The organism is Arthrobacter glacialis, assembly GCF_002909445.1.
In the GTDB taxonomy this organism is placed as follows: domain Bacteria; phylum Actinomycetota; class Actinomycetes; order Actinomycetales; family Micrococcaceae; genus Specibacter; species Specibacter glacialis.
The window spans coordinates 57,519-111,911 of record NZ_PPXC01000014.1; the positions used below are offsets into that span (position 1 = coordinate 57,519).

Genomic DNA, 54,393 nt, shown 5'->3' on the forward strand with positions numbered 1-54,393 from the left:
CCATCATGGATGCCATTGCCGAACTCACTGGCCAGGAGCGCAGCGCCAAATACAACCAGAGCCCCAGCATCGAATAGGCCCCACCCGCGTCCGCCCACAGCGTGCAAGCCCGCTGAACGTCGCCCCGGACGCACGGGCCCACCCTAGAATGATGATGTGGCAGATCCAGCAAGTTACCGGCCCAAGCCCGGCGAAATTCCTACGGACCCAGGTGTTTACCGTTTCCGTGATGAACACGGACGCATTATTTATGTGGGCAAGGCCAAGAACCTCCGATCCCGGCTGAATTCATACTTCGCCAATCCGGCCACCTTGCTGCCCAAAACCCATGCCATGGTTCATCATGCGGCAAGTGTGCAATGGACCATTGTGGGCAGCGAGCTGGAAGCGCTGCAGCTGGAATATACGTGGATCAAGGAATTCGCGCCCCGGTACAACCTTGCGTTCAGGGACGACAAAACGTACCCGTATCTCGCCGTCTCCATGAGTGAGAAGTTTCCCCGCGTCCAGGTGATGCGCGGTGAACGGCGCAAGGGCACCAAATACTTTGGCCCGTACACAGCCGGTGCCATCCGCGAAACCATGGACACCCTGCTGCGGGTGTTTCCCGTGCGCAGCTGCAGCACGGGCGTGTTGCGCCGCGCCGAACGCAGCGGCCGCCCCTGCCTGCTGGGCTACATCGACAAATGCGCTGCCCCGTGCGTGGGCCGTATCAGCATCGAAGACCACAAGGCCCTGGCCCAGGATTTCTGTGACTTTATGGGCGGGGAAGCCAAACGTTTCATCGGCACCCTGGAGAAGCGCATGTCAGCCGCCGTGGCTGAGCTGGACTACGAACAGGCCGCCAGGGTGCGCGATGACATCATTGCGCTGCGCAAAGTCTTTGAACGCAACGCAGTGGTCCTGACCGAAGACACCAACGCGGACATTTTTGCTGTGGAGCAGGATGACCTTGAAGCTGCAGTGCAGGTCTTCTTTGTCCGCGGCGGGCGCATCCGCGGCCAGCGAGGCTGGGTGGTGGAGAAGGTCGAGGACGCCTCCAACGCCGAGCTGTGGGAGCACCTGATGCAGCAGGTCTATGGCGGAGAGGAACAGCAGCAGGACGCCATCCCGCGCCAGATCCTTGTCCCCGAGCTGCCTGCCAACCATGAATACCTGGCCCAGTGGCTGGGTGAGCTGCGCCAAGGCAAGGTCTCCATCAAGGTGCCCCAGCGGGGCGAGAAGGCTGCGTTGATGGACACTGTCCAGATCAATGCCCGCCAGGCCATGGCCCTGCACAAGTCACGCCGGGCAGGGGATCTGACAACGCGCTCACTGGCGCTTCAGGAACTCCAGGAGGCCCTGGATTTGCCCATGCCGCTGCTGCGCATTGAATGCTTCGACATCTCCCATGTCCAAGGCACCAATGTGGTGGCCTCCATGGTGGTGGTGGAGGACGGCATCGCCAAGAAGAGCGAATACCGCAAGTTCGCGATTACGGGTGAAGCCGCCATCGACGACACCGCGTCGATGTATGACGTCATCACCCGCCGCTTCCGCAACTACCTCGCGGAGAAGGAGACGCGCGCCCAGGGCACCCTCGCCAGCGGTGAGCTTGTGGCCGGAGGTGCTGAGGACACCGTTGAGGCGCCCAAGTCCAAGTTCGCCTACCCGCCCAACCTGGTGGTGGTCGACGGCGGCATACCCCAAGTTAACGCTGCGGCGCGGGCATTGGCCGACCTGGGCATCACCGACGTTGCCGTAATTGGCCTGGCCAAACGCCTCGAGGAGGTATGGGTGCCCGAAAGTGACTTCCCGGTCATCTTGCCGCGTTCCTCGGAGGGCTTGTATCTGCTGCAGCGGATCCGTGATGAGGCCCATAGATTTGCCATCACTTTCCACCGGGCAAAACGCGGGAAGGCCATGGTGGCCTCAGTCCTGGATACCGTGCCGGGGCTTGGTGCCGCCAAACAGAAAACGCTGCTGGCCCACTTTGGTTCACTCAAGAAGGTCCGTGCCGCCACGGTGGAGGAATTGGCGCAGGCCAAGGGTGTGGGGCCCGTGCTGGCGCAAGCCATCCATGACACCGTGAACGCCAGCGACCAGAACCTGACGCCCGCACCAGCAATCAACATGACCACCGGCGAAATACTCGACTAGCGAACGCGCCTGGCGGCCTCCTCCCGGAAAGCCGCTTCGCGCCTTTCCGGGTCCCTCGGAGGATAGGCTTAGTCTGTAGCCGTGGCTGGGCGGCGGAACCCTTGGGTTTCACACAAATAATTGACAGGGAAACGTAATGAACCAAGAGCAAGACACGACCGGCAGCGGCGAGGAATCCTTGACGGCGGTTAAACCGGTTGAAGCCGAACTGTTGGTGGTAACGGGCATGTCCGGCGCCGGCCGCAGCACCGCTGCCAACGCCCTGGAAGACCATGGCTGGTACGTCATCGAGAACTTGCCACCGCAGATGCTGGGCACGCTGGCGGAGCTGGTCTCACGCATGCCGGCAGCGCTGCCCAAGCTGGCCGTCGTCGTCGATGTCCGCGGCAAGGCTCTCTTTGCAGACATTCGCGAATCACTCAACGCACTCTCATCCGCCGGCGTGAGCTACCGGGTGCTGTTCCTGGACGCCAGTGACGACACGCTGGTGCGGCGCTTCGAGCAGGGCCGGCGCCCCCACCCCTTGCAGGAGGACGGCCGGATCCTCGATGGCATCGCCGCCGAGCGCCTGCTGCTCGCGGAAATGAAGAACCAGGCGGAGATGATCCTGGACACCTCCGTCATGAACGTGCATGAGCTGGCCTCTGCCGTCACGGAGCTGTTTTCCGAGTCGGGTCCGGTGGTTTTGAGCCTGACGGTCATGAGCTTCGGGTTCAAGTACGGCCTGCCCGTGGACGCCAACTACGTGGCGGATGTCCGTTTCATTCCCAACCCGCACTGGATCCCGCAGCTGCGCCCGCTGACCGGCCAGGACGAGGCCGTCAGCAACTTTGTGCTCAACGACAACGGCGCAGCCGACTTTGTGGACAGGTACGTGCACGCCCTGGAACCAGTCTTTGAGGGCTACCGCCGCGAGAACAAGCACTACGCAACCATTGCGGTTGGCTGCACAGGCGGCAAGCACCGTTCTGTGGCTGTTGCCATTGAACTTGCCAAGCGCCTGAGCCAATTGCCGCGCGTCACCACAAGTATTCGGCACCGCGATTTGGGCCGGGAGTAAGCGTGTACACAGGAATTCTGCCTATTGTGCCGTCCGCTGCGAAACTGCCCACCCTGAACACCGGAGCCAAGGTGGCAGCCCTGGGCGGCGGGCACGGACTGGCCGCATCACTCTCCGCGCTGCGCCTGGTTACGGGCAATGTTACCGCCGTCGTCACAGTAGCTGACGACGGCGGCTCCTCCGGCCGCCTACGCGAAGAGTTGGGTGTCCTCCCGCCGGGAGACTTGCGCATGGCCCTGTCGGCGCTGTGCGACGACACTGACTGGGGCAGGACCTGGCGCGATGTCATGCAGCACAGATTCACCTCGCGTGAGGGAGTTACCGGATCCCTGGACAACCACGCCCTGGGCAACTTGCTGATTGTGACCCTGTGGGAACTGCTCGGCGACCCCGTGGCCGGCCTGCGCTGGGCCGGGGCCCTGCTGGGTGCCCGCGGCGAAGTGCTGCCCATGGCCAGCGTGCCCCTGACCATCGAGGGCTTGGTGAAGGTTCCCGGTTTGCCCGGCCGCCTCATCCGCGGCCAGTCCCTGCTGGCCAAGGCAGGGGAGGTGGAGGAGGTGCGCCTGCTGCCCGTTGACGCGCCCGCCTGCACGGAAGCCGTGACGGCCATTCAGGACGCAGACTGGGTGGTTCTGGGGCCCGGCTCCTGGTACACCTCGGTGCTGCCGCACTTGTTGCTGCCACAGATGCGTGAAGCCCTGTGCACCACCAAGGCCAAGCGCCTGCTCACCATGAACCTGGACGTCAACGATGCAGAGGCCGATGGCATGAATGCGGCGGACCACTTGCACGTCATTTCACGGTACGCACCGGAGTTCAATGTTGACGTGGTGCTGGCGGATCCCTCATCCATTGGCGATGTTGGCGAATTCACACAAGCGGCCGCAATGATCGGTGCCGAGGTGGTGTTCGGTAAGGTGGGGAGTTCCGGTGGCAACGCTGTCCACGATCCGCTACGGTTGGCAGCTGCGTACCGCGATATCTTTGGGGGTCATTAATGAACGTGAAAGTAGAGGCTGAATCATGGCGCTAACTGCGGCAGTAAAAGAAGAATTGTCTCGGCTTGACGTCAAGAAATCCTCCGTCCGCAAGGCCGAGGTTTCCACGCTTTTGAGGTTTGCCGGCGGGCTGCACATCATCTCCGGCAAAATTGTCATCGAAGCCGAGGTGGACACCGCGGCAACCGCCAGGCGCTTGCGCCTTGCCATCGCCGAAATGTACGGCCACCAAAGCGAGATCATTGTTGTCTCCGGTGGCGGGCTGCGCCGAGGCAACCGCTACGTGGTGCGGGTGGTGCGCGACGGCGAAGCCCTGGCCCGCCAAAGCGGGTTGTTGGACGCCCGCGGCCGGCCAGTCCGGGGCCTGCCCTCTGTGGTTGTCAACGGTTCCACCGCCGACGCCGAAGCCGTATGGCGTGGCGCCTTCCTGGCCCATGGCTCCCTGACCGAACCGGGCCGCTCATCGGCCCTGGAGGTCACCTGCCCGGGCCCCGAAGCCGCGCTGGCCCTCGTGGGGGCCGCGCGTCGTCTGGACATTGCGGCCAAGGCCCGCGACGTACGCGGCATTGACAGGGTTGTCATCCGGGACGGGGACACCATCGCCGCGCTCTTGGTCCGCATGGGCGCCCACGACACGTTCCTGGTATGGGAGGAGCGGCGCATGCGCAAGGAAGTTCGCGCCACAGCCAATCGTCTGGCCAACTTTGACGATGCAAATCTGCGGCGTTCAGCCCAGGCCGCAGTGGCAGCGGGCGCACGGGTGGAGCGAGCCCTGGAGATTTTGGGCGACGACGTCCCGGATCATCTGAAGTACGCCGGCGCCCTGCGTGTGGCCCACAAGCAGGCCAGTTTGGATGAACTGGGCAGGTTGGCTGACCCGCCCCTGACCAAGGACGCCATCGCCGGGCGCATTCGCCGCCTGCTGGCCATGGCGGATAAAAAAGCCAAAGATTTAGGCATTCCCGGTACTGAGTCCAATGTCACTTTCGACATGCTCGATACCTAAGCTGCCTAGTATGAAAGAGTAGAGGATGAGCCGCCTGTTCCAGACGGATTAACCTTGCTAGATATTTACGCTGGCAAAACAAATAGAAGAATCGCAACGGAGGAACCGTGACTAAGTACACACTCCCAGAACTCAGCTATGACTATGCTGCCCTGGAGCCCAATATTTCCGCCCGCATCATGGAACTGCACCACAGCAAGCACCACGCTGCCTATGTTGCAGGAGCCAACCTGGCTCTGGAACAGCTTGCCGAAGCTCGCGAGACCAACAACTTCGCCAACGTCAACAGGTTCTCCAAGGACCTGGCATTCCACCTGGGTGGCCACACCAACCACTCCATCTTCTGGAACAACCTGTCCCCCGAGGGTGGCGACAAGCCCGAAGGCGAGTTGGCCGCAGCGATCGATGATGCGTTTGGTTCCTTCGACGCATTCCGCGCCCATTTCACCGCAGCAGCCATGGGCATCCAGGGCTCCGGCTGGGCGTTGCTGTCCTACGAAGGCCTCGGCGGCAACCTGCTGATCGAGCAGCTCTTCGACCAGCAGGGCAACATCCCCGTAGCCACCACCCCGCTGTTGATGCTGGACATGTGGGAGCACGCCTTCTACCTGGACTACGTCAACGTCAAGGCTGACTACGTGAAGGCTTTCTGGAACATTGTGAACTGGGCGGATGTCTCCAAGCGCTTTGAGGCGGCCCGCAAGAACGCCACCGGCCTGATCCTGCCGTAGCTGCGTGAAAAACCTGGCCTAGCAAACACCATGTTTCAGCGGTGTTTCTGACCAATATGTGGACGCCCGCCCCGTACGATTAACGGGGCGGGCACCATAGAACGTAATATAGATCACGGCGCGCGCTTGTCGATGCGCGCCATCGAAAGAATCTCTGCCCAACGTCGTGCGGGAAACAATGGTTGAAGGTGACCTTCAACCTGACTACGTGTGTTCGTAAGAGCACCAAGGAGAGAACTAAGTGACTACTCGTATTGGTATTAACGGGTTCGGCCGCATTGGCCGCAACTACTTCCGCGCCGCACTCGCTCAGGGCGCCGACATTGAGATTGTTGCTGTCAACGACCTCACCAGCCCCGAGGCCTTGGCACACCTGCTCAAGTATGACTCCGTAAACGGCCGCTTGTCCGTTTCCGTTGAGGTTGTTGACGGCCACCTGGTAGTTGACGGCAAGACCATCACCGTTCTGGCTGAGCGCGATCCCGCAAACCTCCCTTGGGGCGAATTGGGCGTTGACATTGTCATCGAGTCCACGGGCTTCTTCACCAAGGCTGCCGACGCTCAGAAGCACATTGATGCTGGCGCCAAGAAGGTCCTCATCTCCGCTCCGGCGTCGAATGAAGACATCACCATCGTTTTGGGCGTGAACGACGATCTCTACGATCCGGCTGCACACCACATCATCTCCAACGCATCATGCACCACCAACTGCCTGGGCCCGCTGGCCAAGGTTTTGAACGACAACTTCGGTTTGGAGCGTGGCCTGATGACCACCATCCACGCCTACACTGCCGACCAGAACCTGCAGGACGGCCCGCACAGCGACCTCCGCCGTGCACGCGCAGCAGCCGTGAACATGATCCCGACGTCCACTGGTGCAGCCAAGGCCATTGGCCTGGTTCTGCCGGAGCTCAAGGGCAAGCTCGATGGTTACGCCATCCGCGTACCCGTCCCCACAGGTTCAGCAACTGACCTGACCGCAACTGTTAGCCGCGAAGTAACCGTTGAGGAAGTCAACGCCGCTTACAAGGCTGCCGCTGCTGAAGGCAAGCTCGCCGGCTACTTGACCTACACCGAAGACCCGATCGTGTCCTCGGACATTGTTGGCGACCCGGCGTCGTCCATCTTTGACTCTGGCCTGACAAAGGTCATTGGCAACCAGGTCAAGGTTGTTTCCTGGTACGACAACGAGTGGGGCTACTCCAACCGCCTGGTCGACTTGACCGAGCTCGTCGCCTCCAAGCTCTAAGGCTAAAAATGACACTTCACACCCTCAGCGAACTCATCGATGAAGGTGTCCGTGGGCGGTACGTTCTTATCCGTAGTGATTTGAACGTGCCGCTCGACGGCTCTACAGTCACCGATGATGGTCGCATCAAGGCCTCCCTGCCCGGGATCAAGGCATTGGCCGACGCCGGCGCCAAAGTTCTGCTCAGCGCTCACCTGGGCCGCCCCAAGGGTGCCCCGGAAGCCAAGTATTCCTTGGCTCCCGCCGTGGCCCGCCTGGCGGAGTTGGCTCCCGAGCTCAACGCCACCCTGGCCGCTGACACCACAGGTCCCGGCGCACAGGCTGCTGCTGCAGCATTGGCTGACGGTTCCGTTTTGGTGCTGGAGAACGTCCGCTTTGATGCCCGTGAAACCTCCAAGGACGATGCCGAGCGCGCGGCATTTGCCGCCGAGCTGGCTGCGTTGACGGGGCAGAACGGCGCCTATGTGGATGACGCCTTTGGTGCTGTCCACCGCAAGCACGCAAGTGTCTTCGACATTGCGAAGCTTTTGCCGTCTTACCAGGGCGATCTGGTGCGCACCGAGTTGGAGGTCCTGCGCAAGCTGACCACCAACACCGAGCGTCCCTACGTAGTGGTTTTGGGTGGTTCAAAGGTTTCGGACAAGTTGGCTGTCATTGACAACCTCCTTGGCAAGGCGGACACCATTTTGGTTGGTGGCGGCATGCTGTTCACCTTCTTGGCAGCACAGGGCCACAAAGTTGGCGCTTCACTGTTGGAAGTTGACCAGATCCCCGTCGTTCAGGACTATCTGGACCGTGCAGCTGCTGCCGGCACCACTTTTGTGTTGCCGACTGACGTTGTGGTTGCTTCGGGTTTCTCCGCTGATGCCAGCCACGAAGTGGTTGCTGCCGATGCCATTGAAGAAAGCTCCTTTGGGGCCGGCGGACTGGGCCTGGACATTGGTCCGTTGTCCGGTGCGGCCTTCGCGGAAGCCATTTCGCAGGCTAAGACTGTGTTCTGGAACGGCCCCATGGGCGTGTTCGAGTTTGCAGCCTTCGCCGAGGGAACCCGTGCAGTGGCCGGTGCCTTGAGTGCCAACAGTGCCAGTGGCGGATTCACAGTGGTTGGCGGCGGCGATTCTGCTGCGGCCGTACGCACCCTCGGGTTCGCGGACACTGAATTCGGTCACATCTCCACCGGTGGTGGAGCCAGCCTCGAATTCCTTGAAGGCAAGGAACTCCCGGGACTGAGCGCACTAGAGCGCTAAACCAAAAGGCGGCGGCAGGATATTCCTGCCGCCGCCTTTTCTCGCGCCACCTGGCGCAAATTTTTCAAGTTTTTGATTTAGCTACGCAAGAAACGAGACACCGATGACGACTTCAACTAACGGTAATTTCGACCGGACACCGCTCATTGCCGGCAACTGGAAGATGAACATGGACCACGTCCAGGGCATCACCTTGCTGCAGAAGCTCGCCTGGACACTCTCCGATGCACGCCACGACTTCAGCCGTGTGGAGGTTGCAGTATTCCCGCCGTTCACAGACCTTCGCGGAGTCCAGACACTCGTCCAGGGTGACAAGCTCAAGCTTGCCTACGGTGGACAGGACCTTTCCGACAAGGATTCCGGCGCGTACACGGGCGACATCTCCGGTGCATTCCTGAACAAGCTCGGCTGCGCCTACGTTTTGGTGGGCCACAGTGAACGCCGTGAAATCCACAACGAGAGCGATGAGCTCCTCAACGCCAAGGTCAAGGCCGCCTACCGCAACGAGGTCACCCCCGTACTGTGCGCCGGTGAGGGTTTGGCCATCCGCCAGGCCGGGACCCACGTTGAGCACACGCTCGCGCAGGTGCGCGCAGGCGTTGCCGGATTGACCGCAGAGCAAGCAGCCACACTTGTCATTGCCTATGAGCCCGTTTGGGCCATCGGCACCGGCGAAGTTGCCGGTCCCGAAGATGCACAGGAAATGTGCGCAGCCATTCGCGCCGAGCTGGTGGAACTGTTCGACGCCGAGACGGCCGCCAAGACCCGCCTGCTCTACGGCGGTTCAGTCAAGGCCAACAACGTTGCCGCCATCATGGCCGAGCGTGATGTTGACGGTGTTTTGGTTGGCGGTGCCAGCCTGGATGCCGGCGAATTCGCCAGCATTGCCCGCTTTGAGAGCCACCTCGTAACGAAGTAGCGAATAGGCACCCAAGTTTCGTGTCCATTCGCCATGTGCGGGGGGACACGGATAGACTTGGGTGCGAACATGGCGTGCCCCTCACCAGCAATTTATGGTGGCACGCACCCATGTAACCCACTTTTTTGAGTTACACCATAACCATGCTGAAAGGCCCCTCGTGGAAACACTACAAATCGCCCTGCAGATCCTTTTGGGTGTCACCAGCTTGCTGCTGACCTTGCTGATCTTGCTGCACAAGGGCCGTGGCGGCGGTCTCTCGGACATGTTTGGCGGCGGCATGAGTTCAAACCTTGGCTCCTCCGGTGTTGCCGAGCGTAACTTGAACCGCTTCACAGTCATCTTGGGCATCACCTGGGGCGTAGTGATCATTGGCCTGGGCCTGATCATGTCCTACAGCTAAGCGCCACGCAGTACAAGAAACAGCAAAAAAGGGTCCCGCCCGGCAACTGCCAGGCGGGACCTCTTCTTTGCCTGGTCAGTGCTCCCGGCGCAGCAGCTGTGCTGAAACCTTTGCCGCAGACAGCTCGTCGAGCAACCACAAGGTTTTATTCCTGCCCTGGGCGCCGGAGGCTGGCACCTGAACCGTGTTGGCCCCGGCCAGGCCGAGCCCCACGGCTGCTGCCTTGTCGGCACCGGCTGCAACAATCCAGATTTCCGAGGCCGAGTTGATGGCCTCCAGTGTCAATGACACGCGCGACGGCGGCGGCTTGGGGGAGTTGCGCACACCCACCACGTTGCTTCCGGTGGCGCGGATGCCAGCCATGTCCGGGAAGAGCGATGCAATGTGGGCGTCGGGGCCAAGCCCCAACAGCAGTACGTCGAAGCGCGGAACGGTGGGTGGCTGCTCGGCGGAATCGTCGCTGTTTTCCCATTCATGCCGGGCAGCTTGTGCCAGTTCATCCACATACTGCTGGACAGCTTCTTCGAGGTCAGCGACGGTATCTGAAGCCGGCATGACATGAACCCGGGCGGGATCAACGTCAATGTGGTTCAGTAGTGCCTCCGCGGCCTGGCCGGCATTCCTGTCGGCGGAATCGGCGGGCACAAACCTGTCATCCCCAAACCAAAAGTTGACCTTGCTCCAATCAACTGCCAGGCGGGCAGGGGACTGAGCAATCTCACGCAGTGTTGCAATGCCAACACTGCCGCCGGTGAGAACCACCGTGGCTTCGCCGCGTTCGCTTTGAACGTCAAGCAGGCGGGTGATCAACCGGGCAGCCGTGGTTGCCGCCAAGACGTCAAAGGAAGGATGCTTGGTGATGCGAACGTTGGAGCTCATGACTGATCAGCCTTCTCTTTTGCGAACAACTCTTGCAGACCGAGGGTGACTACTTCACCAAATACCTCGTCAGGGTCCAAACGTCGCAGTTCTTCCGCAAGGCAGTCTTGCAACGAACGGCGCGGCAGTGAGATTTGCTGGTCGGGTTGTCCGGGCTGGGTCAGGAATGCGTCGATGGTGCCCGGGCGGGTCAACACAACACTGCCCTTGCTGCGTTCAATGACAACAGTGCGGATGCCTGTTCCGCTGGGATCCTCACGTACTTGGATGGGCACGTTGAGAGCCTTGTGCAGCCAGGAAGCCAACAGCAAAGTGCTGGGGGAGTCGCTGGCGCCTTCCACCTGCAGCCCTGTGATGGGGTCAGAGCCGTCATAGCTGTCCAACGTCGCCGCAAGTTGGATCCGCCAATTGGTCAGGCGTGTCCAGGCCAAGTCGGTATCGCCAGCCGCGTACGTTTCACCAATGTGCTTGAGTGCCTTGCGGGGATCGAGCGCATTGGCCGAGTCAGTAATGCGCCTGTGGGCGATGCGGCCCACGGGAGATTCGCTGGGCTTGGACGGTGCACCATGGGGCCACCAGGCAACGATGGGCGCATCAGGCAGGAGCAGTGCTGAGACCAGGGATTCATTCTCCGCAGCCAGTTCACCGTAACCGTGCAGCACAATCACCTCGGAGGCGCCGGCGTCACCGCCCACACGGATTTCGCCGTCGAGGCGGGTTTCCGCGTGCGCGGATCCTGCCGCCAAGACAATGATCCGGCAGGGGTGTTCACGGCTGGCCAAGTTGGCTGCCTCAATGGCTTCCTCTTCCTTGCCACTTCGGGTGATGACAACAAGCGTCAAAACACGGCCCAGGGCAACTACGCCGCCCTGCTCGCGCAGTTTGACGATCTCCTTGGTGATCTTGGACGTTGTTGTGTCGGGGAGTTCAACTATCACGGTCTGCGCCACGTCCTTCCATCACGCTTCAACAGTTCATCTGACGACGCCGGACCCCAGCTGCCGGGTTCATAGGCTTCGGGCTGTTTACCTTCGGCGGCCCAGAATTCTTCGAACGGGTCAAGGATCTTCCACGACAGTTCAACTTCTTCGTGGCGGGGGAACAGCGGCGGCTCACCCAGCAAAACGTCAAGGATCAGGCGCTCGTACGCTTCGGGGCTTGACTCGGTGAAGGCATGTCCGTAGCCAAAGTCCATGGTGACGTCGCGGACTTCCATCTGCGTGCCGGGAACCTTGGAACCGAACCGGATGGTGACACCTTCATCAGGCTGCACGCGGATCACTACGGCGTTCTGGCCAAAGTCATCTTCCTGGTGGTCGGTGAACAACAGATTTGGTGCGCGCTTGAAGACAACGGCGATCTCCGTGACGCGCCTGCCCAAACGCTTGCCTGCGCGCAGGTAGAACGGCACCCCGGCCCATCGGCGTGTGTGGATGTCCAAGCGGATGGCGGCAAACGTTTCGGTGGTGGAATCGGCAGGAATGCCTTCTTCCTCCAGGTAGCCAAGAACATGCTCACCACCCTGCCAGCCGCCGGAGAATTGGCCGCGAGCAGAGTGATTGGAGAGATCCTCGGGAAGCTTGACGGCTGCCAGGACCTTTTCCTTCTCGGCACGCAGATGATCGGCGTCGAAAGAAATGGGTTCTTCCATGGCGGTCAGGGCGAGCAGTTGCAGGAGGTGGTTCTGGATGACGTCACGGGCAGCACCCACGCCGTCGTAATATCCAGCGCGACCGCCGGTGCCAATGTCCTCGGCCATGGTGATCTGCACGTGATCCACATAGTTGGCGTTCCACAACGGTTCAAAGAACTGGTTGGCAAAACGAAGCGCCAGAATATTCTGGACGGTTTCCTTGCCCAAGTAATGGTCGATCCTGAACACGGCGTCCTGGGGGAACACCTGCTCCACAATGTCATTGAGTGCACGGGCGGATTCGAGGTTGTGCCCAAAGGGCTTCTCGATGACCACGCGGCGCCAGCTCTCATCCGTACCCTGAGCCAGGCCGTGCTCGGACAGCTGGCGGCATACGAGTTCAAATGCCTTGGGCGGGATGGAGAGGTAAAAGGCGGTGTTGCCCCTGGTGCCCCGGGTTTGATCGAGTTCGGCCAAAGTGGTCTTCAAACGTTCAAAGCCGGCGTGGTCATCAAACTCGCCCTGGACAAAACGAATGCCCTCGCTGAGTTGGTTCCACACGTTCTCGTCAAAGGGGGTGCGGCAATGGGCCTGCACGGACGTCTTCACCTGGGCGGCGAAGTCGCTATCAGTCCAGGCACGGCGGCCAAACCCAACCAAAGCAAAACTAGGTGGCAGCAAACCGCGGTTTGCGAGGTCGTATACGGCGGGCATGAGCTTCTTGCGCGCCAAGTCACCGGTCACTCCAAAGAGCACCAGCGACGACGGTCCCGCAACCCGGGACAGTCGGCGGTCCCGACTGTCCCGGAGCGGGTTTTCATTTTGTGTTGCAGCGGAGGTGGGCATCTGTTGAGAAGTTACCTTATGCGTCGGAGTGCTGGCCAGCGAGTGTGGCCACCACAGTCTTGAGTTGTGCAACGCCAGTGGCCACGTCAGTCAAATGAAGCCGCAGAACCGGGCGTCCGTGATCAGCCAGCACGGTTGCGTCACCGGCAGCCTGAGCAGAAATCAGCTCCCCAAAACTAAACGGCCGTTCCGGAATTGCCAAATCCTGTTGCGCCGCTCCCGTAACCTGCAAGAACACTCCCACTGCGGGGCCGCCCTTGTGGAACTGGCCGGTGGAGTGCAGGAAGCGCGGTCCCCAGCCAAAGGTGACGGGGCGGTTGCTGACGGCAGCGAGATCGTTGCGAACATCAGCCAGCGGTGCATTGGCCAAGCGGTCCAGGTAGACCTGCACGCTAAGGTAGCCGTCGGCCGCCAGGGTGCCGAGCAGGGCAGTGATGGCCTGCTCCACCGTGCCAGCGCCAGCCAGCCATTCGGCGTCGTGGTTGGCGGTGCGAACCTCAATGGCACCATCGGTGAACAATGCCGGTGTTGGTGCCGGAGTGGCATCCAGCAGTCCGCGGGCAGCAGACTTGGCTGCCTCCACGTCCGGCTGATCAAAGGGGCTGATGCCGAGCAGACGACCGGCGACGGCTGTGGCAAATTCCCACACCATCATCTGGGCGCCCAGATCCCCGGCGATGCTGACCTCATTTTCGCCAAGTTCGACGTCGGAGTCCCCGGCTACCAGCCGCACCACCAGAACGTCAGCGGCGCCCGAAACCACCTCGGGGGAGTTGGTGTCGGCCACGACCGGCAGAACACCAGTGCCCAGCTTGCCGGTGGACTCTGCAATGAGCTGTTCGGCCCAGTCGGCGAAACCGACAATGCCCGAGCCGTCCTCCACAATAACAATCTTGTTGCGCAAGGGGTTGGTGCCGCCCAGGGCAGCTGCCAGCCGCAGGCCAACATTGTCAACATCGTCGTCGCGAAGCATTTCGCCGGCTTCTTCAGCAGAATCCAGCAGCGCAGCAATGTCGGCACCGGCCAGGCCCGAGGGGACCAGGCCAAAGGCCGTCAAGCCTGAGTAGCGCCCGCCCACATTGGGGTCGGCATTGAAGACCTTGCGGTATCCGGACTCACGGGCAAAACCGTCCAGGGGTGAGCCGGGGTCGGTGACAATGATGATGCGGGCCTTGGCATCAATGCCAGCGGCTGTGAATTCCGCTTCAAAGATGCGCCGCTGCGAATCGGTTTCCAGGGTGGAGCCCGACTTCGAGGACACCACAATGGCAGTTGTTGCCAAACGGTCGGAAACTGCTGCGCGCACCTGGTCCGGATCAGTGCTGTCCAGGACGGTGAGCTCAACGCCTGCGGTGGCCGTGATGACCTCCGGTGCCAGGGAGGAGCCGCCCATGCCGCACAGCACGATGTGGTTGACGCCCTCGGCCTGAAGTTCGGCGCGCAGGGCAGCGATCTGCTCAACGAGAGGTGCCGACACCTCGGCGGCTTCAACCCAGCCCAGACGAATGGCTGATTCGGTTTCCGCCTCGGGGCCCCACAGTGTGGCGTCCTTTGCGAAGAGACGCGAAGCCACCTGGTCCGCCACGAGGGTCAGCAGCTGCGTTTCCCCAGCTTCCTTGGCGGCGCCTGTGGCCGCAAATGCCAGTGATGTCATGGTGCTTAGCCCTCCGAGCCTGCAGCGTCCAAGGCTTCCTGGACGTGGTTCAGGAGGTCCTTCCAGCTGGCAACGAACTTGTCCAGGCCCTCGGTCTCCAGGATGCCCACAACGTCGTTGTAGGAGATGCCCAGGCCCTCGAGCTGGTTCAGCAGGGCGTTGGCCTCTTCGTACGTGCCGGTGATGGTGTCGCCCGTGACAACGCCGTGGTCAAAGGTTGCATCGAGGGTCTTCTCCGGCATGGTGTTGACCACGTTGACGGCTACCAGTTCGGTCACGTACAGGGTGTCCGGGTAGGCCGGGTTCTTGACACCCGTGGAAGCCCACAGGGGGCGCTGGGGGAGTGCTCCGGCGTCGGCCAGCAAAGCCCAGCGCTCGGAGGAGAAGACCTCTTCGAAGGCCTGGTAGGCCAGGCGTGCATTGGCAAGACCGGCCTTGCCCTTCAGGGAGGCAGCTTCCTCGGTGCCGATGGCGTCGAGGCGGTTGTCGATTTCCAAGTCAACGCGGGAAACGAAGAAGGAGGCCACGGAGTGAATGTCAGCCAGGTTGTGGCCGTTAGCCTTAGCCAGTTCCAAACCGCTCAGGAACGCGTTCATGACGGCGCGGTAGCGGTCCAGGGAGAAGATGAGGGTGACGTTGACGCTGATGCCTTCGCCCAAGGTGGAGGTGATGGCCGCCAGGCCCTCAAGGGTTGCCGGGATCTTGATGAGGACGTTCTTCTTGTCAACCTTGGCGTACAGGCGCTTGGCTTCCTCGAAGGTTCCTGCGGTGTCCCAGGCCTTGCGCGGATCAACTTCGATGGAGACGCGGCCGTCAACGCCCTTGGTGGCGTCGGCGACGCCGGCGAAGATGTCGCAACCATCGGCGACATCCGCGGTGGTCAATTCAAAGACGGCTTCCTCGGCGGAAACGCCGGCTGCCGAGAACTTCTTCAGTTCAGCCTTGTAGTCATCGCTCTTGGTGATGGCAGCTTCGAAGATGCTGGGGTTGGTGGTAACGCCAACAACGTTCTTTTCAGCGATCAAGGCAGTGAGGTTGCCACTGCTGATGCGGCTGCGGGAAAGGTCATCGAGCCAGATGGAGACGCCGGCTGCGGAAAGTGCTGCCGTGGGAGTTGAATTAGTCATTTTGCTACTTCCTTAAGATGAAGGCCCTGCCTCAAAGCACTGCGCAGGAGTATTGTTCCGGTTTCCTCGCCTCGCACGCCGCGGCGTGCGAGGCGAGGAAACCGGTGTGAAGACTAAGCGGCTGGCAGGAACCATCCCGTGGCTCCTGCCGGCCGGTACTGCTTAGAAGAGTGTTGCTTAGGAGTTGGCAGCAGCCAATGAGTCCTTGGCTGCTGCTGTGACGGCCTCGGTGGTGATGCCGAATTCCTTGAACAGGATCTTGTAATCAGCCGAAGCGCCGAAGTGCTCCAGTGAGATGGAACGGCCGGCGTCGCCAACAAACTCGCGCCAGCCCAAAGCCAAACCGGCTTCGACGGAGACGCGAGCCTTGACGGCGGAGGGCAGAACCTGCTCGCGGTACTCTGCAGGCTGGGCGTTGAACCACTCAACACACGGCATGGAGACAACGCGGGTGGCGATGCCTTCGGCCTGCAATGCCTCGCGGGCCTCAACAGCCAGCTGCACCTCGGAGCCGGTGGCGATCAGGATGACAGCGGGGGTGACTACTGCGCCGTCGGACACGGACTCAGCCAAAACGTAACCGCCCTGGGCAACACCCTCGGCGGAACCGAACTCGGTTGCCGTGGCAGCACCGGCGCCGCGGGAGTACGTGGGAATGTTCTGACGTGTCAGCACAATACCGGCCGGGTTGCTGGTGGTTTCCAGGATCTTCTTCCAGGAGGCCGAAACCTCGTTGGAATCACCGGGGCGCACAACGTCCAGGCCCGGAATGGCTCGCAGGCTCGAGAGCTGCTCCACGGGCTGGTGGGTGGGACCGTCTTCGCCCAAACCGATGGAGTCGTGGGTCCACACGTAGATGGAGGGGACACCCATCAACGCGGAGAGGCGGATGGCCGGGCGCTGGTAGTCGCTGAAGATCAGGAACGTGCCGGAGAACGCACGGGTGGGGCCACCCAAGTGAATGCCGTTCACAATCGAGGCGGCGGCGTGCTCACGGATACCAAAGTGAAGGACACGGCCGTAGGGGCCACCTGACCAGGTGTCTGTCTGCTTGGAGGCAGGCACGAAGGATCCGGAGCCTTCAATGGTGGTGTTGTTGGAACCGGCCAGGTCGCAGGAACCGCCCCAAAGCTCGGGCAGTACACCACCAATGGCGTTCAGGACCTTGCCGGAGGCAACGCGGGTGGAGACTTCCTTGCCGCCTTCAAAGACGGGCAGGTTTTCCTCCCAGTTGGCCGGGAGTTCCTTCTTCTCAATGCGCTCCAGAAGTGCTGCCGATTCCGGGTTCGCGTTCTGCCATGCCGAGAAGCCAACGTTCCACTCTTCACGGGCGTCGGCGCCACGGGCAACCAGCTCGCGGGCGTGGTCCAGGATGGCCGGATCAACCTCGAAGTTCTTTTCCGGGTCAAAGCCCAGAACTTCCTTCAGGGCCGCAACCTCTGCGCCACCCAGGGCTGAACCGTGGATTCCGCCGGTGTTCTGCTTCTTCGGGGACGGGAAGCCAATGATGGTACGCAGGGAGATCAGTGAAGGCTTGGTGGTCTCAGCCTTTGCCGCGGCCAGGGCTGCGTGCAGTTCGGCAACGTCTTCAACGTAGTCGCCGGTCTTGGTCCAATCGACGCGCTGCACATGCCAGCCGTACGCTTCGTAGCGCTTGAGCACGTCTTCGGAGTAGGCAATGTTGGTGTCATCTTCAATGGAGATGTGGTTGGAGTCGTAGATGACAACCATGTTGCCAAGCTCCTGGTGGCCGGCAAGGCTGGAGGCCTCGCTGGTGACGCCTTCTTGCATGTCGCCGTCGGAGGCAATAACCCAGACGGTGTGATCGAACGGGCTGGTACCGGGAGCGGCGTCGGGGTCCATGAGACCGCGCATGCGGCGCTGGGAGTAGGCGAAGCCAACCGCCGAGGCCAGGCCCTGGCCAAGCGGGCCGGTGGTGATCTCCACACCGGCGGTGTGCTTGTACTCGGGGTGGCCCGGAGTCAGGGAACCCCAGGTGCGCAGGGCTTCGAGGTCAGAAAGTTCCAGGCCGTAACCGGACAGGAAAAGCTGTACATACAGCGTCAGGGAGGTGTGGCCCGGGGAAAGAATGAAACGGTCGCGACCAATCCAGTCAGGATTCTTGGGATCAATGCGCATGACCTTCTGGAACAACAAGTAAGCGGCAGGCGCCAGCGACATGGCTGTACCCGGGTGGCCGTTACCCACCTTCTCTACTGCGTCAGCGGCCAGAATTCGGGCAGTGTCCACTGCGCGCTGATCGTTGGCGGTCCAGGTGAATGTTGGCAAATCCAGATGTGACACTGACAGGTCCCTCTCGTTATGGGCAAAATAGTGCAGCTGCAGGGCAAGCGTGCGCGCCTAGGAATTTTAGACAATCTTTGGCTGCTGATTCAGGGCCCTGCCCTGGGGTATTTCTTTCAGCTATATCAAGCTTAGTCTCACGGGTGCCGTGAGTGGCTTGATCACACGCAGTCAGGCGATTCTAAAGTTACACGACTCCCGCCCACATCCGTGATTGGTTTTCACATGTTGAGAACTCGGAAGCGCACACTTGACTTTACGGATTTTCGCTCTCTGAGGGTTCGGACGGCTATTATAGGGATAGCTTTGCCTTCCGTGCACTTGTTGCGTCGGACGGTGAAGCCACAGCGCCGAATCAACAATGAAAACATGGTGACAGTACACGTGAGTGCAATGCATACCCCCACCACCGAAACCCCAGCCAAGGTTGCAGTGGGTTTTGCTGAAAAGGCCAAGGGATATTTAGCTCTGACCAAGCCCCGGGTTGTGGAACTCCTGCTGGTGACCACCTTGCCCACCATGTTTTATGCGCACGGCTTCAGCGGCAAGAGCGGCGTACCCAGCCTTTGGCTCATGGTGGCCACCATGGTTGGCGGGGCGTTGGCAGCAGGCGCGTCCGGCGCCTTCAATTGTTACATTGACCGCGACATTGACAAGATCATGAACCGCACCTCCAAGCGCCCCTTGGTGACCGGCGTGATTACTCCCCGTGAAGCACTAGTGTTCTCCTGGATCCTGACAGTTCTGGCTGTGGTCCTGCTGTGGAGCATCAACCCGCTGACAGGCATCCTGGGCATTGGCGCCATCTTCTTGTACGTGGTTGTCTACTCACTGATCCTCAAGCGCCGCACATCCCAGAACATCGTGTGGGGCGGGGCAGCAGGGTGCATGCCGGTACTGATTGCCTGGGCGGCTGTAACAAATACTGTGCAGTGGCCCGCCGTGATCTTGTTCATGATCATCTTCTTGTGGACGCCCCCGCACTACTGGCCGTTGTCCATGCGCTACAGCGACGACTACAACGCAGTCAACGTTCCCATGCTCGGCGCGGTTGCCGGGTCGCGCACGGTTGCCGTTCAGGTGGTGCTCTACACCTGGGCCATGGTGGCTTGTTCACTGCTCATGATCCCGCTGGGCGGCGCCGGCATTGTCTACACCGTGACCACGGCGGTTGCCGGCATCTGGTTCCTGCTTGAAGCGCACAAGTTGTACAGCAACTCCAAGAAGAACCTGGTGACCAAGAAGAACGCCATGAAGGTCTTCCACGCCTCCATCACCTACCTGACACTGGTCTTCCTGTCCTTGGCCGTGGATCCCTTTGTCGGCTCAGCCCTGATGGGCTAGTCTTCCTTTTTGAAGTACGACGGCGGGCCCGCACCTTTGAGAGTAAAGGTGCGGGCCCGCCGTCGTACCGGCCGTTCACTCACAGTTTCCACCCCGGACCCCTCATGTTGCCGCCCCAGCCAGCTGGGTTCTCTACTGTCGTGGTGCAACTGCGGCCCAAACAGGCGCTGCATCACCCTTTGAGAGGCAGCAATGACGGCAAGCATCAACCAGGCAAAACTCAGCCGGAGGGCGGCCTTGGCTGCCGCGGGAACACTGGGCGCCCTGGGAATCACCGTGGCGGCGGGAGCCGAGAGCAAGGCAGCGCCGGGGGCCAAGCCACCCAAGCCGAGCCTCGCGTTCCGGCCCAACGGTACGTTCAAGATTGTCCAGTTCAATGACACCCAGGACGACGAACGCACCGACCGCCGCACCATAGAGCTCATGGAGCGGACCCTTGATGCGGAGAAGCCCGATTTTGTTGTCATCAATGGTGACGTGATCACCGGGGGATGCGACACCGAGCTGGAGGTTAAGCAAGCCCTGAACCATGTGGTGCTGCCCATGGAGAATCGCAAGATTACGTGGGCTGTGACCTTCGGCAACCATGACGAAGACTCCCTGGCACGCACGGGGATGACGGAAGCTAAGATGCTGGCCTTCCTGCAGAGCTACGCGTTCAACGTCAACGCCGACTCCACCCCGGGCCTCACGGGAACCTCCAACACGCAGCTGCTCATCAAGTCCGCCAGCTCCAAGGCGCCGGCCTTCGGCCTGTGGCTCATCGACACTGGCCGGTACGCTCCCGGCGCCATCGATGGACAGAGCTTTGAGGGCTACCCCACGTGGGACTGGGTGCGCATGGACCAGGTCAACTGGTACCGCGAGATGTCCATTGCCACGGAGCGCAAGTACGGCCAGAAGGTGCCCTCGTTGATGTGGGGCCACATTGCTCTCCACGAACACCGCAACATGTGGTTTGCCAGCATTGACTCCCGCAACGACTCAGACCATGCCCGGGCGCTCACCCGTCACAGCATCGTCGGGGAGCGCAACGAGGATGAGTGCCCCGGCCCCATCAACTCCGGATTGTTCAACGCGTTCCTGGAGCGCGGGGATGTGAAGGGCTACTTTGTGGGTCACGACCACGTCAACACCTATGTGGGCAACTACTACGGCGTGCAGCTCGGCTACGCACCCGGCACAGGATTCGGGGCCTATGGGCTGCCCGGTGCCGAGCGGAACCGCCTGCGTGGCGCGCGCGTGTTTGAGTTGGATGAGAACCACCCCGGCATCTACAAGGACACCCGAGTTGTCTTTGCCAAGGACTTCGGGATTGATCTCACGGCAAATGACCAGCCGATTGAGCCGCTGCCGTTGGGCCCCGGCCAGAGCTAGCCCCAATAGTCGGACGGTAAGGCCCGCGGCGCACGTCTGCCGCGGGCCTTACTCATTTATCCCTCTTTGACGTACCGTGGTGCCATGAACACGTGGAGTGATCAAGCGTCAGTGGTGGAATTCCCTGATGGCCGGCGCATACGCGGAGCAAGTCTGCGCGAGTCCCGCCGAACAACCGAACATTCAGACTTCACTGTCTACTTGCTGGGCCGCGCCCCCAGCCACCCATTGGGGGATTACCACTGGGTGAAGTGGCGGGACTTCGGCGTGCCGGCGTCGAGCGCGGATGCTGTTGGTACGTTGCAGGAGGCGTTCGAGCGGTCTACGGGGGAGAGGGTTGAGATTGTCTGCCGTGGCGGTGTCGGGAGAACCGGCACGGCTCTTGCACTGCTGGCCATGATGGCCGGAATTGCCGGTACCGACGCGATGGACTGGGTTCGGGAGCACTATCACCCGCACGCCGTCGAGACCCCCGGTCAGCGGCGATGGTTGCGCCAGGTCGCAACATTGCTCTGACGCTTCTGTGAAGAGCCGGAATGGTCCGTGGCTGTCTGGGCGGGGTTCGACGTCGTTCCACACCATGGAAGGGCGGAAGCTGTTGCGCGCCATGGCCGCCACGGCAAAGGACGCCTCAGCGTATCCAAGGTTGGACAGCTGCCCGGCCCGGGTGGCGGCGGACCACGGACCCTTGGAGCCATAGCTCACCCACTGACTGCCCAGACAAGGGATTTCCGTATACGGCAGGTCCCTGGTCAACCCGGGCACCACGAGTTGGGTGCTGGTGGTTGGCAGTGGCACACGGGGCCGGCGACTATGATGCGCCGCGCTCCTGAGCCGCTCTGATAGCTTCTTCACATGCAAGCATTTCGACATGTATTGGTGGTCATCCTGGTTGCTGCCGTAGCTTATGTGTACTTTGTTGACCTGCCGTTGGGGGCGAAGTTCGTCATCCTTGCATGGCCTGTGTCATCCGTGGCCATCAACGAACGCCAGCTTCACAAGCAACGCGCGGCGGCTGCGGAACAGGCCGCTCGTGCCACACGCTCATTGCCGGATCAAGTCCTGCACGCCTACCGTGAGCGCACATAGCTGCGCCTTGAAAGTGCTGTCCACCGCCAGGACCCGTCTGGCTACAGCGCCGTCGGGTGATTGAGTCAGCCAGCTGACCAGTAGGAAAATGGACACGTCGGTTCAGACGGAACCCACCGGGATGAATCCACCGAGCTATGGCTGGATGGAAAGAATAGCCGCCCCGTGTAACTGGCGGCAGTCATCCGGGATGTGGTTGATACCAAGGCCAGGGAGCCTTGCTTGCGAGCGGGATGTGGTGATCCTGTGCCAGTTCCGAGCAAAAGCCTGTGAGCAGACGGAATTAGCCCACCTCTTCACAGCTCAGGGTGCCATTCAATGCGTACCGTAGACAATAGTGTGTCTCACACAGTAATGTATTCAGCATGAACGATAGCGGCGCTCTCGACACACATCTGCAGGAGTTGCGCCGCGGAACAGTGGTGCTCGCATGCCTGCAGCTGTTGCGCACGGCCGAATACGGCTACAAACTGCTCGAGGAGCTTGCCGTACGCGGCTTTGCTGTCGACGCCAACACCCTCTATCCGCTGCTGCGCCGGCTGGAGAAGCAAGGGTTTCTCACCAGCGAATGGAACACAGAGGAGGCAAGGCCGCGGAAGTTTTACCACACTTCGTCTGATGGCATGCGGCTCGCCGACACTCTCACCAACGAATGGCTCGCGCTCACCTCAGTGATAGCCGCCTTGACCACAGAGGAGATTTGAGATGACTGCCACGCTCACTGAACGCTATATAGCTGCCACGATTAAGAGCCTGCCGCCGGAATCGGAAATGGATGTTCGAGCTGAACTCGAGGCCTCCATTGCGGATGCCATTGAGGCCCGCATTGAAGAGGGGGAGGGGCGCGCGGATGCTGAACGCGCCGTGTTGACCGAACTGGGCGATCCTGGTGCCCTCGCCGCCGGATTTGCCGATCGCGCCCTGCACTTGATTGGACCCCGGTACTACCTCACATGGTGGCGGTTGCTAAAACTCTTGCTTGCCATAATTCCGGCCACAGCCGTCATCGGTGTGGTCATTGCCCAGTCATTGGCTCAAGCGCCCATGGGCGAGATCATCGGCCAAGCAGTGGGGGTGGGCATCTCCACGGTGGTGCACGTGGCCTTCTGGGTGACCGTGGTCTTCGCCGTCCTAGAGCGCACCGGCGCTGATACGGGAGTCCGGTGGGACGTTGACCAGCTGCCGGAGCCGAAATCGGCAGGCATGGGGCGGGGTGAAGTGGTGGCTTCGCTGCTATTCCTCGCTGTATTGGCAGGTGCGCTGCTCTGGGATCGGTTCCAGGGTTTCCTCCGCCCGAATGGCGAACCGCTGCCGATCATGAATCCGGATCTGTGGCCATGGTCGATCAGCGGGCTGTTCCTACTGATCGCCGCCGAGGCAGCCCTTGCCGTCTCGGTCTATTTCACGGGACGCTGGACAACGGGACTGGCCATCGTCAACACCGTGCTGGCGGTGCTTTTCGTCAGTCTGGCGGTGTCCTTGTTGGCCAGGGGAGAACTAATCAACCCGGAAGTAATCGCCTACGCCTTGGGCAACGGCGTGGACGCAGACGCACAGCGGACCCTTGCATTGATCACCGGCTTCTCCATTGTTGCCATCGCAACCTGGGACGCGATTGATGGCTGGCGCAAGGCCGCTCACGGGAAGCGCTGATGGCCACCATGTTTGATGTCGTGTCCCGGGTGCGTACGAGCTGCTGTGGGAGTGCGACGGAGTAGTCCATGATTTTGGAAGCCTTCACCTTGACCGGTAAGAACTTTCACCACAATCAAAAAGCGCCAGCAAACAGAGGACCAGAGGCAGGGGCCCGCGCCCAGGGCGGACCTTGCGCGGAGAATGCCGTCACGCCCGGAACAGGGCTGGGTGAGGGGTGCCCCAACGACCCGGGCGGCTATATAAGCCACGCCGAGATGCGCCACGGCAACGGGGGAGAGGCGACTCCCGGCCACGGACTCGGAAGGGGCACGTCTGGACGTTCGGCCACTCATTTCGTGACGTTCCAGTATGGCAATGGCACAAGGAATGAGCTCCCTGTGCCGGGACGCTCCGTTGATTTCTGCTGTGGCAGGTGTCCTACATTTCGCGACGGTTGGCACCTTGTTGAAGATCTGAGCGAGGTTGGCGCCTTCAGTCAAGGAGCACGTGCACAGGCATGAACTTGGATGGTCCTCCGCATTGGGGTCCGTAGGGTTGCTCCCCGTTTGATTCCGTTTCAATGGGCAGGGTACGGGAGATACGGTCACCGGAAAGGCCAGCTCCACATCACCTACATATGAGTATCCGATTGCTGGACATGCCCGATTGACGCCAGGTATCAGTCCTGCCAGGGCGGGAATAGCTTGCGCTGAGGCTAGAGCACCGACGGCAAGCATGACAATGAATCGGGCCTTCATAAAGTGAGCCTAACCCGATACTCAGTATCATTCTCGTTCAGTGGCATCGGATGCTGTCAGTTCAACCGCCCACAGAAGGAACGTTGACCGGGCACGTTGATGGGTTGTCAGCCTCAAGACCTCGTCATCGACAGGGGCTGACCCTTCAACTACGTGGCAGGGGCTATAGTTGAAAGCTGCAATGGCAAGCGGTTGCGGTTGTGTTTTCGCCAGTTATTGTTGACTGGGTTCAGTATTTATGGACTTTACCGACTAGTGAATCCTCAATTGTGGTTGCGTGAGATCTATACGGGCAACCGGTTGTCATAAATTTTGTATCACAAGTAACCTGCAAGGATCTGATCGTTGCGGCACTGTTGTCCGGCACTGACGGCCTCGGAGGATGCGGACAATTTCTTAGTCACTTCGACCTGCCTCTTGGAGAACACCTTGATTCTGCTGCACACCAGCCACCACCTCGGATGCGACGTTCATCGAGTTAGGCAAGCGAAAAACTCGTCTCGGCCGGTAGCGCAGGGGCTTGTCATGGTCCTCCCGGTGGTCTGCTGATATGGCCTCGACCGTGGGCACCACAGCTGTTCCGCAACTTAAGTCTCCGGTTCGCGTACTGGCCGTGGGCGTCCCGTTGGCCGTGGCTGCTGGCTTGACCTTGCCGATCCAGGCTCGGATCAACGGTGAGTTGGGTGTGCGACTGCATGATCCGCTGCTGGCGGGGTTGTTCAGCTTCGGGGGAGCAGCATTGGTCATGGCAGTTGCTACGCTGGTCATTCCCAGCGGTCGCGCGGCATTCGCCCAACTCCTTGCGGATACTCGAAAGCGGAAGGTGCCGTGGTATTTTCATGCGGCCGGTTTGATCGGCGCCTACTTCATCTTTGCGCAGACCAGCTACGTCGCAAGCATAGGAATTGCGATCTATACGGTGGCCGTGGTGACCGGCCAGACGGTCAGCGGGCTCGCTGTGGACCGGATTGGTTTAGGCCCCGGCGGTAAGCGAGCCATCACGGCACTGCGGGTGCTTGGTGTCCTGCTCACAGTTTGCGCGGTGTTCTGGGCCGTGTCGCCGCGGATTTCCGGAACGCCGAACCCCGCCGCCATGCTGCTCCCACTGGCGCTGGTTGTCCTGGCGGGGGTGCTGATGACCTTTCAGCACGCAGTTAACGGCAGGATTGCCGCACAGGTCCGTTCGCCAATACCGGGGACTCTGATCAACTATGCGGTCGGAACTGTCGCGCTGGGGCTAATCTGGATTCTCAAATTGGCCTTCACCGGGGGGCAGCCCACATTGCCGACTGATCCGTGGTTGTATGCAGGCGGAGTGTTGGGCTGTATCAACCTGGTGCTCAGTGCACTGCTGATCCGGCGTATTGGGGTGCTGCTGACCGGATTGAGCATGATCGCCGGGCAGCTGATCGGTGCCCTCTTGATGGACTGGCTGTTGCCGGTTGCCGGCAGTGTCATCTATCTGCAAACCGTGCTCGGCACCTTGCTCACACTGGCCGCAATCGTCGTGGCCGCCCTGCCAGGATCGACCCTGCGCCTGTTCTGGCGGCGTGGTCACAAACAGCGGTGAAGCATGCGCCTTAAGAATTCCACGGATACAGTCCCTATGTCCGATATGGCGTTGATTTGTGGTGCACCAACAGAGGCCCGCGAATTTACGTTGGCCCTTGAACGCAGCGTGGGCACGAATGGGCTGGGCATGCTCCAACGGGATCATCCTCCAGTCACCAGTCACCAGTCAGCAGTCAGCCAGTTGGGAGGTTGCTGAGGTGCTAGTGGATTGCTCCCTGGACATCAGGGTGCCTGCTGGGGCATGGTGCCCAGCGAGAGCGTCGGACGCCGCGATTGAGGGTCCTATAGCGTGAATCTTTGTACCGGCCACGGTTCAGCTGAGTCAGCTAACGTGAGACGTACTAGGCCAATGCTTCAACTAAGTTGGGATTGCTGTCACGTCTCATTTAGGTTGGACCATGAAAAGCGCGGAAGCTAGCGGAATGGTCCGACTGTAGAGATTCGAATGTGCTGCAGTTGTCTCACTACAGTCGGACCGAAACCTCAAATACTGCCTCAACGTGCAGCGTGTCCGGTTGATTCGTGTCCGGGCGCCGGGTGTTCCGTAAGGGGAACCCTTTGCAGGCCGCTGATTCATTGACGTGGCTGAATTTCGTGCTTGGTCATTGCCGATAATTGTTGACAGGTGCCATGGTTCGTGGCGAGCATGGGGCATGAGGCCAAAGCGAGAGGCGCGGTTCAGGATTGGCGCTGCCCTCGTGATGGCGTTGCTGTCATTGTCTACACTGGTCTTGTTGCTTGTCTTGCCGAAGTCCGGCGGTGATAAGGCCGTGGGCGTGGTCGTTGGGATGCTGTTGTCGGGGCTGTGATCGCTAGGGCCATCGTTTTTCTCCGTGGCGACTATTTTGCCGTGAAATGGGTGCGCCGCACCTCGCGCTTCCTTTACGCCGTCGTCGGTGCCGTCATTTTTATAGCGGTGGCCATACAATTCTTCGAACCCCGCGCAGGTTTTGCGTACTACCCGGCATTCGCTGGCCTGTTCCTGGGGAATCTCTTCCGGGAAGAACAGCAGCCCCCTGTCAATCAAGGAACTCGATTGCCGACGCGGCGATCCATGATTGTCGTGGCAATGGTTCTCTGTGTGGCAGCGATTGGTGCCACGGTCTGGACAGTGCTGGCCATTCTTGCCGACGCTGGCACCCTAGTGAATTCTTTGATTTTTGCCTCAACGCTTTTGTGGGCGGGCGGATTCTTGGCCGTCGCGAGACTTGACGGACTGTACTTGGCCCCGCGACGGGCCCAAAACAGACAGTAAGTTCCAGGTCTTCATCTGGAGCAGTTCCACGACTGCTTTCCAGGATCCTGAAGGGGTAGCGGCTGACGGGTGGTGCCATCATGGATTATTGGCCGGCGATCGTTGGACCCGCCATGGCGGTCATCCTTCTTTTGGAACGGACGAAACGCCGGAGGGGCAGTCAAGATCTTCGCCTTGGCCCACACCGGGCGATACTTCCAGGCAACTGGTCTGCCAACCTATCAGGGGCGCCATAAGCCGAACGTTCTACGGGACACGGGGTGACCAAAAGCTGATTCATCGGCAGGCAGTCAGCGTTCGTAGACGTTGCTGCGATGGCCAAGCGTGATCACTGCTACAACTAGGATGTTGTCGTCAACCGTGTAGACGATGCGGTAGTCCCCTATGCGAACTCTGAGACCGGGACGCCCCTGGAGGGCCTTGGCGCCTGGAGGTCGTGGCTCCTCACCGAGGAGCGCGATCGCTCCACGAATGCGGTCGCGATCCTGATGGTCAATGCGGTTCAACGCTCGAACTGCGGCAGGACGCAACTCGACTTGGTAGGTCACACCCAGCCCAGATCTGCTTTCACTTGAGCCCAAGGGATATTGGGGCCCTCCTCTGCCATCGCCTCATCGAATGCGGTGTCATCTTCGGCATCTTCCAGAGCTTCAAGCATCTGCTCGTAGCGCTCAGGACTGACCACCACGGCGGCGCGATGACCGCGGCGCTCGATGAACACCGCTTCGGTCTTCGAGCGATCGATGACGTCTGAAAAATGGTTGCGTGCGTCTGCGACGCTGACAGTGGACATATTCAAATTGTACATCCAGCATTTTGAAATGTACATGAAATAGGTTCCGTGAAAGGAAAGTCACGCTGATCGCGATACCCACTGAAGGAACCCTCTGCGGTACATTTTTTGCCTTGAGGAGAGTGTGTGCTCGGGATAGTGTGGCGGTGGCCAGAGTGAGCCACCCACCCACGTCTTAAACTGTGAATGTGAGCATGGACGAAGGCGTTTTCTTCAGACGTAGGGTTACCGATTTTCTCGGCCTGACCGACAGCCCTCGCCGCCAGGCCAAAATACTTGAGAATTCGACCTCGACTGAATTGCTAATTCGGGCAGTAGTCGCATCTGCTTTCGTGGCTCTCTATACCGTTGTCATATTCGTTGAACACGGCAGAGGGTTCACCTGGTTTCTGCTCGCGGACTTATTTTTCGCAGGTGGCGCAGCCATGGCCTGGGTTCGTTGGGGCCGCTACCGAAATCGCTGGACGCGCTGAACGGCGAGGTTCGCTCTGATTTCGGATTGAGAGTGGCGGCATTCGTGTCGCGTAAGTCGAACCCCTACTGGGAAGAGTTTCCGCTCGCATCTCGAATTGGATGCGCTATTCTCTGAGCCAACATCACCTGGCGGTCATTCAACGAGCGTGACTGGGCTGGCTCTCTAGGTGCGTCGTTCGTCCAATGGTTGGCGATCGGCCTGTCGGTCACCAGCAGCATCCAAGTGGCGCATCACGAGAGCGGCCGAAACAAGAGCCGCTGAAAAGGCCAAGCAAGCGAAGAGAGTGAGCAAATAGATCTGCGTCAACCCGGACGAGAAGCTGGTAGTGCCGCTAAAAGTGACGGTACCGAAGTTCTGCAAGAACACGCTTGAGAAGAGCGTGATAACTAAACCTGCCGAGCCTACGATAATTCCTGCTCGTAGAGTTCGCTTGTACATCGAGGTTGTCTCTGTTCTAGCCAACTTCCACCCCAACTATTGGCAGCTACTGTCGCAGGTAACTAGCCTAAGCACTTGGACGGATAACCTACAAGCCCTAGGGACTATGCTCTGCAGCACTGATGTCTTATCGAGGAACGTCTACCGGACAGCCCGGATCGCTTCGAGCCAGAGTGACTCGTTGTTCTTCACAAACCGGGTCACGCTGTGCCAGTGTTTTCCATGGCCGGTTGTGAACATCGTCCCCCACGGTTCGGTTCCGGCATCATGGGAAGTCTTGAGCAGTTCATACATGGCCGTTGTACGTTGCCACATGGCGGTGGGTAGTGTGGCCCGTAGCTCGTCGTTGGCACCATAGCCGTCAATGAAGGCCGCCAGCGCTCGTGCCGCAGTGCGTGGGTTGGCCGATGCGTCGTTTAGCGTGAATGCTTGCGCGGCGTACGCGAGATCCCAGAGGCGTGTGCTTGGTGATGCCGCGTCCCAGTCGATGAATACCCATCGCTCTCCGATGAGGAGATTCCAGGGTGCCAGGTCGTTGTGGCAGATCAGTTCGGCTCCTGGGGTCGGAATATGGGTGATCCAGGTTGAGTCGGAGTCGGGTTCGTAAGTGGCGCTGGCGTCGTGAATAGCGCGTACGAGGGAGCCGACCCGATGCTGCCCGGAGAGTGTCAGTGGGGCCGAGTCCATGGCAAGGCGGCCGGGGACAAACTCTGTCACTTGGCGACCTTGGGGGTCCTGCCCATAGACGGCGGGCACATCAACGCCGGCGTCATTGACGGCCTTCATGTAAGCGAGCACACTCGGGGTCGCGGCCGTCCACGGTTTACGGACCGTCGAGCCTGCGCGCATCACACCCTCTGAAGCGTTGCCGCCAGTCAGGAGAATCTCTTCCATCTCACAAGGCTATCCCGTACGTCTCGGCACCGCGTAGGAACCCCCAAGTCAGGGCCGAGGGCAACGAGCCCACGAAGCGTCGTCGTTTCGCAAGCCGAACGTTATGTGGGACGGATCCATCGAACCCTGGTGGTCGTGATGTTGTCCTGATCAAGAATCTTTCGAAGAAGGTTTCCTATTTAGGTTGCTCGAACCATTCGGACCTCATTCACTCCATCCCCTGTTTTTAAAGTTCCATCGCTAACAAAGCCATTTTTTCGGTAGAAGGCTTGTGCACGCGGGTTGGGGTCTGCGACCCACAGTGCAGCGGGCGCAGTCGCAGCTATGACTTCATTAAGAAGTGCCGTGCCTACACCCGAACCATGGAAGGCGGCATATGCGTAAAGCACGTGTAGCTGTATCTGCGGCTCGGCGTCGTCGTCAAGGGAGGGCCCCGACATAGCGATGCCGACGATCGTGACTTCATACGAAGCTACGGCGATGTTGTTTTGGTTGTATTTTGGATCGGTCAGGGCCGCGGCCCAGAACCTCTCGCGCCAGCTGAGCAGCGCTGGATCGTCCAGAACGACGTCGCTCATCAATCCCCGGTAGGTTTCACGCCACGAGTCCACGTGAACTTTCGCCATGCTTGGCGCGTCCGCGGGCTGAGCGCGACGCAGGTCAAAGTTGCGTGTCATTGTCCAACGGTACATGTGCTGGATCCGCGCTGAGCAGGCATTTGCGGAAATCGCCGGCACAGCCCACTAGTGCCCGCAGCGGAACCCACTGTGGGGCGTTCGCAGATCCCGTGGGCCTAGCCGTGCACTCGACATTTGAGCAATCGGGTGGTTGAGGTGCTCGGTTGACACCAGATCGATGGGAGGAGTGGACTTGGCTCATGGCGTCCCTAAAAGTAGCGAAGAAGCTCCGGATCGCTTTAGGATCGCTGGCCGTTGTCCTTGGCCTGATTTCTCTGGCCATGATTTGGGGTCAGACTGCGGGGCTGGGGCTTAAGGTCCTGGTGAGTTTCGCGGCAGCGGGAGCGTTCCTGCTGGGGATTGCCGTTTTGGTAGGCAGGACCCGGGCCGGTCAGCTGGTTCTGACGAGGCGCTTGTGGAGATTTGCTGTTGTCCTCTTCATCGTCGTTGCCGTGATCGTTGTTGCTGTCCTGCCCAAAGGCCCCGGCAGTGGTCCGATCATGGCAATGGTGCCGGCCATTCTGGGTGGAACTGTGGCACAGTTGTTTGAGCCGGAAGCCGCGGCAGCGTTCACCGCGGCGGCGCTGAGCGAACATGATGGCCGGAACTGGTGGTGGGTCAGCCTTGGACTAACCCTGGTAGGAATTGTTCTGGGTTCTAGTGCAATAGTGGCTGCAGTCTTCGGCAACGGTGTTGTCGTTTCCCTTTTAGAGCCCATTGCGGCGCTTTGCTTGATTCTTGCGGTTGTTATCTGGTTCTGGCTCAGGTCCAGGAAGCGCCAGTTCAAGGCCGAGCCCTAATAATTCGTTCTCCGGGCCCGTTCGCTGGCCGCGACTGGACGACCACCTTCGGACCCAGCATTTCCAGGGATCAGTGAGTGTGGCAAGACACAGAAATGGACGTACAGACTGTCTCAGCTGTCGACCGACGGCTGTCCCATAACCGGACCTCTAGCGGGCAGTTTCTTCTGCGGTCCTGCCCCTCAATCTTCCGATTCAGTCACTAGAGTTGACCCATGGCACACAACGTCTGCCCTGTGGCCAAGCGTACACGCGAGTCGTCTGGATTGGGGGCTTGGCGTCCATTTTCATAGGTGGGCTCATAGCGATACCTCTGCAAATCAGTCCATTCGTCACTATGGGGGCTCCGGTCCTGATTCTTCTGGTGATTACGATACCCATGGGTAAGGCGGCCGTACGGGAACGCAAACAACGGCCAGACGCAGACTAGTGAACCGCAAAGTCATGTCTGAGAAGTGATCGTCCCGCCACCGGAACCTCCTGCGGGACGGGCTTTAGGGTTCCGGTCCGTCAAGATGGTGGGTGGCTACTTGCCTGGCTATTTCTACCGCTGTCGCGCTCATCTCGTCCGAGAGTTTCAGCACGTCGTACATGCCTGTCACTGTCCGGTCGCCACTACGGGCGGTGATGCGGGTTTCGCCATCGCTTTCATCGAGCCGAAAATGGATTCCGATCACGGATTTTATGTAGCGGGTTGCATCCTTGTGGAGCCAGGTCCCGCCCGTCCATTCCTGCCCTATCTTGACCCAAACGTCCTGGCCTACCATCGTCGTGCTTAGCCCCGGCTGGCGGAATGCCCCGCTAATGGATTCCAATGCGCCAGCGAGGGGCAACCCAGTCGTCCATTGTTCTGTGCGGCCAAACCGCCCGGACATAGTTCTGAACTGCAGCAGGATCCAGAACGCCACCATGTTGGGCCACAACGCGGTGGTTACAAGTGCCTCGGGCCCAGCCGCAAATCCAAAGACGACGGCGGCAACTCCGACCAGGGCGAAGACGCCAAGCCCAATCAGGCGTCCCCGGTGCGCAAGCAAGACCATGGCACTCGCCTTGCCCCGGCCCGCCGCAAGGTAAAAGCCCGCACCAAACACGTATAACGCATAGAGACCGTACAAGAAACCCAGCGGAATATCGCTCCCACGGCTGTAGCCGGAGCCAAAGACCATGAACACCGAAAGGGCCGCCAGAGCCATCGCGGCCAGCCCTGCACCGATTCGGACCCGCTTGTCCCGCACCGAAGGCTGCATAACTACATATCAGCACGTGACATCCCTCTTGTCCACGTGTGCTCGTAGTTGTGCAGTCGGGCAATGCCAGTGGCCATCGTTAGTTTCCGTTTGAGGAACCCTCTACGGGACTCATCACACGGCCGTTGCGCCACATGATGAGGCTACCTTTGGAGAGCGTCAAGTCTTTCGACCAGCCCGAATTTCACAGTTGGCCGTTCGGCTTCAACTATGGAGAACACCACAGTGTCGCGAACGGTGCCATTCTCGAAGATCGTGTGATTGCGCAGAATGCCATCTTGTTTGGCACCGAGCCGCTCGATCGCGCGGCGGGATTGGTGGTTGTGCCAATGAGCGCGGAACTCCACGGCAATGCAACCCAGTTCCTCAAACGCTCGCTGAAGTAACAGCATCTTGGCAGCGGCGTTGATCCCCGTCCCTTGGGCCTTCGACCCGACCCAGGTTGACCCGATTTCCAAACGTCGGTTGGCTGGTTCGAGATTCAAATACGTGGTCATTCCAACCGCGCGTGAAGTGACCGGGTCGATGATCGCCCAGGGAACAATCCGACCCTCGGTGTGCAAGTTAAGCCGACGTTCAATTTCCCCCTCCATCGTCGAGGGAGAGGGGATGTGCGTGTACCAGGTCTTCCACAGTTCATCGGTTTCAACAGCCGCCGCAAGGTCCTCATGGTGAGTCGCTGAAAGCGGTTCGAGCCGAACGAACTGGCTTTCCCGCAATGACGCGTCGGTAAAATTCATTTCCTGAGTCTAGCCCGACCGAACATCCGCTTGCCGACCAATGAACAAACCCGGCGGGCAAGCTTCCGAGCCACGAAAATGTCCATATCTATACGTCCGTTTGGGGAACCATTGCTGGGTTGAAGTGCCAAGTAGTGGCCACCAGCCCTGAATGCTCATAGGTGATGATTCGCCTGCTAGCAGCCGGGTAGTCAGCTCGAGGACCAGACTCCGAGCTCGTTTCCGCTGGGGTCCTGGAAGTGAAAGCGTCGCCCGCCCGGGAAATCGTAGGGGGTCTGGGTCACCTCGCCGCCGGCATTGTGGACCGCTTCTACGCTCGCCTCTAGATCTGATGAGTAGAGCAGAACGAGCGGTCCTCCCAATTTCACCTCGGCATCCAAACGAAAACCGCCGACCTCCGATTCATCCGCGACTCCCTTGCCTCGAATTCCGACATACGCGGGGCCATAATCGTTAAACGTCCATCCGAAGGCGCTGCTGTAGAACGATTTGGCGGCGTGGATGTCGGTCACTCCAATCTCGATGTAGTCGAGCGCGTGATGGGTGTGTGCAGAGTTTTCAGCCATGCTTGGGATTCTACGCGCCGACGCTGTTGCCCGTCCCGTAAGCCGGTCGAATTCCGGGACACCAAGCCGTGGGACATGGACGAGGAACGTCAGTGACTGCATGTCCCGCAGGGGAACGGCAACTGATGCGCAATTGCTGCATGCAATGCCATCAGCTATGGCGATACAGTGAGCGGGACTTACTAGTGAAGCTTCCGATGAATTTGAGGTACACCGATCAATGAACCGAAAGATTTGTCCAACAGGCGGTCCCTTCGACTCCAGGCGACACTGTTCATCATTTTGCCTGTACTCTTCATATCCTTTTTCACCGAGGCGACCACTATGACTATGAAGGTGATTTATGGTGGGGGAATCATCCTGTGTCTTGTCCTTCTAGGGACTGTTATCGCAAAAATCCTCAAGCTCCGAAAGCGGGACACTGGAGGCGGCAACGGGAGTTGATCCCGAACATCTGTAACCGCGACGTAACGCTACTCTCTTCATCCTTCGGTAGGTTGAGCATTCCTCTTGGCTACCGAATCAGTGGTGTCGTCCTGTTGGGGGTGTCCCGTATAGACGCCGCCAAGCGGTCCCGCAAGCCGGTCGGATTCCGGGACGCTAAGCCGTGGGACCTCGACGAGGCGTGTCAGTGACGGCAGGTTCCGTATCAGCGAGAGGTACCAGCCTGACGGGAGGCTCAGCTACGACTTTTCATGGCTCAATGGGTCGGCGGACGGAACCTGCGGGTTCACGATTGGGCGTAGTGGTGGCGAGGCTGCGCCAAACGATCCAGACAGTGCTTCACGGATGTCCAGGGAAGCCCTGGTTGAGGAGGCTCGATCCTTCCTGGAGTCGTTCTATGCGGCCGGAGGCATAGGCGAAGAAGACTTCCCAGATCATAGTCCAGCGCGGATGCATGGAAACAGTGGCGGGTAATTGCTCCAATGCAGATGGACCTCTCGATCGTAGAAATGCCCACCAAAACCCCAGATGGGGAAGGGCTACTGGAACGGTCGGACATGCGATCAGGAGCAGGTCTTGCCGATTGGGCTGTAGATGGTCTGGGTTGTTTGGTCCGTTGTTGCCTCGAGGGGAACGCCTCCTGGTTCCTTGAGCCAAAACCCGCCGGGGTAGACAATCCAGTTTGCGTTGGCTTGTGCGGATGTACAACCGGGAATCACTAATTCGTCGGCGAGCGTGTAGCCGGAATTTGACCAGCCGATCTTCGTCCTGCCGCGCTTTTCTGTGGGGACGCTTAACGTGAAAGCGGTGCCTGCCTTCATGACGAGGCCCATCTTTTGGAATTGGAGCCCGTCGGAGGTAACTCCGTCGCCCCACTGGTTTGGGCCTGTTCCGGTGGAGGTGGTGTTGATGTAGAGGACTTCTGGTACTCCTGGCTTTTCCGTCCCTGCACCAAGATCGGCTGCTGTTAGCCCAGCCCCGATGGGATTGTTGCATTCGAATTTAAGCGTGGTTCCCTTGGCGTGCGGACTAATTTCAGAATCCAGTGACGATGCGGACACGCTTGAGGAGGGCATGGGGACGGGGAGAGTGGACTCGTTGGGACTGCCCTGGCTTTGCTTGACTCCTGACTTGTGAGGATACGTTCCTTGCAGCAAGGATATTGATATGCCTAAGCCTTTCCCCGCCGAGTTCCGCCGCGACGAAAGTTGCCGTGGCTCGCAAGCATGAAGCACCTATCGCTCAGATCGCTAGGGACTTCGGGATCTTGAGAAGCGACGTTGCATAACTGGCTCAAGAAAGCCGATATCGAGGACGGCAACCGCCCGGGTGTGAGCGCTGCTGAGGCGGCCGAGCTACGGGATGCGAAGAAACGCATCCGGCTACTGGAGCAGGAGAATGAGATCCTGCGTCGGGCCGCGGCGTTCTTCGCCCGTGAGCTGCCCCCAAAATGAGGTTCCCGCTGGTCCTTGATTACGACGTGCGACGGGGTTCCCGTCGCGGTGGCCTGCCGGGTGCTCGGCTTCTCCAAACAGGCGTTCTACACCTGGAAGGCGACTCCGGTGACGGACCGGGATTGGGCTGATGCGCATCTGATCAACGCCGCGCTAGATGTGCATCGGGACGACCCGGCGTTCGGCTAAAGGTTCATTGCAGACGAGCTGAAGGAGCAGGGCCTGGCCGCGAGTGAGAACCGGATCCAGCGGCTGTGTAGCAGCCAGAGAATCTGGTCTGTGTTCGCCAAGAAACGCGGATTGACGCGCAAGGCCGGTCCGCCAGTTCATGACGATCTGGTCAAGCGGGACTTCACCGCAATGGCACCCAACCGGCTCTGGCTCACTGACATCACCGAGCACCGCACGGACGAGGGCAAGCTGTACTTGTGCGCGATCAAGGACGTCCATTCGAACCGGATCGAAAGGCTATTCGATCGACTCACGCATGAAGTCGTCCCTCGCCGTTGCCGCTCTGCGTAACGCAGTGTCGCTCAGGTCCTCACTAGGAACCGTGGTGGATTAGGACCCTGAAGACCAAAGGGCTGACCGGATCGATGGGCCGGGTGGGCGCGTGCGCCGACAGCGCTGCCATGGAGTCATTTTTTGCGCTGCTGCAGAAGAATGTCCTGGACCGCAAACGATGGACCACACAGCAGGAGCTGCGGCTGGCGATCGTGACCTGGATCGAGAAAACCTACCACCGCAAACGCCGACAACGACGACTTGGCCGCCTAGAAACACTAAACCCCGAGAGTCAACGAAACCCGGGGCAGTCCCATTTAAAGGATGGAAAGTTGAGCGGGACGGATCGAGCTGGTTGACTCAACACTCGTACGGTGCAAACGTACATAGATTGCATGACAGTTGGCACCAACGAATTTATGACGTGAAGATCAGAGATCTACTTTCCTATGATTGGGCTGTTTTCGGAGTAGTACACCTCACTGATCGTCTACTGGGGGTTTTGCTAGTTTGGTGGTCTCTAATTCGTCAGGGCTCCAGCAGAGCGTGATCTGGACTCCATGGGCGGCTTCGGCAATTGTCAGGTGCAGATCAGCGCCGTAGAGGTTGTCGTGTTCAATGTAGTGGCCATCAGCTCGGCCCTGTGCAACAACGCGCGTCAAAGCCACCGCCATGGCCCGGCCCCAATCGGCAGGGTGCTTGCTGGACGAGCTCTCGGTAGATGAATAGGTTGCCATAGCGATCCTGAAAAAAAGATAAAGGGATGGTATGAATGGTCAAAATTCACCGGGACTCATTGCGTCATCGTCCGTGTGAGTGTCCGAAGCATTCGTATCTGCACGTGCAAGCTCCTCGCGGTGCTGATCATCAGTGCCTCCAAGCGGCCCGGCTCCTGGTTCGCCGTCGCTGCCGGCATCCTCGTCCTGAAAAAAGCTCCGGTCCGGGGCGCCCAAGCTTTTGTCGTCACCCAGCGCCTGTTGGTCGCTTTCCTGACCTCGCAAGGTTGGATCCGGCGAGCCCGGATTGGTGGCCGCATCGTCAGGCATTTCATCGTCGGCTGGATCGTTGTTGATCATGGAGCGCTCCTTTGATGGCTGGGACAGATGTTCATTGGGTCCGTGGCTGCCCGCCTTGCTGTTTTCACTGTGACCACTGATTGGTCCTTGCGAAACCCCTCAGGGTTGGGAACAGTATGAAGGGCAATAAGGACAATTCTTAACAGAATCTGGAGATGATGCCATGAACATCCTTATTCGACTTTTGAGTATCGGCGCGAGCCTGGCGGCCGGTGCCGTGGCACGCAAGGCCCTCGAGGCCAGCTGGAGGAACCGTACCGGAAGTGAACCGCCCAAGGACGCTGGTGACTTGCGAATTTCACTGCCGGGGGTCTTGGTGTTTGCGCTGGCAGCTGCTGCGGCAGGTGCTGTCATCCAGGCATTCACCCAACGCTTGGGGCGGCAGGCCACCATGCGGCTGGAGTAAACCCCCGAAGGAGTGTAGAAAGACAACCACCGCGAAAGGTTTAGATCACTTGCGGAGCTGATGGGAAGAACGGGTCAGGATGGTTGGGGGTGCTTGGTGCCGGCACCGGAGGAATGGGTTCGCTTGGATCATCCGGCTGGTGCGGATCGATGGGCTCGGTGGGTTCCGTGGGGGAATCGGGATGGGGAGTGGCGGGGAACGGTTCAGGAGCCAGGGGTTGCGGCTCTGTTGGCTGGTGCTCATTCATCTTTCTTGCCTCTCGTTGATACATCTTCGTGGTGGCTAGATGGGGGAAGAACTGGGTATGGCCGCTGTTGTTGAGGGGATGGGTGGACGATTTCCATGGTAGCGAGCTGGCAGTTGTCCGTCCACAACTTTGGTGATGGGCAACTCGGTTCCAGTAGCAATGACAGCCATCGACATGGACGGTGCTTTCCGTCGTGGATTTTTTGATTGCTCCTCGCTAGAGTCGAAGTGGCGGATGAAGCATCCAACGCACTATCCATCCGACCGAATGTTTTGCCACGTTGACCAACGCGAATGCGGAGGAAAAACCATGTTTGAACATTTCACCACTCCCGATGAGATCCTCCACTACAGGCTGGGTGCGGCCCTGACCATGGAGTACGATGCTCTGGAAATGATCGCAGCCATGGAAAAGGGCGCTATGCGCAGCGACCTCCGGGAATTGCTGCATGAGCACACCCATGAAACCCGCCAGCAAATAGAATTTTTGCAGCGTTGCTATTCCATGCTGGGCGTTGACGTCCATCAGACGCCGTCCCCCACCAGCAAGGGACTGGCCAAGGAATCCAATGCCTTCATGGCCAAGACCGACAGCACCCTCGTGGACGCCGTGATCCTTGCAGGGGTGTTGGAAGTGGACCATTACGCGTCGGCTGTTTATGAAACCCTCGTCATTCAAGCCAAGGCGCTCGGTGCCGCAGGGGTCGTTGAATTGCTGACGCAAACCCTGGCGCAGAAAAAAGCCACCATCGAAAAGATTCTGGTGGCCTCCGAGACCATCGCCCACGCAGACGCCACAGACCACGCTGATGGAGACACACGGCCGCAGTCCGGGGTCCAGGTACCGCCCTATCTTCCGCCCTCAATGATTTAGCCCCACGCTGCCGCTGATAGATGTGAAGGCACAGAAAGATGCCGCGGATTTCCAACGCGGCCATTGTCGATCAACCAAGGAAGCTTAGATGAACGAGCGTTCAGGTGAACCGGTGGAGATATCCACGCGCATGCGTCTAGGGGAGTGGACCCGGGATTCACTGGCAGAGTTGGTGTCCTATTATCAACAAAAGCTGCGCGAGATGGGCGCAGCCGATCATGAAATCGAGACATCCGTCGAAACTCCGGACGACGGCGGCGCGAACGTCAAAGTCAGTTGGCGGCATGAGGGTGTTCGCACCTGCGCTGACATGTGCCAAAGCATCATGGCGGAGGCAGAAAATTCACGCGGCCATGGCGAGGCCATTCCCGCTGGTGAAGCAACTGAGGACTCCAAGGGACTCGGTGCCGTGTTTGGCGATGCCGACCGTTCAGCCATTGACGAACCACCCACCCGCCGCGCAATGGACGCACTGAAGAACCAGGTCGATCCCGAACTCATGGCTACCACTAATGACGAAGGAAAGGCCTAGCAAAAGAATGACCCATTCCTTCTCCCGGAACCCGCAGTTGACTACTCCGGGTGACGAAGAACGAGCAATCACACCAGAGGGAACGCCATGGGTATCGGCGACAAGTTTGATGCAGCCAAGGACAAAGTCACAGGGAAGATCAAGGAGGGCGTTGGTATGGCCACCGATGACAACTCCATGATCGTGGAAGGCAAAGCCGATCAGGTCGAGGGTGCCGTGAGGATATGATCGCGGACACCAAGGCCCACCTGAAAGACGATGCCGATAACCGGCACACGGACGGCACCGAAGGCGCGGCACCCACCACTCACCGCGAGTAAGAGCCACGTATTAACGCCACGATGAAGGTGGTAAAGGTGTGGGCGCCTGGAATTCTCGCACACCATCTCCACGGACGCATTTTTTGCAGAATATTCTTGGGCCGAATCTGATGCATCCAAAGAGACTGCGATCATCGACAAACGGCTGACGTGGTGAAGCGATTGGACTTTCATGTGAATCTGCGACATTGCGCCCCATTTTCATCCGTGAGGACGATCGGGGCGGCGGTCGGTTCGCAGCCCGTAGTCATGGTTCCCGAGGTGGAAGTCGTAGACAGTTCGTGTGAACTGGTCTAGCATTTTTCTCATCATCTGCTGGTCGGGTTCCTTGGCACGCGGTATGTATGTCATTGGGGCGGTGCGGAACTGAACAGTATGGTGTGGATTGAATCTATTGGTGTTGTCGCGCAGCCGTGGTTCTGCGACCCGGACGCGCATCGAGCTGATGTCGGAGAGCTGATAATGACTATCGATCCCAGTCCAGTGAGAGCCGAGCAAAACCTTGTCATAGCTGGCCCTCAGATTACCTGTATTGACTGCAACACTTCTGAGGATCTAACTATCGAATCCATTGAACCCGTGGTCCCGAGAACGGACGGTTGGGTGATGGTGGAATATAGCTGCGGGAAGTGTGAATCCTTCTACGCTCATGAGGCTTCGGTGCAAGCAGTGGCGCGCTTCCTGACTACTTCTGATACGCAACCGGGAGTGTTGAGATTCGGTCGCTACTACATTCATTGCGGTGAACCCATGGAAGCATTTGGCTTGCGAGTCACCGGTGTCGGGAGTGCTGACGATGATCTCCACAACGTTCTTGAGGTTCATATCCCCACGGTTGTGCTGCGATGCCGCTGTGGTTTTCAAATGCTCATACCGGACTAGGGCAGGACGAATCTTTGGTGAGTTAGCGGCCGTCAATGACCTGTTTGGGGGACAGTGAGTTGCTCGGCAATCCATTCCTTGATTGATCCAGGCAGGACTGAATGGGAAGCGGGGTCGAAGATGCTGACGTTTGGGATTGAGGAAGAGTTCGTTTTTCTTGACCGCGCAACACTAACACCGGTCCCTGTCTCGGCCGATGTTCAACGAGAACTCCAAGAATTTGATTTCGCCGGGGGTGTGGTCCGCAGTGAGTTTCTCCGCTCTCAGGTGGAATATGCTTCACCAGTGCTCGGCTCATTTGAGGAGGCCGCCGGAGCGTTGTGGAGTTTCCGGACAGCACTCACGTCTTGTGCTGAGGACCATGGAGTCTTGGCAGCGGGCGTCGGCACACCGTTCACGAACCCCAACGGTGCCATGGTGACCGACAATAGTCGGTACGAGAACATTGCCGGCAGCATCGGGGCACTGGCATTCGAGCACCATCTAAACGGTCTCCACATCCATGTGGGAGTTCCGGAAGGGGAAGCCGCCATTGGTGCGTTGAATTATCTGCGTCGGTGGTTGCCGGTCTTGTTGGCGATGTCTGCCAATTCGCCGTTTTGGTGTGGTGAGGACACCACGTTCTCCAGCTGGCGTGGTATTCAGTATCGGCGATGGACGACGGCGGGATGCCCGCCCAGGTTTCTCGATGCTGCAGATTATGATCGCAGAACCAAAGCCCTGATCGGTATCGGTGTCACCCCGGATCAGGGTTCCATTTCGTGGTCGGCTCGGCTTTCACACCACCAGCCCACAGTGGAAATACGCGTTGCAGACGCCCAGTTGGAGCCCTCCACCACGTTGCTGTTGGCCTTGCTGGGACGGGCGCTCGTCGCCACGTTCCTAGGCAGGCCTGAGACGTCCTTCCCGGATCCAGGGCCTGAACTATTGGACGCGGCGTTGTGGCATTCTGCCCGACACGGTCTGACCGCCCAGTTGGTACATCCCGTGGACGAGAGTCTGGCACCAGCATCGGTAGTTATCCAGGCACTGCTGGATGAGACACACCAGGCATTGGAAGCATCAGGTGATCTCGCCATCGTCACGGCCCTGGCAGAGCAGCTCCTTCTGATTGGTACGGGAGCCGACCGTCAACGCCAAGCTTTCGCCGTGCACGGTAGAGAAGGACTCGCCGCGTTCTTGTCCAATGCGATCAAGAATGAGTCCTCAGCTCATCAACCGGCGGCCGGGCATCTTGGACCGGATGACCCTCGCCCGTTGGAATCTGAACCGTTGGGGTAGGGCACGGGCCAGAGGCGGGTTTCTGCCAGAGCACTTTTCTTTCAGTGGTGCGTTGGGCGCGGCCAGTGAATGGGTAGTGGGCGTTGTTAGTGTTTTTTGGTTCGGACCAGCACTGGGTAGGCGGCGAGGACAGCCAGAAGGAAAACGGCAAGGGCGGTGGCAACGATGATTGCTTCGATTCTGCCGAGAACCATATCAAATACCAGTGCGGTGGTTCCCACGACCAGCAACCCGATGAGCCACAATACTATGCGAAGTATGTTGTGGCCGGAGGCTACAAGTCTGTCTTTCACGTGCAGTCCAAAAAGTTCCCGGTGCATTGCCACTGGTACCAGCATTAAGCAGGTAGCTAAGGCAGCAAGAAGGACGTTGCACAAGTACAGGATGGTTGCTGTTTGGTCGAGTTCGGTGAATCGTGACTGAAAAGGAAGCGTCAGCAAGAAGCCAGCAATTATTTGGGTCCCCGTTTGCATGACTCTAAGTTCTTGAAGCAAATCATCCCATTGGCGGTCACGTTGTTCATTGCGGGTTTCATCCCGCCCACTGTCCGCAGCCAATTTACCAACGTCGTCTGCCGGTGAATCCAATCCCATATGATCCGGAGCTCCCTACTTGGCCTGGTAGCTATTAGGAGATTCTTGGTGACTCAATCAATTCTGCCTTGCGCTGGGAGGAGTATCCTGTGAGACCAATTTCCTTGGCTTTGACGCGCAAATCAGCAACTGTCCACTCTTCGTAGGCCGGGGATTTTCCGCCTTTTCGCCCGATTGTCGAGCGTCCTTCCTTGGCCGCAGCGTTGGAGATTCTTGCAGCCTTCTGCTTTGAAGCGCCGTCCTCGCGCAACTCCTCATAAAGTTCCGGGTCTTTCAGGCTCGGATTCTTCCTTGCTGGCATATCATCATCCTTACTGGACAGCGCAGAAAGCCCGAGACACAGCTCTCAGGCTGGTCGGGCTTTCCTGTAGTTGGCCTAAGTCCTACGAGCCGGCCCTAGTGGTCGCCCCGCCTTCGGTGTCGTCCGTGTGTCGGTTATGGGCATCGTCTTTCAGGTGGGCCTTGGTGTCCGCGATCTTATCTTTCACGGCCCCCTTGACCTGATCGGCTTTGCCTTCCACGATCATGGAGTTGTCATCGGTGGCCTTACCAACGCCCTCCTTGATCTTCCCTGTGACTTTGTCCTTGGCTGCATCAAACTTGTCGCCGATACCCATGGCGTTCCTCCTAGAGTTTTTAGTCGATGACAGTGAGCCTACGCCTCCTGACCCTCTCACAACAGTCCCGCCAGAGGACGAAATGTTCCCGGACCACAGCTTCCCTCAAGTCTTTTGAAGGTGAAGGCATGATGCCCGAGGAATCTCTTCGCCGGAGAGCTTGGTTGGCAGGAATTCTGTTTCAAACGTCCACTTCGGAACGCGTTCACACCGGTCTGGTGCCGCCTGCCAAGAATCGGCGGCACCGGCAAAAGGGTGCCGCATTGCGTGACCAGACCTATGAACGGCCGTTGCCAGCCGCATTCTTCCGTTTGGTCGTCAGCGGCTTGATCTATTGCCCCTTCGCACAGCTGTTCCGTTTGATGTCTTCTTCGGCCCCAAAGAGTTTGGAGTTGGTAGTTTTGAGGTCCAGCACCAAGGCCTCGAGTTTCAGGCTGGGGGCCAGATCGTCCCAGTTTGGTGAGTACTGGATGATAAACACTATCTGAGACGCCATCGTCGTGGTCCTGGTGTTGATGATGAGCCGCCACGTATCGGAGAGTCCCAGAATCAATCCGCTGAGTGCCCAGAGCACCAGAACGACGACGGGGCCGGCGACGACCCCACGGTGCCCAGGGGTGCGGAGGCTTTGGACGTGAGGCGAGCAGCGATATCTGCTCTGCCACCTGACTGTGCCGTTTCATCGGATTTTTATGGTGTGGGTGTTCCCCCATTGATGTTCAGTGTTTCACCGAGCACGTAGCTAGATTCCGGGGAGGCCAAGAAGACGTAGGCAGGGGCAAGCTCGGTAGGTTGTCCAGAAGGGTCCGGGGGCGATGGCGTTGACGCGGATGCCGCGCGAGGCCAACTGCTGGGCCAGTCCCTTGGTGAATTTGTTGATGGCCGCCTTGGTGGCGGCGTAGTCGATGAGGTTGGGGGAGGGGTTGTACGCCTGGATGGAGGTGGTGTTGATGATGGTGGCACCGGCGGGCAGGTGGGGCAGGGCGGCTTTGGTGATCCAAAACATGGCGAAGACATTCGTGGCAAAGGTTTGCTCGAATTGTTCGTCGCTGAGGTCTTCAAGACTGTCCATTGAAATTTGTTTCCCGGCATTGTTGACGAGGATGTCCAGACCGCCGAGCTGCGCCACGGCATCCGCCACCAAGGATCGGGCGGCTCCAGCATTGGAGATGTCCCCGGGCAGTGGGACGGCCTTTTGTCCGCTGTCGCGAATGAGTTGCATAACTACTTTCGCGTCCGCTGCTTCCGCTGGAAGGTAGGACAAGGCGACGTCCGCGCCTTCACAGGCGTAGGCAATGGCGACGGCGGCGCCGATCCCGGAATCGGCGCCCGTGATGAGCGCCTTCCGGCCAGTAAGGCGCCCTGTGCCGCGGTAGGAATGTTCCCCGCGATCCGTGTGGGGTTCCAAATCGCGGTCCAGGCCTGGTTCGGGCTGGTCTTGCTCTGGCGGGCTGATGCTCGGGTAGCGGGTGACAGGGTTTTGAAAGGTGTACTGGTCTTGGGTCATCAGTGCTTCCTTTGGTCGGCTAACTTGCGGGATATGTTGGGGTCGGCCACACCAACGGTGCCCGGCGACGCTGCCAGTGCTAATCAGTCTGGTGTGGGATGGCGTCTGCAGCGTTGATGAGGGCGTCCCGAAGCAGACGCAGCGCGTGCAGGACTGTTTGTTCCACCACCGCTTCGGGTGCTCCGAGAAAATGATGCTCTTCCACACGAGCCCTGGTTCCGTCCCAAACCGCAATGAAGACAGTCCTGGCGGGCTTTCCTTCGGCTGTTTCAGGGCCACCCACACCAGTCACGGCGACACTGACGTCGGCGCCGGTAAGGCGGCTGACACCTTGGGCCTTCTCGATGGCTACACGGCCCGGGGTGACGCCCCGGACCCTATATTTTGTTTCCGGGGTGTAGGCGGTGACGCCACCGCTAAACCACTGCGCGGCAAACTCGGCAGCGCCCAGGCACATGGCGATGGACCCGCTGGTGGGCGATTCAGCCACAGCGATCGTGTATCCTTTCGCAGCTGCGATCTCTCCAATGGATTCAGCTACTTGGTGTGCGTCGCTCAGTTCCAAGTTCATCGCTTACTGTCTCCTGCAGGTCGGTAGTGCTCGAACCAGTGGTTGACTTTTCCGTGGGCTTCGCGGCTGGTTCTTGCGGGTTGTCGGTGGTGAAGTTGATGAGCTTGTGGGTTCCGTCGCAATGAGGTTTGATCGTCGAGGCCCCACAGCGGCACAGGGCGATGGTCTTGCGTTTGCGGGTGATTTCATCCCCGGTCCCTGTGAGCAATTCGATGTCACCCCGAATCAGTAGTAGTCCGTCAGGGCATGCTGTGATGCTCGGTGACGAGCGCTGTTGGCTGCTCACGGAAGGGCCACAGATTCGCTCAGGGGCTGTCGAAGGGAACTTTCTTCCCGGTTCCACGTATCAAGCAGATGCGCTCCGGTGAGGCTGTCCATGTACAGGCAGGCTTGTGCACCGAAAATGATGTCTGGGAGGAGGTCAGGCTCATCCTCGGCCAGGGCTCCGGCCAAATCCCTGCCGGCAATTTGTTCATGCACTGCATCGGCCTCAACATGCTCATCGAAGTACCAGGTCACATCTGCGCCATAGCCGAGCCGACGGAACCCGTTGCCATAGAAACGGTTGGAAATTGAAGAGGTCATTTCGAAGGCCGCCAGGTGGCCGGTAGTGGCGCCGCGGAGTCGACGGTGGAGACCGAACATTGACATCATGTTGAAGGAGGCCAGGGTCAATGCCGGAAGATGATTGACGTAGTATCCGTAAGCATCTGAAAGGTCCATACCGCGCATGGTGCCAGCGAAAATGGTGGCCTGCACCTGATCTGGCCGTCCACCACCGTACTCGTCGGCTTGTATTTCCACTAAGGCGGCCTTTGCGCGTCCTTGGAGGCGGGGGATGGCCCAGGAGTGGGGATCGGCTTCTTTGAGCGTATACAAGGATTTATGCACAACGATCTCCCGTGCCTGCTCCACACTGGCCTGCCGGGCAACATATTTCGAGACACTTGGGCTACTGTCCTCGGCAGTGAGTTTGAACAATTCGGCGGCGACAGCTTCAGCCTCGGCCGGTGGCAGATCGGGGACAGGAAGGAGGCCGCGCAGAACACTCTCGAAGCGTTCCTCAATCACCAACCGGATACTCAGGGGTTTGGCCTGCCATTCCCAGCGCGGATCCCAGTTACCTAGGCCTCCGTAATGAAGTGAATACAGAATCAGCAACGCAAGTTGTAGATCTTCATCGGAGAGAATGTCGGGGGCATCACGGACCGAGCGAACGGTATCCAAGAGCAGGTCCGTGCCTATATCTGGGTCCTCACCCGGAAGCGTGTTGAGCATGGACAGCAGGGACCCGCTGATCGGTCCCCGGGAATCTAGGGAAGTGAAAATCGGCATTGGATTCTGCCTCCGTTCATCGTGTGCCCCCGCACATGTCATGGTTCGGAGTAGTGCTTTTGGAGCGGGGCATCTTGGGAAACCTGGCAGTAAAGTTCATCCGGCCACAAGGGGCTGCCCCAGTGGTGAAGTGCTGGTCAAAAGCTACTGGATCGGCTTGAAGAGGTTGCCGGTCCGCTCAGTGTGGCTCCACCGTCACCGGCCCAGTCTTGGCCTAGTTTTTCGTTGAGGGCCGGGTCTGAGATGACATCGGAAACGGTCGACGTCGAAGCGCTCTCGGTTCCTCGCCAACCCATGTGTTCGAGGGTGGTCACCACGTCTTGCACACTGTCAGCGGCCCAGAAAGACTTGACAGCGATTTTCAGGTGCTCGTAGCTTGTTCGTCCGGCTCGCGATCCCAGCAGCTATCCCGCGGTAACTCCGGCCGCGAATGCCAATTTCCCTTTCATGTTCTACCCCTGATTGGTCGTGTTGGCCCCCCAGGTGCTCTGGATGTCTCTGAACAGGAACCCTGCTCAGAGACATTCAGAGACTTATCCTGGCACGGGCTGCCGCTGCCGGGTCTGTACGCTCAGGCGTTGGTGGTGTTGGTTCTGGAGCGGCCTGTTATGGCCCCGTAAATGCCGGCGACGACGAGGCCGCCGACGATGGCAAGGATCCAGGAACCCAGATTCCAGAATTCCATCTTCCCGGAGCCGAACAGCAGATCACCGATCCATCCACCAACGACGGCACCGACCACGCCCAGAACCAGGCTGGTGATCCAGCCGCCGCCGACCTTCCCCGGCATGACTGCCTTGACGATGGCTCCTACGATCAAGCCAAGAATGATCCATCCGATGAATCCCATGATTCCTCCTTGAGAGAGTTACCTATTTTTTGGTTTTGTTTGTCCCCCAACAACTATCTTGGCTCTAGTTTCTTGCCGACTTCGCGGCGCCCTTTTCGGTCGCAGAGTTGCCGTGGATCAGTGAGCCGGTGTTGTTTTCGAGGTGCGCGCGCATGAACCATTGGAAAAGCTCAAGTTTGGCACTGTGGCCGATCAGCATGTCTTCGGTGATGGGGTCCAGCTCTCCTGTGGCCGCTATTGCATCTCGGTGGCTTGAAATGATGCCGTCGTAGACGATGTCCAACGCGGCCAGATGTTCGGTGGTGGAAGCTCGCCCGATGGCGTAATCGTTCCAGTCCCGTTCCTTGACCAAGGCGCCAGGGAGGCCGCTGGGGGAGACACCCAGTGTCGCAATGCGTTCGGCAGTTTCATCGATCATGGCGCGAACCAGTTCAATTTGAGGATCCAGCATTTCGTGGACCCCAATGAAGTCCCGTCCCACCACATTCCAATGCGCATGCTTGAGTGTCAATTGCAGGTCATTGAGTGCGTGAAGGCGACTCTGCAAAATGGCGGCCACCTGATGCCCATCCTTGAGCGTCAAGCCGGGAACCGTAAAATTCGCGCTCGAAGTTTTCTTGGAAACCATTAGAACTCCTCTCGAAACCGGTCGATCTGCAACGACCGTCGTCATTTCACCGTAGCCAAGCGGGAAGCAATTTTCCAGTCACCAACCCGGAACCATCTGGCATGCACTCGCTGCCGCCCACTCAGGCTTGGGTTGGTGGTGCAGGCTGTCAGTCCGGGGCTTCAACGTACCGGGCGTGTCTGAGGTCTGCTTCGGAAACCGCCGGTGTCTGTGGATCTTTCTCCGATGGAACGAGTGGCTCCACCAGCGCCTCGGCTGACTCGACGTCAGGTCTGCTAAGTCGTCTGTGAGATCTGCTGAGTCAAAGTTTGTCGCTGGGGAATCCGGCATTTCGTCTTCCGGAGTGGGAGATCCATAGCCACCTTGCGGGCTGCCGCCGGTGGGCGAGGCATCTTTGGTGCTCATGCAAACTCCTTAGCCGGGGGCGGCCATTGGAGGCTTCATGCTTGGTTCACGGCATGCCCCCACCATGGCACCGTCGCGGTTCATCAGTCAAGCCCTCGTTGAGGCTTTTTTGGTGTGGATTTATCCCGTGGTTCCGGTGGTTTCATGGGACGATCCGACAGGTTTTGATTCCGGGGACCCGCGCTGGCGCAGATAGATGGACAGCACCACCATGGAGCCGACGGCGAGAAATTCGGATTGCCAGTTCTGCAGGGTGCGGTTCCAAAATTCGGGGGAGGCCACATACAGTGCCCAGCTGATCGGGGCCTGCAAGTCCTGAAGTTGTTGTTCGTTGAAGGCGCTGGCCCCTGCGACGGACTGGGCAAGCCAGGATAGGAAGAAGATGCCGCCCATCGCCAACACCAACGAGTTCCCGTACAGGTGTTGGCGCCACCCGTGAACCCGGGCCCAAGCAGGTGAATCGAGATGGGCATATTGGCCAACCAGTTGGTCCTTGTCTGTGCCCGGGCCCGATTGGTCCAGTTTCTTGGACTCAGGGGAGCCCTTTTGAACAAGCCAAATCGTGACACTGATGTACAGCAGGAACTGCAAATACTCCGACTGCCAGTTTTCGGCCACATCCACCCCAAAGCTCGAGGACAGAACATACTGGCCTAAAGTGATCGGGTCGAGTCCGGCGGCGACCTGTTCCTGATTGAACAAGGCATGGCCGGTGAGTGCCTGGCCCGCAAGGGCCAAGATAAAGATGGTGCCGAAGAACAGGCCCAGACCGTTGTGATGCATCCACGTCTTCACGCTTTTCCCCTACCAATGCAGCCAGCCCAAGGCCAAGATGAAGGCCAAGCCCAGGACCACGACGAATAGATAGCCAATAAATTGTGCCTTCACTCTCAGCCGCCCCCAATTTCACAATCAAACGGTGCATCCTCAACGGCGGTGCAACCGGCGGCGTCCACCAGCCAACGGGTGCCGGATTGGGTCAGGAACACATTTTCCGCACCGAGACTGACCAGGGCGCTGCGGCCGAACACCTGGGTCGCGGAGGGGGCGCGGCCATCGGGACCCACGGCAGCCAGGCCAGCGTCCTCGAGACCGGTGGGACAGGAACCGCCTCCGTCTTTGGCCAAGGATTTGATGGTCGCCGGGGCCAGAAGTGCACACGCAGCCGCCAGATCGTGGCCGTCCAGTGCGGCATAGAATGCTTGAGCCGCACTGGCGGGGCCTGCTCCCGAGGGTGCACACCCGGACACGGCCGCCAGCAGCACCACCGGAACAAGAAGTCGCCATGACCAGGCTGACGTCCAATACTTGCGGCAGCCACGGAACCGTACAGGATCGCCCACGCTACGCCTCCCTTGCGGATCAAAAGCTCGTTGAATTTGTTGCGAGTCCCACTAGCCTCACTTTAGGCCTCCCCTTGCGCCGCAGCCAGCAATTTTTGCGTGAACCTGCTTGGACCACAGCCGGTGCATAGTGTTTCCCCTGGCCTACTTCGCCGGGTATGGCTCGCTTTGCAGCACCCGTGCTAGGTGGGCGGCGTTGCGGGCAAGCACCCCAACGGCTGAGGCGACGGCATCGTGTACCTTCTCCAGGTCGTTGTAGTCGACAGTTTGCATGGCCTCCCCAACCCAGTAAGTCCCACCCTGGGCTGGGATGCTGAAGCCGACGTCGTTCAGACCCTGCATCATGTCCGCAATGACCTTGTGGGCGCCGTCCTCGTTTCCCACGACGGCAACGACGGCTACCTTGCCGAACATGATGGGCCGGCCCTGGCTGTCGGTTTCGGCGAGATCTGCATCAAGGCGTTCCAACACTTGCTGGGCAACACTGCAAGGGTGACCATCCAGATCGGGGTAGAAAGAACCGCGATGTCCGCGGCAAGGATCCTCGTCCTGATCGCGGGCCAATCATCGCCACCGCCCATGTCAATCTGAACCCCATGCTTAACGTTGTGGTCGACAATGCGCACCGAGGAAGTCACGACGCCATACTTCTTCAGTTCGCCCAAGACATGCTGCGCCATGAGCTCACTGCTGGAGGGCTTCGGGGAGGGGAGAGGGTGCAGACGATCGCGATAGCTGTTTCCTTTCAGTAGTACTGCAGCGGCCCCAGCAAATCTAGAGGCATCAGCTGGACCCCCGTCAAGTACCGCAGACTCCGGGGCGGTAATTGGTATAAGCGAAAGTCTGGACGAATAGCACTGCGTCAGGCAAGAGTGCCAGACCAGACAGGCGACGTCGCCTCATTCCCTTGGCAAAGGCGATGACTGCTCCGGCGCCGATTCGGCAGGCATCGCCAATGATAAAAGCCTGGCGGCCGGCAAGGAGGAAGGATTCATCGCCACGGTCAGTGCGGGGCTCCAAATCAAGGTCCAGGCCAGGCTCGGTATTGTCTTGTCCCGGCGGTTGTGCTTGGCTTCAGCATCAGCTGTCCGTTTCCAGACGCTAAGACCCGGACATTCTTCCCTTCCCCCATTTCTGGGCCTCTCCGCCCGACAGGGCAGCATCGGGGAATTCGTCAGAGACTTCAGGGGCAATGTCCAACGGCTTTCCTCCAGTGTTGCCGGGGTCCGCGTCCACATGGCCTGTTTCCGTGGAGGCACCTGTGTGTTTAGTGTGCTGGAGCAGTTTGTGCGCAGCTTCCACGGCATGTTCCCTGACGGCGTGCTGGACGGTGGTGACAGTTTCCTGAACCGAATCCTTGTTCCAGATCGACGTAGCGCATGCCTTGATTTTTTCGTAGCTTGTCCGGCCCGCGCGGCTCCCCAGCACGTACCCGGCGGCCATTCCGGCAAGAAAAGTTAGCTTGGCTTTCATGATGTTCTCCTTAGTTGAAAAGGATTCAGTGCAGAAAATAGTGGCTACAGTTCAACCTTTTGGCTTTCCCCGGCGTCGATCACTTCACCGGTGAGCCGTGCCTTGGCCCATTGGAAGATGGTGGAGATGGCTCCACCTGGGGCCTCCCAATATTGTGCCCCATCGGGACGGACACGCACGAGGACCAGATCTTTGGATTCCGGACCGTTGGGGTAGAACGCGGCCGCGGCCTCATTCCACAACTCCCGGGCCTTGGGCTCGCTGGTAATGACGACTGCCGAGCCGTGAACCGAAAGCCATTCATTCTTTCCGCCGAAGGAAAGATTCACCCGGGCTTCGGTGCCAATCGCTGCTACGGGACCCGTGCCGGTAGAGCTAAAAAACCACAGTTCGCCATTGTCCTCAACCTTGGTGACTGTCATGGGCCAACCCATAATCGCACCATCATCACCCACAGTTGTCAGCATGCAGATCCGATGGTGCTCAACAATTTCCATGACTTTGTGAATATTTTCATTCTGGGACATGTGCCTTATCCTCCTGTTGTGAATAGATTCCGTGTTCAGATCCAAGCTCATCGAAGTGTGGTCAAATGCTGGATTTGCTGCGTCGTTGGACGGTTGGGGAAGGCGGGGCCACCACCAAGCTGCGGACATGGGTTTGGACCGGGCCGGTTAGGCGGTGGTTTTGGAACGGCCGGTAATTGCGCCGTAAATTCCTGCGACGACCAAGCCGCCGACAATGGCGAGGATCCAGGAACCCAGGTTCCAAAATTCCATCTTGCCCCCACCGAAGAGCAGATCTCCGATCCAACCACCGGCAATGGCACCGACCACGCCCAGAACAAGGCTGGTGACCCAGCCGCCACCGACCCTCCCCGGCATGACGGACTTAACAATGAATCCGACAATCAAACCCAAAACGATCCAACCGATGAAACCCATGATTCCTCCTTGAGAGAACGCGCATGTGCAGTGCGGGATGCTTCCTCACGGCCGGTGAGAGCCGCAAGCCGATGGGGTGCTGTCTACTTCTTAGTTTTCGCTGCCGCGGCCTTTTCGGTAGGCGCATTGCCGTGGCTCAACTTGCCGGCGCTGCTTTCCAGATGCGCACGCATGAACCACTGAAAAAGTTCCAGCTGCGCTGTTTGGCCGATCAACATGTCTTCAGTAATGGGGTCCAGGTCCCCCGTGGCTGCGATGGCATCTCGGTGGCTTGAGACTACGCCGTCATAAACGAGATCCAGGGCTGCCAAGTGTTCGGTGGTGGAGGCACGCCCGATGGCGTAGTCATCCCAATCACGCTCACGAACCAAGGCGCCGGGAAGGCCGTTGGGGGATAGCCCCAACGTGGCAATGCGTTCGGCAGTTTCGTCAATCATGGCCCGAACGAGTTCAATTTGCGGGTCCAGCATCTCATGGACACCAATGAAATCCCGGCCCACCACATTCCAGTGGGCATGCTTCAACGTAAGCTGCAGGTCATTCAAGGCATACAGCCTGCCTTGGAGGGTGGCTGCCACCTGGTGACCGCTCTTCAAGGATAGGCCCGGAACCGTAAACGTTGCAGTGGAAGTTTTCTTGGAAACCATTAGAACTCCTCTCAAACCGGCCGATCTTCAACGGCCAACGTAATCCCACAGTATCGAGCCGCCAGCAGGAATTCCAGCTACCGCCGACTTCGGCGGGTCAGACGCCCCACCTTTTCCAAGGAAACTGTGTAACTCTTGGGACCTGGCAATAGGGCTTCGGGACGGCGAGACCGCCTCCCTACTTTCATTCCTGGCCTCATTAATCCGGGTGATTGGTCCCGGCAGGACATAACCGGTGTCTGAGAGCGGCCAGAAGGCGCTGCACATCAAGTGCGACGGCGGCAACTGGTGTGAGCGCTGCCGAATCGGTGTCGCGGCTGTCGGTGACTGCGGAGGTGAATGCGGCCAAGTCATCGTTGGCGGAGTCCAAATTGGCCGAAATTATTTCTCCCTCTTCCCACGCCCGCAGTACGTCCGCGGTCGCATCCAAACAGCGGCTCAACGGTTCGCGCAGCTCAGCCTGGAGGCGCAGCTCGAGGGCCCGTCCCAGATGGCGGCAGTGAGCCCCCTCCGACAGATCGCGAATGTAGAAGGTTATGTTTTCCAAGAGGGCCAGTTCGTGTCGGCGGCCAGCCCAATCCTCATGTTCCGGGGCCATTTCTGAACGAGCGTCTTGGCTGCGTCCTTGAGCTGCTCGATGAGAACTAGGCGCCCACGGGAAATCTGGGCGCGAGCAGCATCCAAGGTGAGTGGAGGGAAAATAGTGACATTTACAGCCAGGCCCACTAGTACTCCCATGGCCATTTGAACGCCCTACCCACGGAGAATGTGTCAGCGTCCTAGCCTCCAATGATCAGTACCAGCAGGGTCGCCACCGGCACATAGTCGCGGCCGGCCCCAGACGGGGCAGACCTGCAAAGAGCAGGCCTGCCCCCACGGCCAAAGAAATCGTGAGAATGTTCGATATCCCCAACAACAGCACCCCGGCGGCCAGCATGATGCCCAGCAGCAAGCCAACGAGTGTCTGCAGTCCCGAACGCACCGAACCCATGAAAGTGGGATACATGCTGACCTACGCGCCCAAGGGCGCGTAGCACGGGTATTCGTCCACTGCTCCGTGCATGTGGGGCGCAAAAAAACAGGAAAGACCGACAGCCAAGGCATCTTTGGCCGCCAGCAGCACCCGTTGGCCTGCCACCGAGGAGGTCGCCCAGGTCTTCAAAAATTTCACAGATACCGCTTCCCCGGACAACCAATCACCTCCGTCGTCGTCGTACCGCCCTTTTCGGAGCATCAGGGACTTCGCCTGCGTTGCATGGGCTTGGGAGCATTGCCGCCAACGCGGGAATGGGCTGAAGTAAGCATTCAACTTTGAGCCAGTAGCCATTGAGAATCCCGGCTGAAACAAACAAAGCAGTTTATCAAGTATTTGGCCAGCTTCGATGCGTTGCAACGGTCGGTAAGCAAGGGTGCTCAGATGGCAGCCGCCCTGCACGGCAGGCGGTAGGCGTTGGATGACCTTTAGCTCCCATTGAAGAACGTGTCCTGGAACGGTGTGTCAGAGTGCCTGCGTCCGGCGAAGAACCGGAATGGGGGCCTTGACGGCGTCGCGGGAGGCGTTCATGGTTGGAGGTGTTGAGAATATCCACTCCATTCAACGGAGGAA

59 protein-coding genes and 3 pseudogenes (1 of these 62 cut by a window edge) are annotated in these 54,393 nt (G+C 59.4%); 26 read left to right on the forward strand and 36 right to left on the reverse strand.

Going from position 1 to position 54,393, the window contains the following annotated elements; genetic code table 11:
- The 10 genes from CVS27_RS15920 to secG all read left to right on the forward strand — a co-directional run.
- Nucleotides 1-77, forward strand: partial view of a lysophospholipid acyltransferase family protein gene (locus CVS27_RS15920; RefSeq protein ID WP_103466833.1) — the 3' portion only. It extends 592 nt beyond the left edge of the window; 77 of the gene's 669 nt are visible here — the last part of the coding sequence; the start codon falls outside the window, past its left edge; it ends in the stop codon at nt 75-77.
- Between the two features lie 79 nt (nt 78-156).
- Complete coding sequence (gene uvrC, locus CVS27_RS15925; RefSeq protein ID WP_103466834.1) at nt 157-2,139, forward strand: excinuclease ABC subunit UvrC; 1,983 nt, start codon at nt 157-159, stop codon at nt 2,137-2,139.
- 136 nt (nt 2,140-2,275) lie between these two features.
- Nucleotides 2,276-3,199, forward strand: coding sequence for an RNase adapter RapZ (rapZ, locus tag CVS27_RS15930; protein ID WP_103466835.1), 924 nt, complete (start codon nt 2,276-2,278; stop codon nt 3,197-3,199).
- 2 nt (nt 3,200-3,201) lie between these two features.
- Entirely contained in the window at nt 3,202-4,197 is a 996-nt protein-coding gene (locus tag CVS27_RS15935) for a gluconeogenesis factor YvcK family protein (protein ID WP_103466836.1), read from the forward strand.
- A 25-nt stretch (nt 4,198-4,222) separates the two neighbouring features.
- Nucleotides 4,223-5,203, forward strand: coding sequence for a DNA-binding protein WhiA (whiA, locus tag CVS27_RS15940; protein WP_103466837.1), 981 nt, complete (start codon nt 4,223-4,225; stop codon nt 5,201-5,203).
- Between the two features lie 107 nt (nt 5,204-5,310).
- On the forward strand, nt 5,311-5,934 hold the full coding sequence (locus CVS27_RS15945; RefSeq protein ID WP_103466838.1) for a superoxide dismutase: 624 nt from the start codon (nt 5,311-5,313) through the stop codon (nt 5,932-5,934).
- 241 nt (nt 5,935-6,175) lie between these two features.
- Nucleotides 6,176-7,183 carry a type I glyceraldehyde-3-phosphate dehydrogenase gene (gene gap / locus CVS27_RS15950; protein ID WP_044572117.1) on the forward strand — a complete coding sequence of 336 codons (1,008 nt, stop codon included), beginning with the start codon at nt 6,176-6,178 and terminating at the stop codon, nt 7,181-7,183.
- A gap of 8 nt (nt 7,184-7,191) precedes the next feature.
- On the forward strand, nt 7,192-8,430 hold the full coding sequence (locus CVS27_RS15955; RefSeq protein ID WP_103466839.1) for a phosphoglycerate kinase: 1,239 nt from the start codon (nt 7,192-7,194) through the stop codon (nt 8,428-8,430).
- Between the two features lie 103 nt (nt 8,431-8,533).
- Nucleotides 8,534-9,349 carry a triose-phosphate isomerase gene (gene tpiA / locus CVS27_RS15960; RefSeq protein WP_103466840.1) on the forward strand — a complete coding sequence of 272 codons (816 nt, stop codon included), beginning with the start codon at nt 8,534-8,536 and terminating at the stop codon, nt 9,347-9,349.
- A 160-nt stretch (nt 9,350-9,509) separates the two neighbouring features.
- The gene (gene secG / locus CVS27_RS15965) at nt 9,510-9,752 is read left to right on the forward strand and encodes a preprotein translocase subunit SecG (protein WP_103466841.1); all 243 of its coding nucleotides are present in this window, start codon (nt 9,510-9,512) and stop codon (nt 9,750-9,752) included.
- 75 nt (nt 9,753-9,827) lie between these two features.
- Here secG and pgl read toward each other — a convergent pair whose 3' ends face one another.
- The 6 genes from pgl to tkt form a co-directional block, all read right to left on the reverse strand.
- Complete coding sequence (gene pgl, locus CVS27_RS15970; protein WP_103466842.1) at nt 9,828-10,631, reverse strand: 6-phosphogluconolactonase; 804 nt, start codon at nt 10,629-10,631, stop codon at nt 9,828-9,830.
- Nucleotides 10,628-11,569 (reverse strand): glucose-6-phosphate dehydrogenase assembly protein OpcA, encoded by a 942-nt coding sequence (locus CVS27_RS15975; RefSeq protein ID WP_103466897.1) that lies wholly within the window; start codon nt 11,567-11,569, stop codon nt 10,628-10,630. Before CVS27_RS15975 ends, pgl begins: the two co-directional genes overlap by 4 nt.
- The gene (gene zwf / locus CVS27_RS15980) at nt 11,566-13,110 is read right to left on the reverse strand and encodes a glucose-6-phosphate dehydrogenase (protein WP_103466843.1); all 1,545 of its coding nucleotides are present in this window, start codon (nt 13,108-13,110) and stop codon (nt 11,566-11,568) included. Before zwf ends, CVS27_RS15975 begins: the two co-directional genes overlap by 4 nt.
- Nucleotides 13,111-13,126: 16 nt before the next feature.
- Nucleotides 13,127-14,764 carry a glucose-6-phosphate isomerase gene (locus CVS27_RS15985; protein WP_103466844.1) on the reverse strand — a complete coding sequence of 546 codons (1,638 nt, stop codon included), beginning with the start codon at nt 14,762-14,764 and terminating at the stop codon, nt 13,127-13,129.
- A 5-nt stretch (nt 14,765-14,769) separates the two neighbouring features.
- On the reverse strand, nt 14,770-15,891 hold the full coding sequence (tal, locus tag CVS27_RS15990) for a transaldolase (protein ID WP_103466845.1): 1,122 nt from the start codon (nt 15,889-15,891) through the stop codon (nt 14,770-14,772).
- Between the two features lie 177 nt (nt 15,892-16,068).
- The gene (gene tkt / locus CVS27_RS15995; RefSeq protein ID WP_243399942.1) at nt 16,069-18,195 is read right to left on the reverse strand and encodes a transketolase; all 2,127 of its coding nucleotides are present in this window, start codon (nt 18,193-18,195) and stop codon (nt 16,069-16,071) included.
- 372 nt (nt 18,196-18,567) lie between these two features.
- Between tkt and CVS27_RS16000 the strand changes: the two genes are divergently transcribed.
- The 8 genes from CVS27_RS16000 (at nt 18,568) to CVS27_RS16045 (ending at nt 27,225) form a co-directional block, all read left to right on the forward strand.
- Nucleotides 18,568-19,539, forward strand: coding sequence for a heme o synthase (locus CVS27_RS16000; protein WP_370739523.1), 972 nt, complete (start codon nt 18,568-18,570; stop codon nt 19,537-19,539).
- Between the two features lie 192 nt (nt 19,540-19,731).
- A complete protein-coding gene (locus CVS27_RS16005; protein WP_103466847.1) occupies nt 19,732-20,916 on the forward strand; it encodes a metallophosphoesterase family protein in 1,185 nt (394 codons plus the stop codon).
- A gap of 84 nt (nt 20,917-21,000) precedes the next feature.
- Nucleotides 21,001-21,432, forward strand: a complete 432-nt coding sequence (locus tag CVS27_RS16010; protein WP_103466848.1) for a protein-tyrosine phosphatase family protein — start codon at nt 21,001-21,003, stop codon at nt 21,430-21,432.
- 339 nt (nt 21,433-21,771) lie between these two features.
- Nucleotides 21,772-22,005, forward strand: coding sequence for a hypothetical protein (locus CVS27_RS16020; protein ID WP_133159177.1), 234 nt, complete (start codon nt 21,772-21,774; stop codon nt 22,003-22,005).
- A gap of 365 nt (nt 22,006-22,370) precedes the next feature.
- Nucleotides 22,371-22,709, forward strand: a complete 339-nt coding sequence (locus tag CVS27_RS16030; protein ID WP_103466850.1) for a PadR family transcriptional regulator — start codon at nt 22,371-22,373, stop codon at nt 22,707-22,709.
- Between the two features lies 1 nt (nt 22,710).
- Nucleotides 22,711-23,658 (forward strand): permease prefix domain 1-containing protein, encoded by a 948-nt coding sequence (locus tag CVS27_RS16035; protein WP_103466851.1) that lies wholly within the window; start codon nt 22,711-22,713, stop codon nt 23,656-23,658.
- Nucleotides 23,659-24,948: 1,290 nt separating this feature from the next.
- Nucleotides 24,949-25,968, forward strand: coding sequence for a DMT family transporter (locus tag CVS27_RS16040; RefSeq protein ID WP_103466852.1), 1,020 nt, complete (start codon nt 24,949-24,951; stop codon nt 25,966-25,968).
- Nucleotides 25,969-26,775: 807 nt separating this feature from the next.
- Nucleotides 26,776-27,225 carry a hypothetical protein gene (locus CVS27_RS16045; protein WP_103466853.1) on the forward strand — a complete coding sequence of 150 codons (450 nt, stop codon included), beginning with the start codon at nt 26,776-26,778 and terminating at the stop codon, nt 27,223-27,225.
- Between the two features lie 290 nt (nt 27,226-27,515).
- Here the strand turns inward: CVS27_RS16045 and CVS27_RS16050 are convergent, their stop codons facing one another.
- On the reverse strand, nt 27,516-27,773 hold the full coding sequence (locus tag CVS27_RS16050) for a type II toxin-antitoxin system RelE family toxin (RefSeq protein ID WP_103466854.1): 258 nt from the start codon (nt 27,771-27,773) through the stop codon (nt 27,516-27,518).
- Nucleotides 27,770-28,018, reverse strand: coding sequence for a type II toxin-antitoxin system Phd/YefM family antitoxin (locus tag CVS27_RS16055; RefSeq protein ID WP_103466899.1), 249 nt, complete (start codon nt 28,016-28,018; stop codon nt 27,770-27,772). The genes CVS27_RS16050 and CVS27_RS16055 overlap by 4 nt, the downstream gene beginning before the upstream one ends.
- A 188-nt stretch (nt 28,019-28,206) precedes the next feature.
- Between CVS27_RS16055 and CVS27_RS16060 the strand changes: the two genes are divergently transcribed.
- Entirely contained in the window at nt 28,207-28,491 is a 285-nt protein-coding gene (locus CVS27_RS16060) for a hypothetical protein (RefSeq protein WP_133162959.1), read from the forward strand.
- Nucleotides 28,492-29,072: 581 nt separating this feature from the next.
- On the opposite strand, the gene CVS27_RS16070 is transcribed toward CVS27_RS16060, so the two are convergent.
- Nucleotides 29,073-29,825 (reverse strand): phosphotransferase, encoded by a 753-nt coding sequence (locus CVS27_RS16070; protein ID WP_103466857.1) that lies wholly within the window; start codon nt 29,823-29,825, stop codon nt 29,073-29,075.
- Nucleotides 29,826-30,004: 179 nt separating this feature from the next.
- Nucleotides 30,005-30,502 carry a GNAT family N-acetyltransferase gene (locus CVS27_RS16075; RefSeq protein WP_207767548.1) on the reverse strand — a complete coding sequence of 166 codons (498 nt, stop codon included), beginning with the start codon at nt 30,500-30,502 and terminating at the stop codon, nt 30,005-30,007.
- A 200-nt stretch (nt 30,503-30,702) separates the two neighbouring features.
- Between CVS27_RS16075 and CVS27_RS16080 the strand changes: the two genes are divergently transcribed.
- Complete coding sequence (locus CVS27_RS16080; RefSeq protein ID WP_103466858.1) at nt 30,703-31,302, forward strand: hypothetical protein; 600 nt, start codon at nt 30,703-30,705, stop codon at nt 31,300-31,302.
- Between the two features lie 494 nt (nt 31,303-31,796).
- On the opposite strand, the gene CVS27_RS16085 is transcribed toward CVS27_RS16080, so the two are convergent.
- The 4 genes from CVS27_RS16085 to CVS27_RS16110 all read right to left on the reverse strand — a co-directional run bounded on the left by CVS27_RS16085 (nt 31,797) and on the right by CVS27_RS16110 (nt 35,375).
- Nucleotides 31,797-32,549 (reverse strand): hypothetical protein, encoded by a 753-nt coding sequence (locus CVS27_RS16085; RefSeq protein WP_103466859.1) that lies wholly within the window; start codon nt 32,547-32,549, stop codon nt 31,797-31,799.
- A 143-nt stretch (nt 32,550-32,692) separates the two neighbouring features.
- A complete protein-coding gene (locus tag CVS27_RS16090; RefSeq protein WP_103466860.1) occupies nt 32,693-33,289 on the reverse strand; it encodes a GNAT family N-acetyltransferase in 597 nt (198 codons plus the stop codon).
- A 191-nt stretch (nt 33,290-33,480) separates the two neighbouring features.
- A complete protein-coding gene (locus tag CVS27_RS16095; protein ID WP_103466861.1) occupies nt 33,481-33,855 on the reverse strand; it encodes a VOC family protein in 375 nt (124 codons plus the stop codon).
- Between the two features lie 1,007 nt (nt 33,856-34,862).
- Complete coding sequence (locus CVS27_RS16110; protein WP_103466864.1) at nt 34,863-35,375, reverse strand: hypothetical protein; 513 nt, start codon at nt 35,373-35,375, stop codon at nt 34,863-34,865.
- Nucleotides 35,376-35,466: 91 nt separating this feature from the next.
- On the opposite strand from CVS27_RS16110, the pseudogene CVS27_RS16115 reads away from it, so the two are divergent.
- Nucleotides 35,467-36,616: pseudogene (locus CVS27_RS16115) on the forward strand (IS3 family transposase).
- Between the two features lie 120 nt (nt 36,617-36,736).
- Here the strand turns inward: CVS27_RS16115 and CVS27_RS16120 are convergent.
- Nucleotides 36,737-36,994, reverse strand: a complete 258-nt coding sequence (locus CVS27_RS16120; protein ID WP_103466865.1) for a hypothetical protein — start codon at nt 36,992-36,994, stop codon at nt 36,737-36,739.
- Nucleotides 36,995-37,033: 39 nt separating this feature from the next.
- Complete coding sequence (locus CVS27_RS16125; RefSeq protein ID WP_103466866.1) at nt 37,034-37,333, reverse strand: hypothetical protein; 300 nt, start codon at nt 37,331-37,333, stop codon at nt 37,034-37,036.
- Nucleotides 37,334-37,496: 163 nt separating this feature from the next.
- Here CVS27_RS16125 and CVS27_RS16130 point away from each other — a divergent pair, with 163 nt between their 5' ends.
- Entirely contained in the window at nt 37,497-37,739 is a 243-nt protein-coding gene (locus tag CVS27_RS16130; RefSeq protein WP_103466867.1) for a DUF4235 domain-containing protein, read from the forward strand.
- Between the two features lie 40 nt (nt 37,740-37,779).
- Here the strand turns inward: CVS27_RS16130 and CVS27_RS16135 are convergent, their stop codons facing one another.
- Nucleotides 37,780-37,986, reverse strand: a complete 207-nt coding sequence (locus CVS27_RS16135) for a hypothetical protein (RefSeq protein WP_103466868.1) — start codon at nt 37,984-37,986, stop codon at nt 37,780-37,782.
- Between the two features lie 309 nt (nt 37,987-38,295).
- On the opposite strand from CVS27_RS16135, the gene CVS27_RS16140 reads away from it, so the two are divergent.
- The 4 genes from CVS27_RS16140 to CVS27_RS16160 all read left to right on the forward strand — a co-directional run bounded on the left by CVS27_RS16140 (nt 38,296) and on the right by CVS27_RS16160 (nt 41,874).
- A complete protein-coding gene (locus CVS27_RS16140) occupies nt 38,296-38,859 on the forward strand; it encodes a YciE/YciF ferroxidase family protein (protein ID WP_165788188.1) in 564 nt (187 codons plus the stop codon).
- 88 nt (nt 38,860-38,947) lie between these two features.
- Nucleotides 38,948-39,391: a hypothetical protein gene (locus tag CVS27_RS21325; protein ID WP_243400230.1), complete on the forward strand. Its 444-nt coding sequence runs from the start codon at nt 38,948-38,950 to the stop codon at nt 39,389-39,391.
- An 87-nt stretch (nt 39,392-39,478) separates the two neighbouring features.
- Entirely contained in the window at nt 39,479-39,619 is a 141-nt protein-coding gene (locus CVS27_RS16150; RefSeq protein WP_103466870.1) for a CsbD family protein, read from the forward strand.
- Nucleotides 39,620-40,713: 1,094 nt separating this feature from the next.
- The gene (locus CVS27_RS16160; RefSeq protein ID WP_103466872.1) at nt 40,714-41,874 is read left to right on the forward strand and encodes a carboxylate-amine ligase; all 1,161 of its coding nucleotides are present in this window, start codon (nt 40,714-40,716) and stop codon (nt 41,872-41,874) included.
- A gap of 86 nt (nt 41,875-41,960) precedes the next feature.
- Here CVS27_RS16160 and CVS27_RS16165 read toward each other — a convergent pair whose 3' ends face one another.
- The 19 genes and pseudogenes from CVS27_RS16165 to CVS27_RS20580 form a co-directional block, all read right to left on the reverse strand.
- Nucleotides 41,961-42,467: a DUF6328 family protein gene (locus CVS27_RS16165; protein WP_103466873.1), complete on the reverse strand. Its 507-nt coding sequence runs from the start codon at nt 42,465-42,467 to the stop codon at nt 41,961-41,963.
- A 34-nt stretch (nt 42,468-42,501) separates the two neighbouring features.
- Nucleotides 42,502-42,768 (reverse strand): DUF7218 family protein, encoded by a 267-nt coding sequence (locus tag CVS27_RS16170; RefSeq protein WP_103466874.1) that lies wholly within the window; start codon nt 42,766-42,768, stop codon nt 42,502-42,504.
- A gap of 82 nt (nt 42,769-42,850) precedes the next feature.
- Nucleotides 42,851-43,084 carry a CsbD family protein gene (locus CVS27_RS16175; protein ID WP_103466875.1) on the reverse strand — a complete coding sequence of 78 codons (234 nt, stop codon included), beginning with the start codon at nt 43,082-43,084 and terminating at the stop codon, nt 42,851-42,853.
- A gap of 331 nt (nt 43,085-43,415) precedes the next feature.
- Nucleotides 43,416-43,685: pseudogene (locus CVS27_RS16180) on the reverse strand (low affinity iron permease family protein); the annotation flags it as partial.
- 89 nt (nt 43,686-43,774) lie between these two features.
- Nucleotides 43,775-44,591 (reverse strand): annotated as a pseudogene (locus tag CVS27_RS16185) (SDR family oxidoreductase).
- 79 nt (nt 44,592-44,670) lie between these two features.
- Entirely contained in the window at nt 44,671-45,162 is a 492-nt protein-coding gene (locus CVS27_RS16190; RefSeq protein ID WP_103466877.1) for a CinA family protein, read from the reverse strand.
- Nucleotides 45,125-45,448: a CDGSH iron-sulfur domain-containing protein gene (locus CVS27_RS16195; RefSeq protein WP_103466878.1), complete on the reverse strand. Its 324-nt coding sequence runs from the start codon at nt 45,446-45,448 to the stop codon at nt 45,125-45,127. The genes CVS27_RS16190 and CVS27_RS16195 overlap by 38 nt, the downstream gene beginning before the upstream one ends.
- Nucleotides 45,445-46,497 (reverse strand): iron-containing redox enzyme family protein, encoded by a 1,053-nt coding sequence (locus CVS27_RS16200; RefSeq protein WP_243400232.1) that lies wholly within the window; start codon nt 46,495-46,497, stop codon nt 45,445-45,447. Before CVS27_RS16200 ends, CVS27_RS16195 begins: the two co-directional genes overlap by 4 nt.
- Nucleotides 46,498-47,068: 571 nt before the next feature.
- Nucleotides 47,069-47,347, reverse strand: coding sequence for a GlsB/YeaQ/YmgE family stress response membrane protein (locus CVS27_RS16205; protein ID WP_103466879.1), 279 nt, complete (start codon nt 47,345-47,347; stop codon nt 47,069-47,071).
- A gap of 64 nt (nt 47,348-47,411) precedes the next feature.
- Entirely contained in the window at nt 47,412-47,975 is a 564-nt protein-coding gene (locus CVS27_RS16210; RefSeq protein WP_103466880.1) for a Dps family protein, read from the reverse strand.
- A gap of 525 nt (nt 47,976-48,500) precedes the next feature.
- Nucleotides 48,501-49,163: a DUF6766 family protein gene (locus CVS27_RS16215; protein WP_165788330.1), complete on the reverse strand. Its 663-nt coding sequence runs from the start codon at nt 49,161-49,163 to the stop codon at nt 48,501-48,503.
- 107 nt (nt 49,164-49,270) lie between these two features.
- The gene (locus tag CVS27_RS16220; protein ID WP_133162960.1) at nt 49,271-49,723 is read right to left on the reverse strand and encodes a hypothetical protein; all 453 of its coding nucleotides are present in this window, start codon (nt 49,721-49,723) and stop codon (nt 49,271-49,273) included.
- A 144-nt stretch (nt 49,724-49,867) separates the two neighbouring features.
- Nucleotides 49,868-50,194 carry a hypothetical protein gene (locus CVS27_RS21735; protein ID WP_442319978.1) on the reverse strand — a complete coding sequence of 109 codons (327 nt, stop codon included), beginning with the start codon at nt 50,192-50,194 and terminating at the stop codon, nt 49,868-49,870.
- 630 nt (nt 50,195-50,824) lie between these two features.
- Nucleotides 50,825-51,196 (reverse strand): hypothetical protein, encoded by a 372-nt coding sequence (locus CVS27_RS16230; RefSeq protein ID WP_103466883.1) that lies wholly within the window; start codon nt 51,194-51,196, stop codon nt 50,825-50,827.
- A 44-nt stretch (nt 51,197-51,240) separates the two neighbouring features.
- Nucleotides 51,241-51,723: a pyridoxamine 5'-phosphate oxidase family protein gene (locus tag CVS27_RS16235; RefSeq protein ID WP_165788328.1), complete on the reverse strand. Its 483-nt coding sequence runs from the start codon at nt 51,721-51,723 to the stop codon at nt 51,241-51,243.
- A 147-nt stretch (nt 51,724-51,870) separates the two neighbouring features.
- A complete protein-coding gene (locus CVS27_RS16240) occupies nt 51,871-52,140 on the reverse strand; it encodes a GlsB/YeaQ/YmgE family stress response membrane protein (protein WP_103466885.1) in 270 nt (89 codons plus the stop codon).
- Nucleotides 52,141-52,223: 83 nt separating this feature from the next.
- Nucleotides 52,224-52,787 (reverse strand): Dps family protein, encoded by a 564-nt coding sequence (locus tag CVS27_RS16245; protein WP_103466886.1) that lies wholly within the window; start codon nt 52,785-52,787, stop codon nt 52,224-52,226.
- 199 nt (nt 52,788-52,986) lie between these two features.
- Nucleotides 52,987-53,385, reverse strand: coding sequence for a hypothetical protein (locus tag CVS27_RS16250; RefSeq protein ID WP_103466887.1), 399 nt, complete (start codon nt 53,383-53,385; stop codon nt 52,987-52,989).
- Between the two features lie 195 nt (nt 53,386-53,580).
- Nucleotides 53,581-53,793 carry an aromatic acid exporter family protein gene (locus CVS27_RS20580; RefSeq protein WP_133162961.1) on the reverse strand — a complete coding sequence of 71 codons (213 nt, stop codon included), beginning with the start codon at nt 53,791-53,793 and terminating at the stop codon, nt 53,581-53,583.
- Nucleotides 53,794-54,393: the final 600 nt, after the last annotated feature.

Excerpts from the sequence above, each read along its gene's own strand:
- CVS27_RS16190 (WP_103466877.1), bottom strand. The coding sequence starts at position 45,162 with ATGAACTTGGAACTGAGCGACGCACACCAAGTAGCTGAATCCATTGGA.
- CVS27_RS16250 (WP_103466887.1), bottom strand. The coding sequence starts at position 53,385 with ATGGCCCCGGAACATGAGGATTGGGCTGGCCGCCGACACGAACTGGCC.
- CVS27_RS16020 (WP_133159177.1), top strand. The coding sequence starts at position 21,772 with ATGCAAGCATTTCGACATGTATTGGTGGTCATCCTGGTTGCTGCCGTA.
- CVS27_RS16215 (WP_165788330.1), bottom strand. The coding sequence starts at position 49,163 with ATGCATCACAACGGTCTGGGCCTGTTCTTCGGCACCATCTTTATCTTG.
- rapZ (WP_103466835.1), top strand. The coding sequence starts at position 2,276 with ATGAACCAAGAGCAAGACACGACCGGCAGCGGCGAGGAATCCTTGACG.
- CVS27_RS16170 (WP_103466874.1), bottom strand. The coding sequence starts at position 42,768 with ATGCCAGCAAGGAAGAATCCGAGCCTGAAAGACCCGGAACTTTATGAG.
- CVS27_RS20580 (WP_133162961.1), bottom strand. The coding sequence starts at position 53,793 with ATGTATCCCACTTTCATGGGTTCGGTGCGTTCGGGACTGCAGACACTC.
- CVS27_RS16080 (WP_103466858.1), top strand. The coding sequence starts at position 30,703 with ATGGCGTCCCTAAAAGTAGCGAAGAAGCTCCGGATCGCTTTAGGATCG.
- CVS27_RS21325 (WP_243400230.1), top strand. The coding sequence starts at position 38,948 with ATGAACGAGCGTTCAGGTGAACCGGTGGAGATATCCACGCGCATGCGT.
- CVS27_RS16135 (WP_103466868.1), bottom strand. The coding sequence starts at position 37,986 with ATGAATGAGCACCAGCCAACAGAGCCGCAACCCCTGGCTCCTGAACCG.
- CVS27_RS16070 (WP_103466857.1), bottom strand. The coding sequence starts at position 29,825 with ATGGAAGAGATTCTCCTGACTGGCGGCAACGCTTCAGAGGGTGTGATG.
- pgl (WP_103466842.1), bottom strand. The coding sequence starts at position 10,631 with ATGAGCTCCAACGTTCGCATCACCAAGCATCCTTCCTTTGACGTCTTG.
- CVS27_RS16200 (WP_243400232.1), bottom strand. The coding sequence starts at position 46,497 with ATGCCGATTTTCACTTCCCTAGATTCCCGGGGACCGATCAGCGGGTCC.
- CVS27_RS16095 (WP_103466861.1), bottom strand. The coding sequence starts at position 33,855 with ATGGCTGAAAACTCTGCACACACCCATCACGCGCTCGACTACATCGAG.
- CVS27_RS16235 (WP_165788328.1), bottom strand. The coding sequence starts at position 51,723 with ATGTCCCAGAATGAAAATATTCACAAAGTCATGGAAATTGTTGAGCAC.
- CVS27_RS16140 (WP_165788188.1), top strand. The coding sequence starts at position 38,296 with ATGTTTGAACATTTCACCACTCCCGATGAGATCCTCCACTACAGGCTG.
- CVS27_RS16085 (WP_103466859.1), bottom strand. The coding sequence starts at position 32,549 with ATGCAGCCTTCGGTGCGGGACAAGCGGGTCCGAATCGGTGCAGGGCTG.
- CVS27_RS16205 (WP_103466879.1), bottom strand. The coding sequence starts at position 47,347 with ATGGGATTCATCGGATGGATCATTCTTGGCTTGATCGTAGGAGCCATC.
- CVS27_RS16010 (WP_103466848.1), top strand. The coding sequence starts at position 21,001 with ATGAACACGTGGAGTGATCAAGCGTCAGTGGTGGAATTCCCTGATGGC.
- CVS27_RS16040 (WP_103466852.1), top strand. The coding sequence starts at position 24,949 with ATGGCCTCGACCGTGGGCACCACAGCTGTTCCGCAACTTAAGTCTCCG.
- CVS27_RS16090 (WP_103466860.1), bottom strand. The coding sequence starts at position 33,289 with ATGAATTTTACCGACGCGTCATTGCGGGAAAGCCAGTTCGTTCGGCTC.
- CVS27_RS16035 (WP_103466851.1), top strand. The coding sequence starts at position 22,711 with ATGACTGCCACGCTCACTGAACGCTATATAGCTGCCACGATTAAGAGC.
- CVS27_RS16240 (WP_103466885.1), bottom strand. The coding sequence starts at position 52,140 with ATGGGTTTCATCGGTTGGATCGTTTTGGGTTTGATTGTCGGATTCATT.
- CVS27_RS16030 (WP_103466850.1), top strand. The coding sequence starts at position 22,371 with ATGAACGATAGCGGCGCTCTCGACACACATCTGCAGGAGTTGCGCCGC.
- CVS27_RS16130 (WP_103466867.1), top strand. The coding sequence starts at position 37,497 with ATGAACATCCTTATTCGACTTTTGAGTATCGGCGCGAGCCTGGCGGCC.
- CVS27_RS16125 (WP_103466866.1), bottom strand. The coding sequence starts at position 37,333 with ATGATCAACAACGATCCAGCCGACGATGAAATGCCTGACGATGCGGCC.
- whiA (WP_103466837.1), top strand. The coding sequence starts at position 4,223 with ATGGCGCTAACTGCGGCAGTAAAAGAAGAATTGTCTCGGCTTGACGTC.
- CVS27_RS16110 (WP_103466864.1), bottom strand. The coding sequence starts at position 35,375 with ATGCCCTCCTCAAGCGTGTCCGCATCGTCACTGGATTCTGAAATTAGT.
- tal (WP_103466845.1), bottom strand. The coding sequence starts at position 15,891 with ATGACTAATTCAACTCCCACGGCAGCACTTTCCGCAGCCGGCGTCTCC.
- CVS27_RS15985 (WP_103466844.1), bottom strand. The coding sequence starts at position 14,764 with ATGACATCACTGGCATTTGCGGCCACAGGCGCCGCCAAGGAAGCTGGG.
- CVS27_RS15955 (WP_103466839.1), top strand. The coding sequence starts at position 7,192 with ATGACACTTCACACCCTCAGCGAACTCATCGATGAAGGTGTCCGTGGG.
- CVS27_RS16175 (WP_103466875.1), bottom strand. The coding sequence starts at position 43,084 with ATGGGTATCGGCGACAAGTTTGATGCAGCCAAGGACAAAGTCACAGGG.
- CVS27_RS16245 (WP_103466886.1), bottom strand. The coding sequence starts at position 52,787 with ATGGTTTCCAAGAAAACTTCCACTGCAACGTTTACGGTTCCGGGCCTA.
- CVS27_RS16055 (WP_103466899.1), bottom strand. The coding sequence starts at position 28,018 with ATGTCCACTGTCAGCGTCGCAGACGCACGCAACCATTTTTCAGACGTC.
- zwf (WP_103466843.1), bottom strand. The coding sequence starts at position 13,110 with ATGCCCACCTCCGCTGCAACACAAAATGAAAACCCGCTCCGGGACAGT.
- tpiA (WP_103466840.1), top strand. The coding sequence starts at position 8,534 with ATGACGACTTCAACTAACGGTAATTTCGACCGGACACCGCTCATTGCC.
- CVS27_RS16165 (WP_103466873.1), bottom strand. The coding sequence starts at position 42,467 with ATGGGATTGGATTCACCGGCAGACGACGTTGGTAAATTGGCTGCGGAC.
- CVS27_RS16160 (WP_103466872.1), top strand. The coding sequence starts at position 40,714 with ATGCTGACGTTTGGGATTGAGGAAGAGTTCGTTTTTCTTGACCGCGCA.
- CVS27_RS16005 (WP_103466847.1), top strand. The coding sequence starts at position 19,732 with ATGACGGCAAGCATCAACCAGGCAAAACTCAGCCGGAGGGCGGCCTTG.
- CVS27_RS16230 (WP_103466883.1), bottom strand. The coding sequence starts at position 51,196 with ATGAAAGCCAAGCTAACTTTTCTTGCCGGAATGGCCGCCGGGTACGTG.
- CVS27_RS16150 (WP_103466870.1), top strand. The coding sequence starts at position 39,479 with ATGGGTATCGGCGACAAGTTTGATGCAGCCAAGGACAAAGTCACAGGG.
- CVS27_RS16075 (WP_207767548.1), bottom strand. The coding sequence starts at position 30,502 with ATGACACGCAACTTTGACCTGCGTCGCGCTCAGCCCGCGGACGCGCCA.
- CVS27_RS16120 (WP_103466865.1), bottom strand. The coding sequence starts at position 36,994 with ATGGCAACCTATTCATCTACCGAGAGCTCGTCCAGCAAGCACCCTGCC.
- CVS27_RS16210 (WP_103466880.1), bottom strand. The coding sequence starts at position 47,975 with ATGGTTTCCAAGAAAACTTCGAGCGCGAATTTTACGGTTCCCGGCTTG.